Source organism: Nonomuraea longicatena (assembly GCF_039525605.1).
Taxonomy (GTDB): Bacteria; Actinomycetota; Actinomycetes; order Streptosporangiales; family Streptosporangiaceae; genus Nonomuraea; species Nonomuraea longicatena.
In genome coordinates this window covers 1-56686 of sequence record NZ_BAAAHQ010000010.1, presented here as the reverse complement: position 1 = coordinate 56686, position 56686 = coordinate 1, and the positions used below count along the sequence as shown (strand labels likewise).

54 protein-coding genes and 1 tRNA gene (1 of these 55 cut by a window edge) are annotated in these 56686 nt (G+C 71.9%); 20 read left to right on the top strand and 35 right to left on the bottom strand.

The genetic code is table 11. The annotated features are described in order from the left end of the window. A protein-coding gene (locus ABD120_RS12010) for an ABC transporter ATP-binding protein (RefSeq protein ID WP_343949875.1) crosses the window boundary here: on the top strand, positions 1-427 show its 3' portion. The gene continues 359 nt to the left of window position 1, outside the view; the window shows 427 of its 786 coding nt (coding positions 360-786); its start codon lies beyond the left edge, outside the window; it ends in the stop codon at positions 425-427. A gap of 521 nt (positions 428-948) precedes the next feature. On the opposite strand, the gene ABD120_RS12005 is transcribed toward ABD120_RS12010, so the two are convergent. Beyond that, positions 949-2259, bottom strand: a complete 1311-nt coding sequence (locus ABD120_RS12005) for an ABC transporter substrate-binding protein (protein WP_343949874.1) — start codon at positions 2257-2259, stop codon at positions 949-951. A 274-nt stretch (positions 2260-2533) separates the two neighbouring features. Between ABD120_RS12005 and ABD120_RS12000 the strand changes: the two genes are divergently transcribed. Then, entirely contained in the window at positions 2534-3364 is an 831-nt protein-coding gene (locus ABD120_RS12000; RefSeq protein ID WP_343949873.1) for a hypothetical protein, read from the top strand. Positions 3365-3442: 78 nt separating this feature from the next. Here ABD120_RS12000 and ABD120_RS11995 read toward each other — a convergent pair whose 3' ends face one another. After that, the gene (locus ABD120_RS11995) at positions 3443-4036 is read right to left on the bottom strand and encodes an ANTAR domain-containing response regulator (protein WP_343949872.1); all 594 of its coding nucleotides are present in this window, start codon (positions 4034-4036) and stop codon (positions 3443-3445) included. 97 nt (positions 4037-4133) lie between these two features. On the opposite strand from ABD120_RS11995, the gene ABD120_RS11990 reads away from it, so the two are divergent. From ABD120_RS11990 to dapD, 3 genes are all read left to right on the top strand, one after another. Continuing rightward, a tRNA-Leu gene (locus tag ABD120_RS11990) sits at positions 4134-4210 on the top strand. A 59-nt stretch (positions 4211-4269) separates the two neighbouring features. Further along, the gene (locus ABD120_RS11985) at positions 4270-4686 is read left to right on the top strand and encodes a pyridoxamine 5'-phosphate oxidase family protein (protein WP_343949871.1); all 417 of its coding nucleotides are present in this window, start codon (positions 4270-4272) and stop codon (positions 4684-4686) included. Positions 4687-4704: 18 nt separating this feature from the next. Next, on the top strand, positions 4705-5667 hold the full coding sequence (gene dapD / locus ABD120_RS11980; RefSeq protein WP_343949870.1) for a 2,3,4,5-tetrahydropyridine-2,6-dicarboxylate N-succinyltransferase: 963 nt from the start codon (positions 4705-4707) through the stop codon (positions 5665-5667). Positions 5668-5721: 54 nt separating this feature from the next. On the opposite strand, the gene pyk is transcribed toward dapD, so the two are convergent. The 5 genes from pyk to gltB all read right to left on the bottom strand — a co-directional run bounded on the left by pyk (position 5722) and on the right by gltB (position 15592). Then, positions 5722-7152, bottom strand: coding sequence for a pyruvate kinase (gene pyk, locus ABD120_RS11975; RefSeq protein ID WP_343949869.1), 1431 nt, complete (start codon positions 7150-7152; stop codon positions 5722-5724). A 69-nt stretch (positions 7153-7221) separates the two neighbouring features. Continuing rightward, entirely contained in the window at positions 7222-7575 is a 354-nt protein-coding gene (locus ABD120_RS11970) for a DUF2784 domain-containing protein (RefSeq protein ID WP_343949868.1), read from the bottom strand. Positions 7576-7595: 20 nt separating this feature from the next. Beyond that, entirely contained in the window at positions 7596-9341 is a 1746-nt protein-coding gene (locus ABD120_RS11965; RefSeq protein WP_343949867.1) for a S8 family peptidase, read from the bottom strand. Between the two features lie 267 nt (positions 9342-9608). Continuing rightward, positions 9609-11060: a glutamate synthase subunit beta gene (locus ABD120_RS11960; protein WP_343949866.1), complete on the bottom strand. Its 1452-nt coding sequence runs from the start codon at positions 11058-11060 to the stop codon at positions 9609-9611. Positions 11061-11074: 14 nt separating this feature from the next. Beyond that, positions 11075-15592 carry a glutamate synthase large subunit gene (gene gltB / locus ABD120_RS11955; RefSeq protein WP_343949865.1) on the bottom strand — a complete coding sequence of 1506 codons (4518 nt, stop codon included), beginning with the start codon at positions 15590-15592 and terminating at the stop codon, positions 11075-11077. A gap of 203 nt (positions 15593-15795) precedes the next feature. Here gltB and ABD120_RS11950 point away from each other — a divergent pair, with 203 nt between their 5' ends. Beyond that, positions 15796-17319 (top strand): bis-aminopropyl spermidine synthase family protein, encoded by a 1524-nt coding sequence (locus tag ABD120_RS11950; protein ID WP_343949864.1) that lies wholly within the window; start codon positions 15796-15798, stop codon positions 17317-17319. 198 nt (positions 17320-17517) lie between these two features. On the opposite strand, the gene ABD120_RS11945 is transcribed toward ABD120_RS11950, so the two are convergent. The 15 genes from ABD120_RS11945 to ABD120_RS11875 all read right to left on the bottom strand — a co-directional run bounded on the left by ABD120_RS11945 (position 17518) and on the right by ABD120_RS11875 (position 29499). Beyond that, entirely contained in the window at positions 17518-18114 is a 597-nt protein-coding gene (locus ABD120_RS11945; protein WP_343949863.1) for a hypothetical protein, read from the bottom strand. Beyond that, the gene (locus ABD120_RS11940; RefSeq protein ID WP_343949862.1) at positions 18111-19619 is read right to left on the bottom strand and encodes a hypothetical protein; all 1509 of its coding nucleotides are present in this window, start codon (positions 19617-19619) and stop codon (positions 18111-18113) included. The genes ABD120_RS11945 and ABD120_RS11940 overlap by 4 nt, the downstream gene beginning before the upstream one ends. Next, complete coding sequence (locus ABD120_RS11935) at positions 19616-20320, bottom strand: VIT1/CCC1 transporter family protein (protein WP_343949861.1); 705 nt, start codon at positions 20318-20320, stop codon at positions 19616-19618. The genes ABD120_RS11940 and ABD120_RS11935 overlap by 4 nt, the downstream gene beginning before the upstream one ends. A 38-nt stretch (positions 20321-20358) precedes the next feature. After that, positions 20359-21426 carry a prolipoprotein diacylglyceryl transferase gene (gene lgt, locus ABD120_RS11930; RefSeq protein WP_343949860.1) on the bottom strand — a complete coding sequence of 356 codons (1068 nt, stop codon included), beginning with the start codon at positions 21424-21426 and terminating at the stop codon, positions 20359-20361. A 26-nt stretch (positions 21427-21452) separates the two neighbouring features. After that, complete coding sequence (locus ABD120_RS11925) at positions 21453-22205, bottom strand: DsbA family protein (protein WP_343949859.1); 753 nt, start codon at positions 22203-22205, stop codon at positions 21453-21455. Beyond that, the gene (locus ABD120_RS11920; RefSeq protein ID WP_343949858.1) at positions 22205-22672 is read right to left on the bottom strand and encodes a MauE/DoxX family redox-associated membrane protein; all 468 of its coding nucleotides are present in this window, start codon (positions 22670-22672) and stop codon (positions 22205-22207) included. Before ABD120_RS11920 ends, ABD120_RS11925 begins: the two co-directional genes overlap by 1 nt. Before the next feature lie 242 nt (positions 22673-22914). Next, a complete protein-coding gene (trpA, locus tag ABD120_RS11915) occupies positions 22915-23715 on the bottom strand; it encodes a tryptophan synthase subunit alpha (protein WP_343949857.1) in 801 nt (266 codons plus the stop codon). Further along, positions 23712-24959 (bottom strand): tryptophan synthase subunit beta, encoded by a 1248-nt coding sequence (gene trpB, locus ABD120_RS11910; RefSeq protein ID WP_343949856.1) that lies wholly within the window; start codon positions 24957-24959, stop codon positions 23712-23714. Before trpB ends, trpA begins: the two co-directional genes overlap by 4 nt. Then, the gene (gene trpC, locus ABD120_RS11905; RefSeq protein ID WP_343949855.1) at positions 24956-25774 is read right to left on the bottom strand and encodes an indole-3-glycerol phosphate synthase TrpC; all 819 of its coding nucleotides are present in this window, start codon (positions 25772-25774) and stop codon (positions 24956-24958) included. Before trpC ends, trpB begins: the two co-directional genes overlap by 4 nt. A 121-nt stretch (positions 25775-25895) precedes the next feature. Continuing rightward, the gene (locus tag ABD120_RS11900) at positions 25896-26345 is read right to left on the bottom strand and encodes a DUF2752 domain-containing protein (protein WP_343949854.1); all 450 of its coding nucleotides are present in this window, start codon (positions 26343-26345) and stop codon (positions 25896-25898) included. Between the two features lie 16 nt (positions 26346-26361). Then, positions 26362-27021, bottom strand: coding sequence for a CD225/dispanin family protein (locus ABD120_RS11895; RefSeq protein ID WP_343949853.1), 660 nt, complete (start codon positions 27019-27021; stop codon positions 26362-26364). A gap of 131 nt (positions 27022-27152) precedes the next feature. Next, a complete protein-coding gene (locus ABD120_RS11890; protein ID WP_343949851.1) occupies positions 27153-27986 on the bottom strand; it encodes a DUF4190 domain-containing protein in 834 nt (277 codons plus the stop codon). A 95-nt stretch (positions 27987-28081) separates the two neighbouring features. Beyond that, complete coding sequence (locus tag ABD120_RS11885; protein ID WP_343949850.1) at positions 28082-28627, bottom strand: Trp biosynthesis-associated membrane protein; 546 nt, start codon at positions 28625-28627, stop codon at positions 28082-28084. Beyond that, positions 28624-28962, bottom strand: coding sequence for a phosphoribosyl-AMP cyclohydrolase (gene hisI / locus ABD120_RS11880; RefSeq protein WP_343949849.1), 339 nt, complete (start codon positions 28960-28962; stop codon positions 28624-28626). The genes ABD120_RS11885 and hisI overlap by 4 nt, the downstream gene beginning before the upstream one ends. Before the next feature lie 201 nt (positions 28963-29163). Continuing rightward, complete coding sequence (locus tag ABD120_RS11875; protein ID WP_343949848.1) at positions 29164-29499, bottom strand: STAS domain-containing protein; 336 nt, start codon at positions 29497-29499, stop codon at positions 29164-29166. Positions 29500-29662: 163 nt separating this feature from the next. On the opposite strand from ABD120_RS11875, the gene ABD120_RS11870 reads away from it, so the two are divergent. Continuing rightward, positions 29663-30043: an ATP-binding protein gene (locus tag ABD120_RS11870; protein WP_343949847.1), complete on the top strand. Its 381-nt coding sequence runs from the start codon at positions 29663-29665 to the stop codon at positions 30041-30043. A gap of 78 nt (positions 30044-30121) precedes the next feature. Here ABD120_RS11870 and ABD120_RS11865 read toward each other — a convergent pair whose 3' ends face one another. Together ABD120_RS11865 and ABD120_RS11860 are read right to left on the bottom strand one after the other, a co-directional pair. Then, the gene (locus ABD120_RS11865) at positions 30122-31891 is read right to left on the bottom strand and encodes an ABC transporter ATP-binding protein (RefSeq protein WP_343949846.1); all 1770 of its coding nucleotides are present in this window, start codon (positions 31889-31891) and stop codon (positions 30122-30124) included. After that, positions 31891-33672, bottom strand: coding sequence for an ABC transporter ATP-binding protein (locus ABD120_RS11860; RefSeq protein WP_343949998.1), 1782 nt, complete (start codon positions 33670-33672; stop codon positions 31891-31893). The genes ABD120_RS11865 and ABD120_RS11860 overlap by 1 nt, the downstream gene beginning before the upstream one ends. Before the next feature lie 117 nt (positions 33673-33789). On the opposite strand from ABD120_RS11860, the gene ABD120_RS11855 reads away from it, so the two are divergent. From ABD120_RS11855 to ABD120_RS11845, 3 genes are all read left to right on the top strand, one after another. Beyond that, positions 33790-34419, top strand: coding sequence for a TIGR03085 family metal-binding protein (locus ABD120_RS11855; protein WP_343949845.1), 630 nt, complete (start codon positions 33790-33792; stop codon positions 34417-34419). A gap of 183 nt (positions 34420-34602) precedes the next feature. Beyond that, positions 34603-34764, top strand: coding sequence for a hypothetical protein (locus tag ABD120_RS11850; protein ID WP_343949844.1), 162 nt, complete (start codon positions 34603-34605; stop codon positions 34762-34764). A 60-nt stretch (positions 34765-34824) separates the two neighbouring features. Further along, complete coding sequence (locus ABD120_RS11845; protein WP_343949843.1) at positions 34825-36186, top strand: glutamine synthetase family protein; 1362 nt, start codon at positions 34825-34827, stop codon at positions 36184-36186. 4 nt (positions 36187-36190) lie between these two features. Here the strand turns inward: ABD120_RS11845 and hisF are convergent, their stop codons facing one another. The 9 genes from hisF to hisD are packed head-to-tail and all read right to left on the bottom strand — an operon-like array spanning position 36191 to position 42174. Continuing rightward, a complete protein-coding gene (hisF, locus tag ABD120_RS11840) occupies positions 36191-36955 on the bottom strand; it encodes an imidazole glycerol phosphate synthase subunit HisF (protein ID WP_343949842.1) in 765 nt (254 codons plus the stop codon). Beyond that, a complete protein-coding gene (locus tag ABD120_RS11835) occupies positions 36952-37356 on the bottom strand; it encodes a Rid family hydrolase (protein WP_343949841.1) in 405 nt (134 codons plus the stop codon). The genes hisF and ABD120_RS11835 overlap by 4 nt, the downstream gene beginning before the upstream one ends. Positions 37357-37374: 18 nt before the next feature. Continuing rightward, a complete protein-coding gene (gene priA / locus ABD120_RS11830) occupies positions 37375-38097 on the bottom strand; it encodes a bifunctional 1-(5-phosphoribosyl)-5-((5-phosphoribosylamino)methylideneamino)imidazole-4-carboxamide isomerase/phosphoribosylanthranilate isomerase PriA (RefSeq protein ID WP_343949840.1) in 723 nt (240 codons plus the stop codon). Then, positions 38098-38427: a hypothetical protein gene (locus ABD120_RS11825; protein ID WP_343949839.1), complete on the bottom strand. Its 330-nt coding sequence runs from the start codon at positions 38425-38427 to the stop codon at positions 38098-38100. A gap of 7 nt (positions 38428-38434) precedes the next feature. Continuing rightward, positions 38435-39064, bottom strand: a complete 630-nt coding sequence (gene hisH, locus ABD120_RS11820; RefSeq protein ID WP_343949838.1) for an imidazole glycerol phosphate synthase subunit HisH — start codon at positions 39062-39064, stop codon at positions 38435-38437. Beyond that, a complete protein-coding gene (locus ABD120_RS11815) occupies positions 39058-39213 on the bottom strand; it encodes a hypothetical protein (RefSeq protein ID WP_343949837.1) in 156 nt (51 codons plus the stop codon). The genes hisH and ABD120_RS11815 overlap by 7 nt, the downstream gene beginning before the upstream one ends. After that, positions 39210-39803, bottom strand: a complete 594-nt coding sequence (gene hisB, locus ABD120_RS11810; protein ID WP_343949836.1) for an imidazoleglycerol-phosphate dehydratase HisB — start codon at positions 39801-39803, stop codon at positions 39210-39212. Before hisB ends, ABD120_RS11815 begins: the two co-directional genes overlap by 4 nt. Next, entirely contained in the window at positions 39800-40870 is a 1071-nt protein-coding gene (locus ABD120_RS11805) for a histidinol-phosphate transaminase (protein WP_343949835.1), read from the bottom strand. Before ABD120_RS11805 ends, hisB begins: the two co-directional genes overlap by 4 nt. After that, a complete protein-coding gene (gene hisD, locus ABD120_RS11800; protein ID WP_343949834.1) occupies positions 40867-42174 on the bottom strand; it encodes a histidinol dehydrogenase in 1308 nt (435 codons plus the stop codon). The genes ABD120_RS11805 and hisD overlap by 4 nt, the downstream gene beginning before the upstream one ends. A 180-nt stretch (positions 42175-42354) precedes the next feature. On the opposite strand from hisD, the gene ABD120_RS11795 reads away from it, so the two are divergent. Together ABD120_RS11795 and ABD120_RS11790 are read left to right on the top strand one after the other, a co-directional pair. Continuing rightward, a complete protein-coding gene (locus ABD120_RS11795) occupies positions 42355-43629 on the top strand; it encodes an MFS transporter (RefSeq protein ID WP_343949833.1) in 1275 nt (424 codons plus the stop codon). Continuing rightward, a complete protein-coding gene (locus ABD120_RS11790; protein WP_343949832.1) occupies positions 43626-45098 on the top strand; it encodes an amidohydrolase family protein in 1473 nt (490 codons plus the stop codon). Before ABD120_RS11795 ends, ABD120_RS11790 begins: the two co-directional genes overlap by 4 nt. A gap of 30 nt (positions 45099-45128) precedes the next feature. Here ABD120_RS11790 and ABD120_RS11785 read toward each other — a convergent pair whose 3' ends face one another. Then, positions 45129-46265, bottom strand: a complete 1137-nt coding sequence (locus ABD120_RS11785) for an MFS transporter (RefSeq protein ID WP_343949831.1) — start codon at positions 46263-46265, stop codon at positions 45129-45131. A gap of 157 nt (positions 46266-46422) precedes the next feature. On the opposite strand from ABD120_RS11785, the gene ABD120_RS11780 reads away from it, so the two are divergent. The 5 genes from ABD120_RS11780 to ABD120_RS11760 are packed head-to-tail and all read left to right on the top strand — an operon-like array spanning position 46423 to position 49836. Continuing rightward, a complete protein-coding gene (locus tag ABD120_RS11780; RefSeq protein ID WP_343949830.1) occupies positions 46423-47268 on the top strand; it encodes a helix-turn-helix transcriptional regulator in 846 nt (281 codons plus the stop codon). A 41-nt stretch (positions 47269-47309) separates the two neighbouring features. Beyond that, positions 47310-47525 (top strand): hypothetical protein, encoded by a 216-nt coding sequence (locus ABD120_RS11775; protein ID WP_343949829.1) that lies wholly within the window; start codon positions 47310-47312, stop codon positions 47523-47525. After that, positions 47486-47932 (top strand): CorA family divalent cation transporter, encoded by a 447-nt coding sequence (locus ABD120_RS11770; RefSeq protein ID WP_343949997.1) that lies wholly within the window; start codon positions 47486-47488, stop codon positions 47930-47932. Before ABD120_RS11775 ends, ABD120_RS11770 begins: the two co-directional genes overlap by 40 nt. A 15-nt stretch (positions 47933-47947) precedes the next feature. Further along, complete coding sequence (gene ybaK, locus ABD120_RS11765) at positions 47948-48442, top strand: Cys-tRNA(Pro) deacylase (protein ID WP_343949828.1); 495 nt, start codon at positions 47948-47950, stop codon at positions 48440-48442. A gap of 23 nt (positions 48443-48465) precedes the next feature. Continuing rightward, complete coding sequence (locus ABD120_RS11760; protein ID WP_343949827.1) at positions 48466-49836, top strand: amidase; 1371 nt, start codon at positions 48466-48468, stop codon at positions 49834-49836. A 3-nt stretch (positions 49837-49839) separates the two neighbouring features. Here ABD120_RS11760 and ABD120_RS11755 read toward each other — a convergent pair whose 3' ends face one another. After that, positions 49840-50316: a hypothetical protein gene (locus tag ABD120_RS11755; RefSeq protein WP_343949996.1), complete on the bottom strand. Its 477-nt coding sequence runs from the start codon at positions 50314-50316 to the stop codon at positions 49840-49842. Between the two features lie 148 nt (positions 50317-50464). On the opposite strand from ABD120_RS11755, the gene murA reads away from it, so the two are divergent. From murA to ABD120_RS11740, 3 genes are all read left to right on the top strand, one after another. Then, positions 50465-51775, top strand: a complete 1311-nt coding sequence (murA, locus tag ABD120_RS11750; RefSeq protein WP_343949826.1) for a UDP-N-acetylglucosamine 1-carboxyvinyltransferase — start codon at positions 50465-50467, stop codon at positions 51773-51775. A gap of 53 nt (positions 51776-51828) precedes the next feature. After that, the gene (locus ABD120_RS11745; protein WP_343949825.1) at positions 51829-54219 is read left to right on the top strand and encodes a transglycosylase domain-containing protein; all 2391 of its coding nucleotides are present in this window, start codon (positions 51829-51831) and stop codon (positions 54217-54219) included. A 95-nt stretch (positions 54220-54314) separates the two neighbouring features. Further along, the coding region (locus tag ABD120_RS11740) for an ATP-binding protein (protein WP_343949824.1) at positions 54315-56686 on the top strand (2372 nt) is incomplete at its 3' end.

The window sequence follows — 56686 nt, the reverse complement described above, 5'->3', positions numbered from 1 at the left end:
GAACCTCGAAATGGGCGCCTACCAGGCGCCCGCCAAGTTCAAGGAGCGCTTCGAGTTCGTCACCGACCTGTTCCCGGCGCTCAAGGAGCGCCGCAAGCAGCGGGCGGGCTCACTGTCGGGCGGTGAGCGGCAGATGGTCGCGATGGCCAGGGCGCTCATGACCGAACCGTCGGTGCTGCTGCTCGACGAGCCGTCGGCGGGGCTGTCGCCCAAGCTGCAGGACCTGGTCTTCATCCAGGCCCAGCAGATCAACAAGGCCGGGGTGACGGTGATCATGGTGGAGCAGAACGCGCGGCGCTGCCTGCAGATCTGCCATCGCGGGTACGTCCTCGACCAGGGCCGCAACGCCTACTCCGGCACCGGCGCGCAACTGGCCAACGACCCGAAGGTCATCGAGTTGTACCTGGGCACACTGGCCCGGGCGTAATACGGATAGTTCCAGAGAAGGGGTCCTTTCGGGCCCCTTCTCTGCGTAAGTGAGCGAGTGCGAAGTATCGCCCCTACCGCATTGACACCGGGGATGCGCATGCGCTGAAAACCGCACCGGCCGACACCTACGCCCAGGTCGTCACCGTCATCGGCTACGCCCGGCCGCCCGTCGCTCCCGTCGGGTGCGAGGGCGAGCAGAACATCGAGACCCCCGTCCTCGGCCGGGGGCGCGGAACCGTCCAGAAAGTCTCGCGCCTGCCCGGCGACCTGCCGGAGACCGTACCCAGGGCCGCGCGTACCACAGCCGGGCCGAGCAGGCGCTGGGCGGGCCCTGGAACACGCCGAGCCGGCCCTGTTCGCGCCTTTGCCCACGCCGGGCGGGCGCCGACGTCCCTCGCCCCGGGTCAGGGTGTGTTCGGTCGGGGGCCACCGCGCGGCGGCGGAGCACGATCGGCGCCGGGTGCGCAGGCCGAAGCCCCGGACCCCCGTGCGGGGATCCGGGGCCCTGGCTCCGGTGGCTCAGCCGGCCACGTTGCCCGTGCGGTACTCCACGGCCTTCGGCGGGTAGGTGTTCTTCTTGCCGTACTCGTAGATGCCGATCGTCGCCGTGGCCGGGTCACCGGCCTCGTTGAACTCGACCGGGCCGCTGACGCCCTCGTAGTCGATGTCCTTGCCGGCCTTCATCAGCTCGGAGCACGACTTGAAGTCGTTGCACTTCTCGCCGCCCTTGCTGACCTCCATCAGCTTCGAGGCGATGTCGGGGCCCGCGTCGCTCTTGGCGGCCTCGGCGGCCAGCGCGATCAGGTTGGCGGCGTCGTAGGACTCCGGCGCGTAGCTGAAGTCGGTCAGCTTGCTGTTGATCTCCAGCAGCTTCTTCTGGAACGCGTCGGGGGAGGCGGCGCCCGGCAGCGTGCCCTTGACGCCCTTCAGCGTGTTCTCGGGGAACTTCGTGTAGTTGCTGTTCGACAGGTTGCCGTCGACCATGTACCACTTGTGCTTGTCGGCGGTGAGACCCTGCTTGACCAGTTCCTGGATGACCTTGGCGGTCTCGTCGAAGCCGACGAGCACGATGCCCTTCGGGTTCTTGGCCTTGACCTTGGCCACGTCGGCGGAGAAGTCGGCGGCCTTCGGGTCATAGATGACCTTCTCCACGATCTCGCCGCCACCGGCCTTCACGGCCGCCTCGGTGGAGTCCGCCAGGCCGACGCCGTAGGAGTCCTGCATGGCGAGGATCGCGACCGTGTCGTTGCCGTCGGCGACGGCGAGGTCGCCCAGCACGCGGCCCTGGAGCAGGTCGGGCGGCGCCGTACGCCAGAACAGGCCGTTGTCCTTGTAGGTGGTCAGCTCGACCGAGGTGTTGGCGGGCGAGAACTGCACCACGCCCGCGCCGGTGATCTTGTCGATGACCGACAGCGTCACCGACGAGGAGGCGGCGCCGATGATGGCGTCCACCTTCTTGCCGAGGAGGCTGTCGACCGACTGCGAGGCGATCTGCGTGGTGGTGTCGCCGGAGTCGGTGTGCGAGACGGAGACCTGCTTGCCGAGGACGCCGCCCGCGTCGTTGATCTCCTTGACCGCCAGGTCGACGCCGGCGAACTCGGGCGGGCCGAGGAAGGCGAGGGAGCCGGTCTGCGGGAGGAGGGTGCCGAGGGTCAGGGTGCCGTCGCCCTTGCTCGCGGCGGGCGCCGAAGAGGAAGCCGGCGCCGCCGAATCGGTGGCCGGGGCAGAGGCTGTGGTGCCCGAGTCGCCACCGCCTCCACAGGCCGTCAGGGCGAGGCTCGCGGCGGCCGCGACCGCGAGTGCGCGCCCGAAGGGGGCAATGCGGGTCATGAAGTGTCTCCTTCATCCAGGCCGGGAGGCTGTCAGCACCGCCGACGTTCCCGATCGAATGAGCGAAACGTACAAAAAGCTACGCACTTCGAGCTAGATGCCGGGAAGAACTGTCGGCACTTGGATGCGGAGTCGTAATCAGTCCTCAACTTATGCGGCAATACCGCAGGCAGTGACCACTTACCGGAGAATGCGGCCGGGAAATCGGCCCCGATACGCAAGCGTGATCCCCTCTTAACCCGGCACCGCGCGGGCACCGGCCTAATCTGGCGGCGTGAAGCGTGCCCTGGCCGCCTTGTCCCTCTTCCTGGCTCTGGCCGCCTGCGCGTCCGCCGCGCCGCAGCCGCCGCCCGCCGCCCTGACCGTCTCGCTCACGCAGGGGCGCTCGGACCAGCCCAAGCAGATCCTGACGGTGCTGGTGACCAACGCCGGGACCGCGCCGGTGTGGATCGCTGACGTGCGGCTGGACAGCCCCTCGTTCGCCGCCACCGGTGTCGCGCGCATGGACACCTACGTCAAGAAGGCCCCGGTGGGGCTCAGGATCCCGTACGGCGCCGCACGGTGCGCGGCCTCCGGCGTACCGGAGATGGCGCCCGCGCGCGTCGTCGCGCACATCAGGGCCGCCGACGGGCCGCAGCGCGAGGTGAGCTGGGCGCTTCCGCATCCCGACCCGCTCCTGGCCCGGTTGTTCCGCGAGGAGTGCGAGGCGTACGTGGTCGGGCAGGCGGCCGAGGTCGTGTTCGGGACGGAGTGGGTGAAGAAGGGCAGGGCGCTGCATGGCAGCGTGGTCGTCACGCGGCGCTCGGGCGACCAGCGGATCTCGATCGCCGACCTGTACGGCAACGTGCACCACCGGCTGGAGGCGCGACCGGCCGTCCTCGAACCCGGGGCGCGGCGGCTGGAGATCCCGGTGAAGGTGTCGCCGGACCGGTGCGACCCGCACTCCTTCGCCGAGGCCAAGATCGCCATGTTGTTCAACGCGCGGGTCGCGCTCGGCGGCGCGCCCCCGCGCCACCTGGTGTTCCGCTCGGACCGGGTGCGGACGCAGCAGGGCCGCCTGGACGAGGTGCTCCTTGAGCACGCCCGCCGGACCTGCGGGATCTAGTGTTCCGATCTCTGGATCGCGCACCGGCAGCCTGATCCACAGGACGCCGACCAGACACTCGGTGCGGCCGAGAGCTCACTAGTCGGCCTGGTCGGCCTTCTGCGCGTCGGCGACGACGACCTGGGCCACCTCGCGCATGCTCAGGCGACGGTCCATGGAGGCCTTCTGGATCCAGCGGAAGGCCGCCGGCTCGCTCCAGCCGTGCGCGGCCATCAGCAGCCCCTTGGCCCGTTCGACCAGCTTGCGGGTCTCCAGCCGGTCGGACAGGTTGGAGACCTCCTTGGCCAGCGCCACCATCTCCTCGTGCCTGCTGACCGCCATCTCGATGGCGGGCACCAGGTCGGCCTTGGTGAACGGCTTGACGAGGTAGGCCATCGCCCCGGCGTCCCTGGCCCGCTCGACCAGGTCGCGCTGCGAGAACGCGGTGAGGATCAGGCACGGCGCGATGCGCTCGGCCACGATGCGCTCGGCCGCGGAGATCCCGTCGAGCACGGGCATCTTCACATCGAGGATGACCAGGTCCGGTCGGAACTCGGTGGCCAGCCTGATCGCCTGTTCGCCGTCTCCGGCCTCGCCGACGACGACGTATCCGTCCTCCTCCAGCATCTCCTTGAGGTCGAGGCGGATCAGTGCCTCGTCTTCCGCGATCACCACTCGCCGCTGCGTACTCACGAGCAGAAGAGTACCGAGGTCCGATACATTAGATCCACGCCGGTGTCGCTGAGCGCGCGCACTACCCCTATGCTCAGTCTGGACATATCCGGAATATGCCCCGATAGCCCAACCGGCAGAGGCGATGGTCTCAAACACCATTCAGTGTGGGTTCGAATCCCACTCGGGGCACCACCTGCCGTGCCGAGCCCTCTCCCCCGGTCTATGCTGTGATCTTCGGGGGAGGGGTTGCCGTGGCGCTTTCCGAACATGACAGAACCGCGTTCCTGGCCGAGCCGCACACGGGTGCGCTGGCCGTCGAGGCCGACGGGCGGGCCCCGCTGGTCATCCCGATCTGGTACGACTACACGCCCGGCGGCCTGGTGTCCTTCCTCACCGACGGCGGCTCGCGCAAGGCCGAGCTCATCGCGGCGGCGGGCCGCTTCTCCCTGATGGTGCAGCGCACCGTCCCGACCTACCGCTACGTCAGCGTCGAAGGCCCGGTCGTCGCCGAGAACCCCACCACGGTGGCGGAGATCACCCGCATCGCCGGGCGCTACCTGCCCGCCGACACGGTCGGCGGCTACGTCGCCGCCTCCAACCTGCCGGTGCTGGTGACCTTCCACATGCGGCCGCAGCGGTGGCTGTCGGCCGACCTCGGCACCATCTGAACCGGTATTTTGGCCGGTGTGACTGCTATCGATCCCACCACCACCGGAGCCTGGGGCCTGGGCGTTGCCACGGTCGCGGCCGACGGCACCGTCCTCGACACCTGGTTTCCCGCACCGCAGCTCGGTGAACCCGGCTTCACCGGCACCGAGCACCTGTCCGCCGACGAGGCGGGCGAACTGGCCTCGCTGACCGGCGCCGACGAGGCGCGCGGCGTCGAGGTCGTCGCGGTGCGCACCGGCATCGCCAAACTGTCAGAGCCGCCCGCCGACGCCCACGACGCCTACCTGCGCCTGCACCTGCTGTCCTCGCGCCTGGTCGCCCCGCACGGGCTGAACCTGGACGGCGTGTTCGGCAAGCTCGCCAACGTCGTGTGGACCAGCGCCGGGCCGTGCGCGGTCGAGGGCTTCGAGCAGGTGCGGATACGGCTGCGCGCCAAGGGCGCCGTGGCCGTCTACGGGGTGGACAAGTTCCCCCGCATGGTCGACTACGTGCTGCCCTCGGGGGTGCGCATCGCCGACGCCGACCGGGTCCGCCTCGGCGCCCACCTGGCCTCGGGCACGACGGTGATGCACGAGGGGTTCGTCAACTTCAACGCGGGCACGCTCGGCGCCTCGATGGTCGAGGGCCGCATCTCGGCGGGCGTGGTCGTCGGCGACGGTTCCGACGTCGGCGGCGGCGCCTCGATCATGGGCACGCTGTCGGGCGGCGGCAAGGAGGTCATCGCGATCGGCGAGCGCTGCCTGCTGGGCGCCAACGCCGGAGTGGGGATCTCCCTCGGCGACGACTGCGTGGTCGAGGCCGGGCTGTACGTCACGGCGGGCACCAAGATCTCCCTGCCGGACGGCCGGGTCGTGAAGGGCAAGGAGTTGTCGGGGTCGAACGGGCTGCTGCTGCGCCGCAACTCGCAGACCGGCGCGGTGGAGGCGGTCCTCCGTACGGGCACCGGCATCACCCTGAACGCCGACCTGCACGCCAACTGATCCGTTCGCGTCCTCCTGCCGGGAACCCGGGCAGGAGGACGCGGCCCTTCGGCGTCAGTGGGCGTGGGAGACCGCAGAGCCGACCGTGTGGACGCGCAGCGCGTTGGTGGAGCCGGGGGTGCCGGGAGGCGAGCCCGCCACGATGACGACCTTGTCGCCCTTCTCCAGCCTGCCGAGCGACAGCAGCGACGCCTCCACCTGCCTGACCATGTCGTCGGTGTGGTGGACGAACGGCACCTCGAACGTCTCCACACCCCACGTCAGCGACAGCTGCCCGCGCACGTGGGGCGCCGAGGTGAAGGCCAGCAGCGGGATCGGCGAGCGGTAGCGGGCCAGCCGCCTGGCGGTCTCGCCCGACATCGTGAACGCGATCAGCGCCTTGGCGCCGACGATGGCGCCGACCTCGGCCGCCGCCCTGGCGATGGCGCCGCCGGTGGTCTCGGGCATGCGCTCCAAGGTGTGGGTGGCCTGCAGGGAGGAACGCTCGGCCGCGCAGGCGATGCGGTCCATGGTGGAGACCGCCTCGATCGGGTAGTTGCCGACCGACGTCTCGCCGGACAGCATGACGGCGTCGGCGCCGTCCATGACCGCGTAGGCGACGTCCGAGGTCTCGGCGCGGGTGGGGCGCGGGGCGTTCATCATCGAGTCGAGCATCTGGGTGGCGACGATGACCGGGCGGGCCTTCTCGCGGCACAGCTCGATGATGCGCCGCTGGACGATCGGCACGTCCTCCAGCGGGAGCTCGACCCCGAGGTCGCCGCGGGCGACCATGATGCCGTCGAACGCCTCCACGATCTCGGGCAGCCGCTCCACGGCCTGCGGCTTCTCGATCTTGGCCAGCAGCGGCAGGCGGACGGCCTCCTGCTCCATGATGTTGCGGACGACGTCGGCGTCGGAAGGACGGCGCACGAACGACAGCGCGATCATGTCGACGCCGATGCGCAGCGCCCACCGCAGGTCGGCCTCGTCCTTGTCGGTGAGGGCGGGCGCGCTGACGTTGACGCCGGGCAGGTTGAGGCCCTTGTTGTCGGAGATCATGCCGCCGATCACCACGCGCGTGGTGACACGCTGGCCGTCGACGCGGGTCACCTCAAGGACCAGGCGGCCGTCGTCGACGAGGATCGTGTCGCCCGGGTTCACGTCCTTGGGCAGCCCCTTGTACGTCGTGGAGACCTGCTCGCGGTCGCCGGGGACGTCCTCGGTGGTGACGGTGAAGACGTCGCCGAAGCCGAGCCTGACCGGCCCCTCCTCGAACGTGCCCACCCGGATCTTGGGGCCCTGCAGGTCGGCGAGAATGCCTACACCGCGGCCGAGGTCGGCCGCCACCTCCCGGACCCGGTCGTAAACCTCTTTGTGCATGTCATGGTTGCCATGACTGAGGTTGAACCGGGCCACGTCCATCCCTGCGGCGATCAGCTCGCGCAGACGCTCCGGGGACGATGTGGCAGGACCAAGGGTGCAGACGATTTTCGCGCGACGAGTCACGAGTCCCACCTTAATTGGTACAGACCACTTGATGGAGCGAGAGCGCCGGACCCGGCACGTCCCGAGAGGTCATCTCCGCCGCAGCACAAGGTAGCCCGCGTAGGAGAACAGGACGAGAACGGCGAGCGTCCAGCGTACGAGGAGACTGTACTCCTCCGGGTAGACGACACCCTCGATGTAGTGGTCGACGAACCCCGACGGCGGCAGCCCCGGCTGCCCGGCATGCACCCGCCCCCAGTGCTCGGCCAGCGTCAGCGGGCACTCGGCGCCGGTGACGACGGAGACGATCCCCCATCCGGCGGCGCCCAGGTGGAACCAGATCGTGCGGGGCCACCGCCACGCGAGGAAGCCGCCCAGCGCCAGGTATCCGAGGAAGGCGAAGTGCGCGACCATCGTGGCCTCGGCGAGCAGCCGGTACAGCATGGCTCAGACGATAGCCCCGGTCAGGGGTCCATGGTGGCGGCGGTCAGGGCGTTGACCACGCCACGGCCGAAGAAGCCGTTGCGGCCCTCGCCGCCCTCGCACACGTGTGTCTCGGTCTGGTCGAAGATCTTGTACCGGTACGTCCTGGGCGCCGGGCACGCCTTCGGGGTGGCGCTGCGGTACAGCAGCTTCTCGACTGTGGCGGGGTCGAGGTCGAGCCCGCCCCTGCCGGGCTTGCCGAAGCGGCTGACGATGAGCGCGGCGACGCCGGTGGCGTGCGGCGCGGCCATGGAGGAACCGTCGAGGTACTGGTAGTAGGCGCAGGACCCGCCGGCGCAGTCGCGCACGACCTCGGGGGTCGCCGGCTTGCCCGTCTTGTCGATCTTCCCGGTGGCCCGCAGCGCCGCCTCCGGCGCGGCCGCGAGCACCGAACGGGTGGCCGAGCGGCCCTTGCCGTCGATGGAGTCGCCGCCCGGCGCCGACAGGTCGGCCTGTTCGAGACCGTAGTCGCTGTAGACGGCCTTGCGCCCGGACGGCCCGACCGCCGCGACGGAGATCACGCCCTTGGACTCGGCCGGTACGTTGAGGCAGGAGTTGTCCACCTGCCTGACCTTCTCGTCGCCTCTCGGGTAGCCGGGGCTGCTGCGATCGACGCGCGGCCGGCCGAGGTCGGTGGCGCCGTTGCCGATGGCGGCGATGAGGGTGACGCCCTTGCCCCTGGCGTAGTCCAGCGCCCGCTGCATGCCGGTGACGATCGCCCGCTGCTCGGAGCGCTCGCGCGCGTCGTCGGCCTTGTTCGCGGTGCAGTTGAACAGCCACGGGTCGATGTAGTAGCTCATGTTGACCACGTCGACGCCGATGTCGGCGGCGTAGGTGAGCGCGTCCAGGCTGGGCTTGAGGAAGAAGAAGCCGGAGTCCTGCCCGGCCCTGAGGCTGACCAGTTGCACGCCGGGGGCCACGCCGGTGACGCCGAGGCCGTTCAGCGGTGAGGCGACGGTGCTGGCCACGTGGGTGCCGTGGCCCTCGTCGTCGCGGTCCACGGGGTCCTTGCAGCCGTCGGCCTCGCAGGGGCCGTCGAGGGTGTCGCCGTTGTCGTCCTTGGGGCGGTCGGTGACGAAGTTGCGCGACAGGTCGCGGTTGAAGTTGGGGGCGATGTCGGGGTGGTTGCCGTCGATGCCGGTGTCGATGATGCCGACGAGGACCTTCGCGCTGCCGGGGACCTTGCGGTTGGCCTGGTCGGCGCCGATCATCCGCATATCCCACTGGCGCCCGGCGAGGGGGTCGCGGCCCTTGCCGTACTGGGAGACATCGGGAGCCGCCCCGGCGCCCGGCCGGGTGGCTGCTCCGACACCGGACCGGGTGGCCGCTCCGGCGGCAGGTCGGGGGCGAGCGGCGCCTCTGGAGGCGGTGTGGCCGATCGCGCGCTCGCCTGAGACGCCGACGACGGCGGGGTCGGTGTCCAGGGCGCGGGTGAAGGCGGCTCCCGCGCCTCTGGCCAGCAGGTATCCGAGCCGGGTCTCCGCCGACAGGACGGTGCCGCCCGCACGGGCCACGGCGGCGCGAGCGGCGTTCTGGCGGCCGTCGGCGTAGAAGACGAGGTAGTCGCGGGCGGCTCCGGCCGCGGGCGGCCCGCCGCGCGACGCGGCGGGGAGGGCGTCAGTGCCGTCGGCGGCGCCGAAGGGGGACGACAGGGCAGCAGCCGGGCCGAGGCCGGTCAGGGCGCCGAGGAGGGCCAGGGCGGCCGTGCCCGAGGTGATCCGCCGCATTCCGCCCCCGTTCCGTGCTGATCAGGCATCCTCCCGGCACAATCCGGCGAATGCAACTACATGCCTATATTTCGTCATTAGAGGTTAACAGAGCGACGTAACGCTCAGTAAATGGGCGCATCCGAGGAGCGTGGGGCGGCCGGCCCCGGGCGGAGTACGGCGGGGGGCGGTGGGGGCGGCCGGGCCGTACGGGATGGGAGAAGATCCGGAAACGCGGACGCCCGCCCGGAGAGGCACCCCGGACGGGCGTCGAGACACGCACGGATGTCAGACGAGCGAGCGCGCCGTCGGCAGAATCGGGAACGGCAGCGCCGTCTCCCCCGTCAGATAGCGGTCGACGCCGCTGGCGGCGGCCCGCCCCTCGGCGATCGCCCACACGATCAGCGACTGCCCGCGCCCCATGTCCCCGGCCGCGAACACCCCCTCGACCGAGGTCATGTACGACCGGTCGCGCGCCACGTTGCCGCGCTTGTCGTAGTCCACGCCGAGATCGGTCAGCAGCGCGCCCTTCTCCGGCCCGACGAAGCCCATCGACAGCGTCACCAGCTCGGCCGGGATCTCCCGCTCCGTGCCGGGCACCGGCTGGAAACCGCTCTGCGGCCCCTCGACCTCGACCAGGCGCAACGCGCGGACGTTGCCCTCCTCGTCGCCGGCGAAGCCCAGCGTCGAGACCGCGTAGACCCGGTCCCCGCCGCCGTCGGCGAGCTCCTCGTGGGCGCTCTCCATCTTGAACAGCGTCGGGAAGGTCGGCCACGGCTGCGAGCCCGGCCGCCCCGCCGGCGGCCTGGGCATGATCTCCAGCTGCGTCACCGACGCCGCGCCCTGGCGGATCGCGGTGCCGATGCAGTCGGCGCCCGTGTCGCCGCCGCCGATCACGACCACGTGCTTGCCGCGCGCCGAGATCGGCGAGGCGGCCAGGTCGCGGTTGGCCGGGGGGAGGTACTCCATCGCCTGGTGGACGCCCTTGAGCTCGCGGCCCTCGACGGGCAACTCGCGCCACAGCGTGGCGCCGCCCGCGAGGACGACCGCGTCGAACCGCTCCCGCAGCTCGGCGGCGGTGACGTCGACGCCGACGTGCACCGAGGTGCGGAACTCGGTGCCCTCTGCGCGCATCTGGTCGATGCGGCGGTCGATGTGCCGCTTCTCCATCTTGAACTCGGGGATCCCGTACCGCAGCAGCCCGCCGATCGCGTCGGCCCGCTCGAAGACCACCACGTCGTGGCCCGCGCGGGTGAGCTGCTGGGCGGCGGCCAGCCCGGCCGGGCCGGAACCGACCACGGCCACCCGCTTGCCGGTCTTCGCCACGGGCGGCTGCGGACGCACCCAGCCCTCGGCGAAGGCCCGGTCGACGATCTCGACCTCGACCTGCTTGATCGCCACCGGGTCGGAGTTGATTCCGAGCACGCACGCCGACTCGCACGGAGCCGGGCACAGCCGGCCCGTGAACTCGGGGAAGTTGTTGGTGGCGTGCAGCCTCTCGATCGCCTCCTGGAAGTCCTCGCGGTGGACGAGGTCGTTCCACTCGGGGATGAGGTTGCCCAGCGGGCAGCCGTTGTGGCAGAACGGGATGCCGCAGTCCATGCACCGGGCGGCCTGCTTGTTCAGCTCGGCCTTCGGGAAGTCGGTGTAGACCTCCTTCCAGTCCTGGATGCGGACCTCGACCGGGCGGCGCTCCGGCAGCTCCCGCTCGTGTGTGAGGAAACCCTTGGGGTCGGCCATCGGTTACGCCTCCTCTAACCCTGGATCGCGGCGGCCATGACCGCCTCGTCGATGTCCCTGCCTTCGATGCGGGCGGCCTCCGCCGCCTGCATCACCCGCTTGTAGTCGGTCGGCATGATCTTGCTGAACCTGGTGAGCGCCGTCTCCCAGTCGGCCAGGAGTTCCTCGGCGACCCTGGAGCCGGTCTCCTCGAAGTGGCGGCTCACGGTGGTACGGAGGAACCGGACGTCCTCCTCGGTGAGTTCCTCGACCGCGACCATCCCCCGGTTGACCCGGTCGGAGTTCAGGTCGAGCAGGAAGGCGACGCCGCCGGACATACCGGCCGCGAAGTTGCGCCCGGTCGGGCCCAGGACGACCGCGCGACCGCCGGTCATGTACTCGCAGCCGTGGTCGCCGACGCCCTCGACGACGGCCGTCGCGCCGGAGTTGCGGACGCAGAAGCGCTCGCCGACCACCCCTCTGATGAACGCCTCGCCGGAGGTGGCGCCGTACAGGGCGACGTTGCCCGCGATGATGTGGCCGTCCAGCGGGGCCGCCTCGTGCGGCCGCAGCGTGAGCCGCCCGCCGGACAGTCCCTTGCCCACGTAGTCGTTGGCGTCGCCGGTCAGCCGCAGGGTGACGCCCTTCGGCACGAACGCGCCGAAGGAGTTGCCCGCCGAACCGGTGAACGACACCTCGATCGTGTCCTCCGGCAGGCCCTCGCCGCCCCACTTGCGGGTGACATGGTGGCCGAGCATGGTGCCGACCGTGCGGTTGACGTTGCGGATGGGCAGGTCCAGTTTGACCCGCTCGCCGTACTGGATGGCACCCTCGGCGAGCTGGATGAGGGTGTTGTCCAGCGCGTGCTCCAGGCCGTGGTCCTGCTCCCTGGTGCGGCGCAGGTCGGTGCCCGGCGGGAGCTGCGGCTGGTGCAGGATCGGGGCGAGGTCGAGCCCCGACGCCTTCCAGTGGTGCTCCGCGGCGGTCATGTCGAGCAGTTCGACGTGCCCGATCGCCTCGTCGAGCGAGCGGAAGCCCAGCTCGGCGAGGTACTCGCGGATCTCCTGCGCGACGAACTCGAAGAAGTTGACCACGAACTCCGGCTTGCCGGTGAAGCGCTTGCGCAACTCGGGGTTCTGCGTCGCCACGCCCACCGGGCAGGTGTCGAGGTGGCACACGCGCATCATGACGCAGCCGGACACGACCAGCGGCGCGGTCGCGAAGCCGAACTCCTCCGCGCCGAGCAGTGCGGCGATGATCACGTCGCGGCCGGTCTTCAGCTGGCCGTCCACCTGGACCACGATGCGGTCGCGCAGCCCGTTCAGCAGCAGCGTCTGCTGGGTCTCGGCCAGGCCGAGCTCCCACGGGGCGCCCGCGTGCTTCAGCGAGGTGAGCGGCGAGGCGCCGGTGCCGCCGTCGTGCCCGGAGATCAGCACCACGTCGGCGTGCGCCTTGGACACACCCGCCGCGACCGTGCCGACGCCGACCTCCGCGACCAGCTTCACGTGCACCCGCGAGCGCGGGTTGGCGTTCTTCAGGTCGTGGATGAGCTGGGCGAGGTCCTCGATGGAGTAGATGTCGTGGTGCGGCGGCGGCGAGATGAGGCCGACGCCGGGCGTGGAGTGCCTGGTCTTGGCGATCCACGGGTAGACCTTGTGGCCGGGCAGTTGGCCGCCCTCGCCGGGCTTGGCGCCCTGGGCCATCTTGATCTGCAGGTCGTCGGCGTTGACGAGGTACTCGGAGGTGACGCCGAAGCGGCCGGAGGCGACCTGCTTGATGGCGCTGCGCCGGGTCACGTCGTAGAGCCGCTCCGGCTCCTCGCCGCCCTCGCCGGTGTTGGACTTGCCGCCGAGCCGGTTCATCGCGACGGCGAGCGTCTCGTGCGCCTCGCGCGAGATGGAGCCGTACGACATGGCGCCGGTCGAGAACCGCTTGACGATCTCGCTGACCGGCTCGACCTCCTCGATCGGGATCGGGGTGCCCCCGCGCAGCCGGAACAGCCCGCGCAGCGTCATCAGGCGCTCGGCCTGCGAGTCGACGAGGTTCGTGTACTCCTTGAAGATCTCGTACTGCCGCGTGCGGGTGGCGTGCTGCAGCTTGAAGACCGTCTCGGGGTTGAACAGGTGGGGCTCGCCCTCGCGCCGCCACTGGTACTCGCCGCCGACCTCCAGCCGCCGGTGCGCGTTCTCCGCGCGCGGGTAGGCGCGCCGGTGCCGCTGCGCGACCTCCTCGGCCAGTACGGCGAAGCCCACCCCCCCGAGCCGCGAGGTGGTGCCGGTGAAGCAGGACTCGACGACCTCCTCGCCCAGCCCGAGCGCCTCGAAGATCTGGGCGCCGGTGTAGGAGGCCACGGTGGACACGCCCATCTTGGACATGACCTTGATGACGCCCTTGCCGTACGCCTTGATCAGGTTGCGCACGGCCTTGTGCTTGTCCATGTCGAGCACGCCGGTGTCGACGAGGTCCTCGACGGTCTCGAGGGCGAGGTAGGGGTTGACGGCCCCGGCGCCGTAGCCGATGAGCAGCGCCATGTGGTGGCACTCGCGGGCCTCACCGGTCTCGATGACCAGGCCGATCTTGGTGCGGGTCTTCTCCTGGATGAGGTGGTGGTGCACCGCGCCGGTCAGCATCAGCGAGGGGATGGGGGCCAGTTCCCTGGTGGATCCCCGGTCCGACAGGATGATGACGCGGGCGCCCAGCGCGATGGCGCCGGAGACCTCGGCGCAGATCTCCTCAAGGCGGCGCAGCAGCGCCTGGCCGCCGCCCGCGACGGGGTACAGGCCGGAGACCACGTGCGGGTCGAAGCCGGGCAGGTCGCCCTCGTCGTTGATGTGGATGATCTTCGCGAGCTCGTCGTTGTCGATCACCGGGTACGGCAGGACGAGCTGGCGGCAGGAGCTGGGCCCCGGGTCGAGCAGGTTGCCCTCCGGCCCGAGCACGCTGGCCAGCGAGGTGACCAGCTCCTCGCGGATGGCGTCCAGCGGCGGGTTGGTGACCTGGGCGAACAGCTGCGAGAAGTAGTCGAACAGCAGGCGCGGCTTCTCGCTCAGCACCGCCACGGGAGAGTCGGTGCCCATGGAGCCGATCGGCTCGATCCCCGTCTTCGCCATCGGGGACAGGATGACGCGCAGCTCCTCCTCGGTGTAGCCGAAGGTCTGCTGGCGCTTGACCAGCGCCTCGTGGCTGGGGACCTCGTGGGCGCGGGCGGGCAGCTCCTCGAAGCGGACCAGGCCCGCGTGCAGCCAGTCGGAGTACGGCAGTTCGGCGGCGAGTTCGGCCTTGATCTCGTCGTCCTCGATGATCTTGCCGCGCGCGGTGTCGATGAGGAACATCCGGCCCGGCTGCAGGCGGCCCTTGCGGACCACGTCCTCGGGCTTGAAGTCGAGCACGCCGGCCTCGGAGGCGAGCACCACCAGGCCGTCCGAGGTCACCCAGAAGCGGCCGGGGCGCAGGCCGTTGCGGTCGAGGACGGCTCCGGCCAGGGTGCCGTCGGTGAAGGTGATCGAGGCGGGGCCGTCCCACGCCTCCATCATCGAGGAGTGGAACTCGTAGAAGGCCCGGCGGGCCTGGTCCATCTCGGTGTGGTTCTCCCATGCCTCCGGGATCATCATGAGCACCGCGTGGGGCAGGCTGCGCCCGGCGATGTGGAGGAGTTCGAGACACTCGTCGAAGCTGGCGGTGTCGGAGGCGTCCGGGTCGCAGATGGGGAAAAGTCGCGAAATATCGCCTGGGATGTTCGCAGACTCCAGCATCGCCTCGCGCGCCCGCATCCAGTTGCGGTTGCCCCTGACCGTGTTGATCTCGCCGTTGTGGGCGACGAAGCGGTACGGGTGGGCCAGCGGCCACGAGGGGAAGGTGTTGGTGGAGAAACGCGAGTGCACCAGCGCGATCGCCGTGGCGTAGCGCTCGTCCGACAGGTCGGGGAAGAACGGCTCGACCTGGCCGGGGGTGAGCATGCCCTTGTAGACGATGGTGCGGGCGCTCAGCGAGGGGAAGTAGACGTCCACCTCGTGCTCGGCCCGCTTGCGCAGGCAGTAGGCCAGCCGGTCGAGCTCCAGGCCGGACTCGCCGTTCGGGCCGGAGACGAACAACTGCTTGAAGAACGGCATGACCGCCCGCGCGCTGGGGCCGGGCAGCGTGCGATCGACCGGCACGTCACGCCAGCCGAGCACGGTCAGTCCCTCCTCGGCGGCGATCTCCTCGATCATCCGCACCCCGATCTCACGCGCCTCGGGGTCGGCGGCGAGGAAGGCGATCCCGGCGGCGTACTCGCCGGGGGCGGGCAGGTCGAAGCCGACGCTGGCCCGCAGGAACTCGTCGGGCACCTGCGTGAGGATGCCGGCACCGTCCCCGGTGTCCGGCTCGCTACCCTTGGCCCCCCGGTGGTCGAGGTTGCAAAGCGCCTCCAAAGCCTTTTCCACGATGTCGTGACCGCGCCGTCCGGCGACGTCCGCGACCATGGCCACACCGCAGGCGTCATGCTCGTTGGCGGGGTGGTAGAGGCCCTGGGGCTCGGGGTGTCCCCCACGGAAGCCAGAGTGGGCAGCAGGCATTGAATCCCTCCCGTCGTCATTCGTCTGTCTCGGTACATACCGGCGAGGGACGACGTTGGCCCTGCTGCAGTTGTGCGTAAGAGGGTACAACACGTTGCCCGAATGGTGCCCCGCAGGTCCACATCACGAACATTCCACATGTTTCGGCATACGGACCACTACGTCCCAAACCCCGGACGAGCAGGACCGATAAGCTTTCGGTCATGGAGCGCTCAGAGGTCGAACGTCTGCTCGACGCAGCCGGTGTGGACAGCAGGCGGTCGCGGCACGCGCTCGCCCTCCTCTGCGAGGGCCGATGGTGGACACTCGCCGACCTCGTCCGCGAGACCGCGACCAGCCGCCGCGCGATCGAGGCGCTGCTGCGCACACTGCCCGACCTCGCCCGCGACGGCGAGCGCTTCCGGGTGCCGATCGAGCACGCCAGCGCCTACCAGCACCTCCTCGCGCTGGCGCCGCCGCCCGCCGACCCCGTCGCCCACCTGCTCCCCCACTACCCCCACGTGCTCGAACGGCTGGAGGCGCTCATCGCCCGAGCCCCCAGAGGACGGCGCACGCTCGACCACGTCGCCGCCACGCCGGAGACCGTGCTACGCCGCGCGCTGCTGCTCGGCACCCGGTTCTGGCTGCCCGGATCCAGGCTGCTGTGCGTCGGCGACCACGACCTCACCTCGCTGGCGGTCAAACTGGTCCACCCCGAGACCGACGTCACCGTCGTCGACGTCGACGAGCGCATCCTCGCCTACATCGACGCCCAGGGCCTCGGTGTCCGCACCCGGTGGGCCGACCTGCGGCTCGGGCTGCCGGCGTCCGCAGAGGGCCACGATCTGGCGATCACCGATCCGCCGTACACGCCGGAGGGGGTGGGGCTGTTCGTGGCACGCGCCGTCGAGGGCCTCAAGGACGACGGGCGGGTACTTCTCGCGTACGGCGCCGGCGAGCGCACCCCCATGCTCGCGCTGAAGGTGCAGCAGGCGCTGTCGGCGCTCAACCTGGTCAACGAGGCGGTCTATCCCGACTTCAACCGCTACCACGGCGCCGAGGCGGTCGGCTCCGCCGCCGAGATGTACATTCTGCGGCCCACCACCAAGACCCGACCCGCCGTCGCCGCGCGGGTCGAGCGGGTGGCCACCGCGATCTACACGCAGGGCCCCCAGTCCGTGGAGTCCTCGGCCACGCGGGCGCCCGACCTGGCGGGGTTCGTCCCCGACCTGCTCGTCGGCGACTGGCCCAAGGAGCTCACCGCCGCCCGGGTCCGGCTGTCCACGTGGCTGGCCCGGCCGTACGCGGCCGCCGCCGAGCGGGTCGCGATCGCGGTGCCCGCCGGGATGGAGGCGGCGCTGCCCCGGCTGCTGCTGGCCGCCAGGGCGACGCACGTGCGCGCCTATCCGGCCGCGCCGTACCCGCTGCCGGAGGTCGTCTCCCCCGTGTACGAGCTCACGTCCGACGGCCCCGTCGTGGTGGCCGCGCGCCGCGAGCAGCCCGAGGAGGCCGCCGCCCGGACGGTGCGGCGGATCCTCGACAGCCCGCACGCCAAGCTGGCCAACACGTGGCGGGAGGCGCTCATCGCCGCTGCCAAGGCCGAGGGCCGGACGCTCACCAAGAACGAGGCCAGAGCCCTGATCAGGGCCACCGCTCCGTGGGCGGAGGGGGTGACCCCGCTGGAGCTCCCACTGCACCTGCTCCAGGCACTCCCCGAAGCGGTGGGCAAGTCGCTCACCGCGCACTGAACGTCGGCAGGTGCGAGCCGAGGCCCGCCTGGTTCGGACGAGGCGGGCCACCGCGCCGCGGGCTTCGCCCGAGCGACGGGTGAGGCGCAGGACGGGTGGCGGGCAGCCGGGCTCCTGATGCGAGGCGGCCGTCCCCCGACAACGGGTGAGGCTGGGGATCGCGCCGCACGTCTCGTCCCGGCGACCGCGAACGGGGGCTCAGTCGGCGTTGATCACGCGGGCCTGGACCACCCGCGACAGGCCGTCCAAGGCCACGTGGGCGGCGGCCAGATCGGGCTTCGCGCCCTCGGTCAGCGGGCCGATCCAGCTCACGGTGACGTAGTGGCCGAGCGCGCGGGCCTGCGCCCGGCTGCCCGCCGCCGCGAAGGCGGCCGCCTGCTCGACGAAGCCGTCCTTGCCCAGCGCCGCCACCAGCGCGTCGGCCGCCTTGCCGTCGGCGAGATTGAGGATGACGAACTGCCCGGCGGCGGAGGCTCCCGTGTAGGTGGCGCGCAGCGCCTGCGTGCAGCCCGGCGCCTCGACGCCCGACAGCACCTCGGCGCAGTCGGCGAACTCCTCGGTGCCGGCCCGGGTGAGCTCGCCCAGCCGCCTGCCCGACTCGGGGAAGACCTCCGCGACGGTGAGCGGGGCGGGATCGCGCTGGCGGGAGTCGACCAGTGAGTACATGGCCGAGGTGGGCTCGCCCTTGTACGCCGCAGGTCGCGCCGCCGCGTCGCGGGTGATCAGCCAGGTCACAACCACGGCGGCCACCACCAGCAGCGCCACCAGCGGCACCGTGATCCGCGCGGGCATCATTTCGGCGCCCCGGAGATCGTGACCACGCGGCGGTAGATGGGCTTCTCCGCCCCCCGCAGAGTGAGTGTGAGCGAGACGAAGTCGTCCTTGGCCGTCGGCTCGCCTCCGTCGGCGCGGCCGAGCCACAGCAGGCCGACGTAGTGCCCCAGTGCGTAGCCGCCCGACACGGTGTGCCCACCTGCGGGGAAGGTCGCCTTGGCGGTCTTCAGCGGGTGTGTCCACCCGCCCCGGTAGCCGGAGCGGAGGTAGGTGACGAGCGCGTCTGCGGATTTGGCGTCGCGCAGGTTGAGCAGGGTGTACTGGGCGACGTACCTGCCGTCCGTGCTCCTGTACATGGCCCGCGCCGCCTGCGTGCACTCGCTCTCGGCGACCCGGTCGACGAGGTCCTGACCCCACAACGCGGCCGCGCAGTCCTTGCCCAGCTCGCTCTTGACCAGCTTGAGCGCGGGCTTCTTGTCCCCCGTCAGCGTCTTGCCCGCGAACAGTTCCTTCTCGGTGAGCGGCTGCGGGTCCTTGGCCCTGGTGCCGACCGGTTCGAACAGCTTGGGCGAACCCCAGCCTCTGAAACTCTCGGGGCGCACGGTGTCGGGCAGCACCAAGGCGCTCCCTGCCGGACGGCTGGGCGAGGACTCGCCGCCGAGCGAGCCGATGAGGTAGATCAGCCCCGCCACGCCCGCGACGCCGCCGAGGACACTGGCGACGATCACCATCAGGCGCTGCCGTTCCGGCCTGACCCCCCAGTCGGTGAGCAGCGGGAACTGCCAGTCTGAGGGCGGCGGCCGACGCCGCTTGCGGCTCCTCGACGCGGACGGGGGCTCGACAGCGCCCCCCTCCTCGCCCGGACCCTCGGCGGCCGGGGCCGAAGCGGCCCGGCGCCCGGACCTGCGAGGCGGCACGATCGACGGCTGCCCGGCCCACGGACTGTCGTCCTGGGCCGCCGGTTGCGGTTCCGGCTGCGGGTGCTCGCGCCGCGCGGACCGTGAGTGCTCACGCGACCGCTCCGAGCGCCGCGAACGCCGGGACTGCGCAGGCTCGGGAGCGTCCGCCTGCCCCGGCTGGACGTCGCCGGCGCCCCGATGCCCCGGCGAGGCGTGGCCGCCGCCTTGTTGCTCCGGCGAAGCCCGGTCGATGCCCCGGCGCCCCGACGAGACGCGGCCGGTGCCCGGCTGCCCCCACGAAGCGTGCTCGGGTCCCTGCTGTTCCTGCCACGCGTGGTCGGCTCCGCCGCTTCCCGGCTGCTGCCGTGCGCGGGAGCCCCGGCCCACCCTGGGTCGCTCCGACCGGGCGTCACCGGCCTGAGCGCCCTCCTGCTGCTCCTGCCACGGCCGGTCGGCTCCGTCGCCTCCCTGCTGCTCCTGCCAGGCATGAGGTGCCCGGCCGCTCTCCTGGCCGGTGTGGTCGGCCTCCGGATGCTCCGGCAGGCCGCTTGCCTCGCCGCGTGAGCGGCGACCGGCCGCCCTGCCGCCTCGCTCCGGCTGCCGGGATCTGCTCTTACGCGGGCTCACAGGCCGGTCCCCCCGATCAGGTGGCCCAGCGCGAAGGTCAGCCCGGCCGCGACCACACCCACGACGAGCTGCCGCAGCCCTGAGTACCACCAACTGCGCGCCGTCACCGTGGACACCAGCGCGCCCGCCCCGAACAGCGCCACACACGACACGACCGCCGAGACCGTCAGTTCCGTCACCCCCATCAGGTACGGCACCAGCGGCAACGCCGCCCCCACGCCGAACGACAGGAACGACGAGACGGCCGCGAGCCGAGGCGACGGCAGGTCCCTCGGATCGACGCCGAACTCGTTGCGCGCGTGCACCTGCAGGGCCCGGTCGGGATTGGCGGAGATCTGCCTGGCCACCTCGGCGGCGAGCGCGGGCTCGACGCCCTTGCGGACGAAGTCGTCGGCGAGCTCCTGCCGTTCGGCGTCCGGGTTGTGCTCCAGCTCGCGCCGCTCGACGGCGATCTCGGCCAGGGCGAGCTCACGCTGACTGGCCACCGAGACGTACTCGCCGCCCGCCATGGAGAAGGCGCCGGCGGCGAGCCCGGCGACCCCGGCCAGGGCGATGACCTTGGTGTCGCCGGTGCCGCCCGCGACACCGGCGATGAGCGCGAAGTTCGACACCAGGCCGTCCATCGCCCCGAACACCGACGGCCGCAACCAGCCGCCGGTGACGTCACGGTGCTGGTGGTGCGACTCCGCGCGTTCACTCATCGAGTGTTGTTCTCTGCTTCCTGCGCCCTTGCGGGTGCTCAGGCTTCCTGCGACTTGTCCGCTTCTCCGGCGTCCGACGCCCTCGCGGGCGCGCCGCCGGACCCGGTGTCCGATTTACCGGTGGGCTCGGCTCCGGGCGACCCGCCCTCTCCCGATCTGGACTCCGGCACCGCCGTCTCACCCGCCTCGGACCCGCCCTTCGCGGCGACCGCCACGGGGACGTCGTCGTCATCGTCGTCGTCGGCCCCGGGGCCGGATCCGTCGACCGGCTCCGGCGGCACGATGACCTCGGGCGTGTCCTTGCCACGCGTCGCCCAGAAGTACACCAGGGCGCCGACGAACAGCACGATCGCGGTCCACTGGTTGAGCCGCAGCCCCAGGAAGGTCACCGCGTGGTCGATGCCGCCGACCGGGTCGATGCGCAGCCCCTCGATCCAGAACCGGCCCAGCGTGTAGCCGGCGACGTACAGGGCGAACAGCCGTCCGTGCCGCAACTGCCCCTTCTTGCCCACCAGGATGAGCACGAAGGCCAGGACGAGGTTCCAGAGAGACTCGTAGAGGAACGTCGGGTGGTAGGTGCCGTCGGGAGTGCCGTCCTTGTCCTTGTCGATCTCCAGCCCCCACGGGAGATCGGTGGCCCTGCCGTACAGCTCCTGGTTGAAGTAGTTGCCCCAGCGGCCGATGGCCTGGGCGATGGCGATGCCCGGCGCGAGCGTGTCGGCCATGGCCGACAGCGAGATACCGCGCTTGCGGCAGCCGAGCCACACACCGACCGCGCCCAGCGCGATGGCGCCCCAGATGCCCAGGCCGCCGTTCCAGATGTACAGGGCCGCGATGGGCTCGTTGGGCGCATTGGGGCCGAAGTACAGCTGCCAGTCGGTGATGACGTGGTAGAGCCGGCCGCCGATGAGACCGAAGATGACGGCCGGCACGGCCAGGTCGATGACCGTGCCCGCAACGCCGCCGCGGGCGCGCCAGCGGCGCTCTCCGAGCCAGACCGCGACGATGACGCCTAGCACGATGCACAGCGCGTAGGCCCTGATCGGAAGGGGGCCGAGGTACCAGACCCCTTCGGCGGGGCTGGGTATCGAGGCAACAAGGGGCATGTCGGTGAGGGTAGTGGATGAAGGGGCTACTTGGCGGCGTCGAGAATGGCGGAGCGCAAATCAGAGGGAGCGAAGATGACGGAGTTATCCAATTTCTTCCCGTTCACCTTCACCGTCGGCGTCCCCGTGAGGTTTTGCTCCTTGTTGACCTTCTGGCTGTAGAGCACCTGGGCGTTGGCGTACTTCAGTGTCTTCACGCACTGCTCGAAGGCGGGGTCGGTGACACCGACCTCCTTACCCCACGTCACCAGGTCCTCCAGCTTGTAGCCCTCGACGGACTCGCTCGGCTGCTTCTTGAACAGCTTGTCGTGGTAGGCGATCCACTGCGAGCCGTTGGAGACGCAGCGCGAGGCCGCTCCGGCCCGGAGCGAGTTGCCCTTCGTCGGCTCCTCGCCGAAGATCGTGATGGGATGGTAGACGATCTTGGCCTTGCCCTCGGAGGCGAGGTTCTTGAACGTCGGGCCGCTGGTGATCTCAAGCTGCTTGCACGCCGGGCACTGGAAGTCCTCGTAGATGTCGACCACGGGCTTGTCGACGCCGGCGGCGGCCATCGTGACCGGCCCCTCGGGCTGGACGGTGATCGGCGCGGCGGCGGCCAGCGCCTCCTCCGGCCGGGAGCGCATCATGTTGTAGAGCCAGCCGGCCGCGACGGCACCGACCGCGACGACACCCACCGTGACATACGTGATGATCTTCTTGCGGTGCTCGCGCTTGCGCTCGGCCTCCTGCTGCTCCTTGATCTTCTCGCGCCTCGCGCTCGACCGGTCGCCCTTGCCCATCAGTCGTTCTCCCTTTCGCTCACCGTGTGCAGCCCGAGTGCTCCGTCGAGGGCCAGCCGCCCCGGCGGGAACCTGGCGGTCCAGGCACCGAGCACGACCAGCCCGAAGTCGCGCAGGATGTCGATCAGGTAGGTCGGCTCCTGCCCGGCGCCGAGTTCGCCGCCGCCGCCGAAGCAGCCGCAGTCGATGCGCAGGCCCCTGGCCCACGCCCAGGCGATGCCGAAGACGAAGGCGAGCATGAGCAGCGCCCCGGCCACGGCGGCCACTCTGGTCAGCAACCCCACCACGAGCAGCACGCCGACGACGATCTCCAGGATCGGCAGCGCGTAGCCCACGGCGGTGGCCATCGACTCGGGCAGCAGTTCGTACGCCTTGACCGCCACCACGGACTCCGCCGGGTTGCCGATCTTCAGGCCACCGGCCGCGATCAGCACCCCGCCGAGAACCAACCGGGCGACGGTCGTCACCCAGGGTATCGCTGATCGAACGTTCTGTGACGGTAGCGACGCGTCCACGGGTGAACTCCTCTTCGTCGGCGCTTGGGATGCGCACAGTACCCGGTGCACATCCGATCACGCTCGGGATAAGCGTCGGCTAAGACGGATCAGGAGGTCGGAGCCATGGCGAAGCCCGGACACATCGTGCCCGGGCTGCCGTGGCAGAGCTGTCGTGGCAGTGCCATCGCGACAGGGGCATCGTGAGGGCCCTGTCAGGCGCGGGAGCGGACTCCTGCCGCCATGTCCCGGGCCAGATCGGCGGCGGCGGCACGGCCGGCGGCCTCGTCCGGGGCGTCGAGCAGGCGGCGGATGAAGGCAGAGCCGACGATCACACCGTCGGCGTACCTGGCGACCTCGCCCGCCTGCGCGCCGGTGCCGACGCCGAGCCCCACGCACACGGGCAGCTCGGTGTGGGCGCGGGTGCGGGCCACCAGGTCCTCGGCGGCAACGTTGACGCTCTCGCGGGCGCCGGTGACGCCCATGAGAGAGGCCGCGTAGACGAATCCGGTGCAGCAGTCGACGACCGCCTTGATCCGCTCCTCGGTGGAACTGGGCGCCACCAAGAACACCGTGTCGATGCCCGCCGCCGAGGAGGCGGCACGCCACGGCCCGGACTCCTCCGGCGTCAGGTCGGGCGTGATCGTGCCCACGCCCCCGGCCGAGGCCAGATCGCGGGCGAAGCGCTCGGCGCCATAGCGGTCGACGGGGTTCCAGTACGTCATGACGAGCGTGGCCGCGCCGGTGGCCGCCACCCCCTCCACGGTACGGAACACGTCCGCGATGCGGGTGCCGTTGACGAGCGAGCGGTGCACCGCGTCCTGGATGGTCGGGCCGTCCATGAGCGGGTCGGAGTAGGGCAGGCCGATCTCGATGACGTCGCAGCCGGCGTCGACGAGCGCTGCGGCGGCCTCGACCGCACCGGCCTTGGTCGGGAAGCCCGCCGGGAGGTAGCCGACGAGCGCGGCCCGGTTGTCGACCTTGGCCTTGGCGAAGACCGTGTGGAGAGTAGTCATGATCCCAACCCGAAGTACTTCATGGCGGTGCCCATGTCCTTGTCACCGCGGCCGGACAGGTTGACCAGGATCGTCGCCTCCGGGCCGAGCTCGCGGCCGAGCCGCAGCGCTCCGGCGAGCGCGTGGGCGGACTCGATGGCGGGGATGATGCCCTCGGTGCGGGCCAGCAGCGCGAACGCCTCCATCGCCTCGGCGTCGGTGACGCCGTGGTAGGCGGCGCGGCCGGTGTCCTTGAGCCAGGCGTGCTCGGGCCCGACGCCGGGGTAGTCGAGACCGGCCGAGATCGAGTGGGATTCGAGGGTCTGGCCCTCGTCGTCCTGAAGGACGTAGGTGCGCGAGCCGTGCAGGACGCCGACCGTGCCCTCGGTGAGCGTGAGCGCGTGCTCGCCGCTGTCGAGCCCGTGGCCGCCGGCCTCGAAGCCGTGCAGCCGGACGTCGTCGTCGCCGAGGAAGGCGTGGAAGATGCCGATGGCGTTGCTGCCGCCGCCGACGGCGGCGCAGACGGCGTCGGGCAGGCGCCCGGTCAGCTCCAGCATCTGGCGGCGGGCCTCGACGCCGATGATGCGGGCGAAGTCGCGCACGATCTCGGGGAAGGGGTGCGGCCCGGCGACGGTGCCGAACAGGTAGTGGGTGCTGTCGACGTTGGTCACCCAGTCGCGGAAGGCCTCGTTGATGGCGTCCTTGAGCGTCTGGGAGCCGTTGGTGACGGGCACGACCGTGGCGCCGAGCAGCTTCATGCGGGCCACGTTGAGCGCCTGGCGCTCGCAGTCGACGGCGCCCATGTAGATGACGCATTCCAGGCCCATGAGGGCGGCCGCGGTCGCGGTGGCGACGCCGTGCTGACCCGCGCCGGTCTCGGCGATGACCCGCCGCTTGCCGAGCCGCTTGGTGAGCAGCGCCTGGCCGAGGACGTTGTTGATCTTGTGGGCGCCGGTGTGCGTGAGGTCCTCGCGCTTGAGGATCACCCGGGCGCCGCCCGCGTGCTCGGCGAAGCGCGGCACCTCGGTCAGCGTGGTCGGACGGCCCGCGTACGTGCGCAGCAGGTGCTCGAACTCGCGGATGAACTCCGGGTCGTTCTTGGTCTTGTCGTAGACCGCGGCGACCTCGTCGAGCGCCGGGATCAGCGCCTCGGGGACGAACCGGCCGCCGAACAGGCCGAACTTGCCCTGCGGGTCGGGGTCGTCGCCCCCGGCGTTGCCCGCGAGGTCCGCGGTGGTGAGAATGGGGCCGTCTGCCACTGTCATCCCTCAGATCCGTGGTCGGGGCGCGTCGCAGGGTGGGCACCGGCGGTCACCAGCGCCTCCACGGCTTTGCGCGGGTCCTTGCCGATGACCAGGCTCTCACCCACCAGCACCGCGTCAGCGCCGGAACGGGCATAAGCTAGCAGGTCATGCGGGCCGCGCACCCCAGACTCGGCGATCTTGATGATGTCGTCGGGGATCTTGGGGGCCAGCTTGGCGAAGACATCCCTGTCGACCTCAAGGGTCTTGAGGTTGCGGGCGTTGACGCCGATGACGCGAGCGCCGGCCGCCACCGCGCGCTCGACTTCCTCCTCGGTGTGCACCTCGACCAGGGGCGTGAGGCCGATCGACTCGGCCCGCTCGATGAGCGAGACGAGCGCCTCCTGCTCCAGCGAGACCACCATCAGCAGGGCGAGGTCGGCGCCATAGGCCCTGGCCTCCCACAGCTGGTAGGAGGTGATGATGAAATCCTTGCGCAGGATCGGGATGTCGACCCGGGAGCGCACCGCCGCCAGGTCGTCGAGGCTGCCGCCGAAGCGGCGCTGTTCGGTCAGCACACTGATGACGTGCGCGCCGCCTTCTTCGTAGTCGGCCGCGAGGGCGGCCGGATCGGCGATCGCGGCCAGTGCCCCCTTGGACGGGCTGGAGCGCTTGACCTCGGCGATCACCGACACCTTGTCGCCCCCCAGCGCCGCAAGGGCGTCTCGGGGCGCCGGAGCCCGCTCGGCCCGCTCCTTGAGCTCGTCAAGCGACACGGCCTGCTGACGTGCGGCCAGATCGGCTCGCACCCCGTCGAGGATGTCGTCGAGCACACTCACGCGCTGGGGTCCCTCCCGGTCGACAGTGTTGGGGACGGCTGGGAGTTCGCCTAGCGTACGCTCCCGGCCTGCCCTTGCGATGGTATCGGCCCGACCGTGGTCAACTCACCACAGGGGCCTGTCATGGCGCCAGAAAAGCACCAAAAGGCAAGTTGCGTACGACCCAGTAGACAAGGACGACTACCAGGAACGCGTAAACATAGCCCGGGTGGGCGAGCGTCACCCGGCGTGGTCTGCCCCGCCACGCACGCACCGTCCACCTGCCCCACCAGAAGGCGAGGAACGGCAGGACGGCGACCGCCAGCGGGTTGAGTCCGAGCGCCGCGACCACGTCCAGGTGCGCGAGCGCGTGGATGGTGCGCAGCGTGCCGCATCCCGGGCAGTACAGGCCGGTGCCGAACGCCTGCTCGGTCAGCCACAGGAACGGGCAGGTCGGGTAGTGGCCGGGCTCGTTGGGATCGACCGCGCCGACGAAGGCGAAGACCGCTCCGGCGGCCAGCGCGACGCCGACCGGCGGGAGCACCGCCGCCAACCGGCCCGGCGCCCGCCCGCCGAGGTTCGTGACGCTCATGGGATCCAGTATCGCGTCAGTAGCCGGAGTACGTGCTCGACGCGACGAGGGAGTAGATGAAGACCATGTAGATCACGACGCCGATGATGCTCAGGACCGCGCTGATCACGCCGCCGATGAGCGCGCGCTTCCACCAGGTCTTGGCCTCCTCCGCGGCCGCCAGCGCGCCTTGGTGGTCGCCCGCCAGCCATTTGGAGTTGACCTGCGAGGACTTGACGATCGAGACGATGCCGAGCGGCATGCAGCAGAAGAGCGTCGTCAGGATGGCGGCGACCAGGTGGTTGTCCGGCGGCTGGGAGGGCGCGCCGTACTGACCGTAGCCCGCCTTGCCGTAGCCCTGATCACCGTAGCCGGGTTGACCGTAGCCCTGCTGGCCGTACGGCTGGTCGTAGCCGGGCTGACCTTGACCCTGCTGGCCGTAGGGCTGGCCGTAGGGCTGACCGTAGGGCTGGTCGTAACCGGGCTGGCCGGAGCCCTGCGGCCCGGAGCCCGGCTGCCCGCCCGGGTGACCGTAGCCCGGTTGGCCCTGTGGGTCGTAACCGGGCTGGCCGTAACCCTGCTGCCCGTGGCCGGGCTGGCTCTCTCCGGACTGGCCGTAGCCTGGCTGCCCGTGGCCTGGCTGGCCGTAGCCGCCCTGCTGATCGCCGTAGCCGTAGCCCTGGCTTCCGTTGCTCATGACCTCGAAACTCCTCATGTGCCGATTCGCGCAGCGAGCCTAGCGAGCACGACCGACACACGAGGGTGATTCATCCACCTAGAGGATGATTTGTAACCTGACCGAAAGGGGGAGGCCGTGGGGGAGGCCGGTCAGTACGACGTGCTGGACGAGGCGAGCCCGACCATGCCGAGGATGAACGTGCCGAACACCAGCCAGCCGATCACCCACGCGACGATCGTCACGTACGACGTCACGAGCCCGGCCACCGCGAGGCCGCGGCCCTCGCCGCCGTTGCGCTTGACCTGCCCCATCGCCACGTGACCGCAGATCGCGCCGGGGATGCTCGTCAGACCGCACATGAGCAGGCCGACCAGTCCGAGGACGAGCGAGGCGACGGCCATGCCGTTGGTCTGGCTCGGCTGCTGGGCGTAACCGGGCTGGGCGTACTGCTGCTGGCCGTAGGGCTGTCCCTGCTGCCCGGAGGGCTGCCCATAGGACTGGCCGTAGGCGTCGTAACCGCCGGAGGGCTGGCCGTAGGCGCCGGACGGGGGCTGCGCACCGTAGGCGCCACTGCCGGGCTGGGCGTATCCGCCGCCGCTACCAGGCTGCGCACCATAAGCCCCGCCGCTGCCGGGCTGGGCGCCGTAGCCGGGCTGCGCACCGTAGCCGCCGCTACCGGGCTGCTGGCCGTATCCAGGCTGCTGCTCGTAGCCGGGCTGCTGACCGTGCCCCGGCTGCTGTTCATACCCGGGGTACTGGGGGTGGCTGCCGGGCTGCTGCTCGTAGCCGGGGTGCTGAGGGTGGCTGCCGGGCTGCTGGCCGTAGCCGGGCTGCTGCTCGTAGCCGCCGTAGCCGGGCTGCTGCTCGTAGCCGCCGTAGCCGGGCTGCTGGGAACCCTGTCCCCCGCCCGGCTGCTGCTCTCCGTAGCCGCCGCCGGGCTGCTGACCGCCATAGCCGCCGCCGTCCTGGTTCCCATGGCTCATGGTCGTCTCGCCCCTCCGTAGTCAGGCCAATCGGGACAAGCCTAATGAGAAACCCAGCGCCGTACGGAAGCCCGTCGATTTGGGACTGGCCGTATTCACCGAGTGGGGTCGTCGCCCCGGTCCATGGCGTCCCAGATCGCCCGCTCGCCCTTGACCTCGGACGGCCCGGCCTCGCGCCGGTAGCGCGCCGACATGCCGCCCCATGAGCGCCCGCGCACGACGGCGGCCACACCTCCGGCCAGCACCAGCGCCGCCCCGATCGCCGCCACCGAGGGCCACAGCGGCATCACCGTGTAGGTGTAGCCGGACAACCCCATCAGCAGCGCCTCACCGCGCGCCCAGGCCGACAGCCCGGCGTCGGTGACCCCGCGCCACACCAGCACGGCCAGCCCGGCGCCGCACAGCGCGATCACCGCGCCGACCACCTGGCGCCCGGCGCCCTTGGTCGCCAGCACCGCGACCACACCCGCCAGCGCGGCCAGCGCCACCGCCTGGAGCCCGCCCGCCACCATGCCGCCCTCGGCGTACGCCGCGGGCATGCCCTTCATGTCGGCGCTCGCCCACCTCTGGGCCACCGACCACAGCACCAGCAGGGACCCGGCCCCGACGGCGGCGGCCCACAGCCACGCGGCGCGCCTCATGGCAGCAGCACCCCCGCGTCGAAGCAGGTGCGGTCGCCGGTGTGGCAGGCCGCCCCCACCTGGTCGACCTTGAGGAGCACGGTGTCTGCGTCGCAGTCGAGCGCCACGGACTTGACGTGCTGGACGTTGCCCGAGGTCGCGCCCTTGACCCAGTACTCGCCCCGGCTGCGCGACCAGTAGGTGGCCCGGCCGGTGGTGAGGGTGCGGTGCAGCGCCTCGTCGTCCATCCAGGCGAGCATGAGCACCTCGCCGGTGTCGTACTGCTGCACGACGGCGGGCACGAGCCCGTCGGCGTTCCTCTTCAACCGCTCGGCGATTCCAGCGTCCAGCCCCATGGCCTCCATTGAACCAGCAACCCGGCCGTGGGCCCGCCCCAGCGTCCGTGGCTGTGTCCGTGGCTGGGGCCGTGAGGACGGCGGGCGCGGGCGGCGAGGAGGATCACCCTGGAGGCCGCCCGCCGTGAACGGCGGGTGGCGCTCAGGACGGCGGGCGCGGGCTGCGGGCAGGGTGGCGGACAGGGCGGCCGCGCCGTACGGTCAGGCCAGGGCCTGGCTGAGACTGTCGTAGATCGGGAACAACGGCGCCAGGTTCGTACGGCGCAGCCGCCGCAGCACCTGCCCGTCCGGGGCGACCAGCGACAGGCTGCCTTCGAGCGCGTCGAGGACGGCGCGCAACCGGACCAGCGCCCCCAGCCCCGTGGTGTCGATGAACGTCAGACCGCTCAGGTCGAGCACCAGTCTCGGCCCGTGCGATCGGACGGCGGCGTCGAACGCCGCCCTGACCTGGCCGACGTTGTCGGCGTCGACCTCGCCGGCGAGGGTGAAGACGGTGAGGTCCCCGTGGCGCCGCCGCGACATTTCCAGCACATCCACGTCGTTGCTCCTCTGAGAGGACGGATGCGGGCCCCACACGCAAAGTAGCATCCGTCACACAGCGTTCGAAAGAGAGCGCGATGCGTGATCGTCGACAGTGTCGTACTCTCGGCGGGATACGCGTGTGGCGGAGGGGACAGGTACCCCCTTTCCGGAGCAGGGCATGGATCAGGGGCTGCGGGTGGACTTCACCCGGGGGCGGATGGCCGGCGTACGCGCCTCGGTGCGCGAGTACGCGGCCGGTCACGGCCTGGCCGGCTGCCCGCTGGAGGATCTCGTGCTCGCCGCCGGCGAGCTGACCACCAACGCGGTCCTGCACGGCGGCGGGCGCGGCACCCTGCGGATGTGGACGGCGGGCGGGCGGCTGTGGTGCGAGGTCCGAGACGACGGGCCGGGGGTGGCCCGCCCGGTGCCCGCCGACGCGCCGGACCCGGCTGAGGCGGGCGGGCGCGGCCTGTGGCTGACCCGCGCGCTCTTCCCCGACCTCGCCATCACCGGCCCCGGCGCCGTGGTCACCTTCTCCGCGCCGCTCGCGAAGAGGTAGACCGGCGCGACCACACCCGCGACGCCGACGAGCACGCCGACGACGAATCACCGGCCGGCGGGCGCAGTGCCCGGGATCTCAGGAGTGCGCCGCCGATACCCACGAGGCGTGCAGGTCGGCGTAGACGCCCGGCTCGCGCACCAGGTCCCGGTGCGGTCCGCGCTGCACCAGCCGCCCCGCGTCGAAGACCAGGACCTCGTCGGCGTTCTCCGCCGTGGACAGGCGGTGGGCGATGGACACGGCGGTCCGCCCCCGCGTCACCCCTTCGAGCGCCCGCGCCAGCCGTACCTCGGTGGCCGGGTCCACCGCCGAGGTGGCCTCGTCGAGCAGCAGCAGGTCCGGGTCCGCCAGGTAGGCGCGGGCCAGCGCCACGAGTTGCCGCTCCCCCGCCGACAGCGACTCGCCGCGCTGCCCGACCGGCGTCGCCAGTCCGGACGGCAGCCCGTCGAGCCAGTCGTCGAGCCCGAGTTCGGACAGCGCCCGCGCGATCTGCTCGTCGCCGGCATCGGGACGGCCGTACCTGATGTTGTCGGCGAGCGTGCCGTCGAACAGGAACCCGTCCTGCGGCACCATGACGACGCGCTCGCGCAGCGAGGAGAAGCGCAGGTCGCGCAGGTCGCGCCCGTCGATGGTGACGCGGCCGGAGATCGGGTCCATCAGCCTGGTCAGGAGCTTGGCGAAGGTCGTCTTGCCGGAGCCGGTCTCGCCGACGACGGCGATCCGCGAGCGCGGCGGCAGCTCCAGCGTGATGTCGCGCAGGACGGGCTCACCGCCCGGGTAGGCGAAGTGCACGTCCTCGAAGGCGACCGTGATGGGGCCGCGCGGCAGTTCGACGCCGGCGTCGCCGGGGTCGGCGACGTCCGGCGGAGTGTCGAGGACTCCGAGAACGCGACGCCAGCCGGCGACGGCGTTCTGGGCCTCGTTGAGCACCTCGGTGGCGATCTGCAGCGGCGCGACGAACAGCGTCACGACGAACAGGAAGGCGATCAGCTTTCCCGAGGTGATGTCGCCGGCCAGGCCCAGGTGGACGCCGAGCACGACGATGCCGCCGATGGCCAGCGCCGCGACGATCTCGGTGAGCGGGAAGACCAGGCCGACGATGGTCTGCGCCCTGATCTGGGCGCGGCGGTTGGCGTCCACGGCCCGGTCGATGCGCTCGCCGGTACGGCCCTCGGCCGCGTACGAGCGGATGACGGCGGCGCCGACGACGGACTCGCTGACGGCGGCGAGCATGTCGCCGGTGCGCTCGCGCACGATCGTGTAGGCGCGCGAGAGCATCCGCTGGAAGCGCGGCAGCGCGATCATGAGCGGGACGAAGCAGAGCCACACGAGCAGCGCGAGCTGCCAGGAGTAGACGAACATCAGGGCGCTGGCGACGACGAGCTGGCCCAGCGCCACGATGCTCATCAGGCCACCCCACTGCATGAAGGTGCTGATCTGGTCCACGTCGCCCGTGACGCGAGAGACCAGGGCGCCCCTGCGCTCGGTGTTCTGGGTGAGGACGGACAGGTCGTGCACGTGCCTGAAGCCGCGCACCCGCAGGCTCGCCAGCGACGACTCGGTGGACTTGTACAGGCGGACGTTCATGAGGTAGCCGGCGACGGCGGTCAGCACGACCGCGGCGGCGCACAGCGTGACGGCGGTGTAGATGTAGCCGAGGTCGGGACGGCCGTCCTTCAGCCCGACGTCGATCGTCTGCTGCACCGCGATCGGGACGATGACCTTGCCGACGGTGGCGAGGACGGCCAGCAGCAGGGTCCCGGTCAGCCCCTTACGGAACTCCGGGGTCAGTGCCAGGCCCTGCCGGATGGTGGCCAGCGCGGATCGGTCCACTCCTTGGAGCGCCATCAGGCCGTGACCTCTTCTTCCTGTGTGCTGTCCTCTGCGGCCCGATCGGCCTCTTCGCGCTCGTAGGCCGTCACCAGGTCGCGGTAGCCCGCGCAGCGGGCCAGCAGTTCCTCGTGGGTGCCACGGTCTCCGACGCGGCCCTTGTCGAGGTAGACGACCTCGTCCGCCAGGGCGATGGTGGCCATGCGGTAGGCGACGACGACCGTGGTCGAGGACTCGGCGCTGTCGCGCAGACCGAACAGGATCTTGGCCTCGACCTGCGGATCGACGCTGGAGGTCGCGTCGTCGAGGATGAGCAGGCGGGGCCTGCGCACGATCGCGCGGGCCAGCGCGATGCGCTGGCGCTGGCCGCCGGACAGCGACGTGCCGCGCTCTCCGACTCGGGTGTCGACGCCGTCGGCGAGCCGGTCGACGAAGCCGTCGGCCTGGGCCAGGCGCAGGGCGGTCCACACGTCCTCGTCGGGCACGTCGAGGCCGAGCGTGACGTTGCCGCGCACGGTGTCGTCGAACAGGAACGTCTGCTGCGGCACCAGCGCGGCCGCACCTGCGACGGCGCCGTAGGACAGCTCGCGCAGGTCCACCTCGTCGAGGCGGACGCCGCCCCGGTCGGGGTCGACCAGCCGTACGAGCAGCTGCGCCAGGGTGGACTTGCCCGAGCCCGTGGGGCCGACGAGGGCGACGGTCCGGCCGGGGGCCACCTCGAAGCTCACGTCGTGCAGGACCTCCGCCTCGCCGTAGGCGTAGTGGACGCCCGCGACGTCCAGTGCGGCGGGCCGGGATGCGGGCAGGCCGGTCCGGCCGTACTCCATGGAGCCGCTCGCGTCGAGGACCGAGCGCACCCGCTCCCAGCCGACGACGCTGCGGGGCAGTTCGGCGAGGACCCAGCCGAGCGCCCTGATGGGGAAGGCCAGCAGGGTGAACAGGTAGGCGACCTGGACCAGTTCGCCCGCGTTGACGGCGCCGGACGACAGCCGGGCGGCGCCGACGGCGAGGACGATGAGCACCCCGAGCGTCGGCAGCGCCTCCAGCAGGGGGTCGAACAGGCCGCGCACCCGGCCGACGGCGATGTTGGCATCGCGCAGTTCGTGGGCGCGGCGCCGGAACCGGTCGGTCTCCAGGGCCTCGCGGCCGAGGGTCTTGACGACGAGGGCGCCGTCGAAGCTCTCGTGGGCGATCTCGCTGACCTCTGCGCGCAGTTGCTGGGCGCGCGTGGCGAGCGGGCTGAGCCTGCGCTGGTAGACGAGGTTGAGGACGGCGATGGCCGGGAAGATCAGGAAGCCGACGAGGGCCAGCACCGGATCGGTGAGGACCATGCCGATCGCCGCCGTGAAGAGCATGACGATCACGCCCACGGCCATCGGCAGCGGCGCCAGCGGCGCCCACGCGGCCTCGGTGTCGGAGCTGGCGTTGGACAGCAGCTGGCCGGTCGGGTGCCGGTGGTGCCAGGCCAGCGGCAGCCGGAGGTACTGCTTGGTGACGTCGCGGCGCGAGCGCGCCTGCATCCGGTACTGCACGACGCCGGCGAAGATGCGGCGCCCGGCGATGCCGATCGCCTTGAGCGCCGCCGTACCCATGATCAGCAGGAATGCCGTCCACAGTGTGCCGTCCACGGTGCGGCCCTGCGCGAAGGCGGGCAGGACGGCGTTCTCCGTCGCCCACCCGAGGGCCCACGCGGAGGCCACGGTCATACCGCCGTACAGGCCACTGGCCAGTACGGCGATCGCGAACACCGCCTTCTCCGTGCGGACGGCCACTCCGAGGACGCCGAGTCCTTGACGCATGACGGCCGAGGTGACCTTGCTCGCCACTCGGGGGGATTCCCTTCACTGGGGGATATTTCTTCCTAAGTGACTATCACGGCTGGATGCCCGGTTATTCCCCGCCGGTACGCTGGCAGGGTGACTCACGCCCGCGCCGAACGCGCCGCGCTCAGCGACCTCCTCGACCAGGTGGGCCCCGACGCCCCGACGCTGTGCACCGGATGGACCACCTACGACCTCGCCGCCCACCTGGTGCTGCGCGAGCGGCGCCCGGACGCCATGCCCGGCATCGGGCTGCCCCCGCTGGCCGGCTACACCGCCTCGGTCCAGCGTGCCCTCAAGGCCAGGCACCCCTACCCCGAACTGGTCTCCCTCGTCCGCAAGCCGGGCGGTGCGTACAAGCTGCTGCCGATCCTCGACAGCACGGTCAACACCCTGGAGATGTACGTCCACCACGAGGACGTCCGCCGCGCCCGGCCGGGCTGGGAACCACGCGAACTGCCCGAGGACTTCGAGCGCCTGATCTGGAACCGGCTCGGCATGACCGCCAGGCTGATGCTGCGCAGGTCGCCCGTCGGCGTCGTGCTGCACCGCCTCGGCGGCGGGGTGACGCTCGGCGGCAAGTCCGACGGCCCCAAGGTCGAGGTCACCGGCAGGGCCGGTGAGCTGCTGCTGTTCTGCTTCGGCCGCCAGCAGCACGCCCGTGTCGACCTGACCGGCGACGACGAGGCCATCGCCCGGCTGATGAGCGCCGGGCTCGGCGTCTAGGACGCCCTGGGAAGAAGTCATGCAAGATCTCACGGTGTAGCGGGGGCCCAAGACGGGGTAAGGGGATTACCATGGCTTGGGAAACAAGCCCCCCGGTTAAGATCAGGAGCATCTTCGCCGAAGATGCCGATGATCGCCCAGATCCGGGTATATACGGCTGGGAATGGACTGCAGGAGGCCCCCATGCAGGTCAAAAAGGTGGCGACGTACGTCGGGGTGGCGTTCGTGGCCTTCTACCTGTTCACCAAGCCGACTCAGGCCGCCGCGGCCGTGAACGGCGTCTTCGACGGGATCATCAACGGAGCCAACCAACTAGCCCTCTTCTTCAGCAGTGTGCTGACCTAGCGCCCCTCCTGTCTGCGGGAAATGCTTCCGCGCCCCCGCGGTTCGTGCTACCCAGGCAGGATGGGAGATCGTCGAAGCGTCAGCAAGACCCGTCAGCCGGATCCAGCGGTACGGCGCATCCTCGAACGCGCCGAGATCGAGGGCATCCAGCTGATCCGGTTCCTGTACACCGACCACGGTGGAGTGACGCGCGGCAAGGCGGCGTCCAGAGCGCGGCTGGCCGAGCGGCTCGACACCGGCATCGGGCACACGGTGGCGATGATGGCGATGAACATGCTCGACCAGTTGCAGGAGGTCGAGCAGCTCGGCCCCGTCGGCGAGGTCAGGCTCGTACCCGACCCCGCGACCTTCGTCCCGCTCCCCTACGCGCCCGGCGCCGCGGCCATGCTGTCGGACCTGCGCCACCAGGACGGGACGGCATGGGGCGCCTGCCCGCGCACCTTTCTCAAGGACGCGATCGGCGTCCTCGCGGCCGAGGGCTACTCCCTCGTCGCCGCCTTCGAACCCGAGTTCACGCTCGGGCGGCGCCTGCCCGACCCCTCGGGCGGCCACGACCGGCTGGTGCCGCTCGATGACAGCCTCTGCTACGCCACCACCGGCTTCGACACCGCCCACGACTACACGATGCGGCTGGTCGAGGCGCTGGAGACACAGGGGCTGCGGGTCGAGCACTACCATCCGGAACTCGGCGCCGGTCAGCAGGAGCTGTCCGTCAGGCACACCACGGCGCTGCGGGCCGCCGACAACCACGTCATCTACCGCGACACCGTGCGCGGGGTGGCCTCCCGCATGGCGATGTGGGCTTCGCTGGCCCCCAAACCGCTGGCCGACCAGGCGGGCAACGGCACCCACCTGCATCTGTCGCTGTGGAACGAGGACGGCAACGTCTTCGCCGCAGACGAGGACGTGCGCTCCTGGTTCATCGGCGGGTTGCTCGCCCATCTGCCCGGCCTGGTCGCGCTGACCTGCGCCAGCGTCAACAGCTACCGTCGCCTGGCGCCGCGCATGTGGTCCAGCGCCTACGCCGTCTACGGGCCGGACAACCGGGAGGCGGCCGTACGCGTGTGCTCGCCGCTCGGCGACAGCGGCGAGCTCAACCTGGAGCTGAAGCCGTCCGACTCCTCTGCCAACCCCTACCTGGCGCTCGGCGCCGTCATCCACGCCGGCCTCGACGGCATCAGGCGCCGGCTCGACCCCGGCGACCCGGTCGAGGTGGACCCGGCCACCGACCCCGACCGCTACCCGCGCCTGCCCGGCTCGCTGAGCGAGGCGCTCGACGCGCTGGAGGCCGACGAGGTGCTCATGGCCGCGCTCGGCCCGCTGCGCGCCCGCGCCTACCTGGCCGTCAAACGCTCGGAGGCGGCCTCCTTCGGGGCGAAGGACACCGCCTACGAACTCTTCCACCACATGCGGGTGTTCTGACCTGTCAGCCGCGCACCGGCAGCCCCGCACCGCGCAGGGTCTGCTTCACGTCGGCGATCTTCAGGGTGCCGAAGTGGAACACCGACGCGGCCAGCACCGCGTCGGCGCCCGCCTCGATCGCGGGCGGGAAGTCGGCCGGCTTGCCCGCGCCGCCGCTGGCGATGACCGGCACCCGCACGACCGCGCGCACCGCCCTGATCATCTCCAGGTCGTAGCCGTCGAGGGTGCCGTCGCCATCCATGGAGTTGAGCAGGATCTCGCCCGCGCCCAGTTCCTCGCCGCGCGCCGCCCACTCGACGGCGTCCAGGCCGGTGCCCCGGCGGCCGCCGTGCGTGGTGACCTCGAAGCCGCTGGCCGTGCCCGGCGCCCGCCGGGCGTCGACCGACAGCACGATGCACTGCGCGCCGAAGCGCCGCGACGCCTCCGTGAGGAGTTCGGGCCGGGCGATGGCCGCGGTGTTGAGCGCCACCTTGTCGGCGCCCGCGCGCAGCAGCCGGTTCACGTCCTCGGGCGCGCGGACCCCGCCGCCCACCGTGAGCGGGATGAACACCTGCTCAGCCGTGCGCCTGACCACGTCCAGCATGGTCTCGCGCTCGCCGGAGGAGGCCGTGATGTCGAGGAAGGTCAGCTCGTCCGCGCCCTCCTCGTCGTAGCGCCGAGCCAGTTCGACCGGGTCTCCGGCGTCGCGGAGGTTCTCGAAGTTGACGCCTTTGACCACCCGGCCGGCGTCCACGTCCAGGCACGGGATCACCCGTACGGCCACGCTCATGCTCGTTGTGCCTCGATCTCGATCTCGACCAGCATCCGAGGGTCGACCAGCCCGGCCACCCGCACACCCGTGCAGGCGGGGCGGACCCGGCCGAAGACCTCGCCTATCGCCGCGCCGACCTGGTCGAAGTGGTGCTGCTCGACCAGGTAGTAGCGGACCATCACCACGTCGTCCCTGGTCAGCCCGCCCGCCTCGACGGCCTCCAGGGCGATGCTGATGGCGGTCATGCTCTGCCAGAAGGGGTCGCCGAGGTGCTGGACCTCTCCCTCCACCGTAGCCGTGCACCCGGAGACCACCACCCGGTCGCCGACCACCACGGCCCTGGCGTAGCCGTACTTCTCCTCCCAGACGCCGCGCGAGAACACCCTCGTCCCGGCTCTCTCCATGCTGATGTTGCGCATCACGCTCCTCCCGACGGGTTAGACGCGGACCGCATCCAGCGCGCTCTCCAGCGTGAAAGCCCGAGCGTACAGCGCCTTGCCCACGATCGCCCCCTCAAGACCGGAGGGAACCAGGGACGCCAGGGCGACGAGGTCGTCGAGGCTGGAAACCCCGCCGCTGGCGACGACCGGCCGCTCGGTGCGCGCGCAGAACTCGCGCAGCAGGTCGAGGTTGGGGCCGCGCAGAGTGCCGTCCTTGGTCACGTCGGTGACGACGTAACGGGCGCAGCCGTCGGCGTCGAGGCGCTCCAGCGTCTCCCACAGATCGCCGGCGTCCTGCGTCCAGCCCCTGGTCGCGACGGTGGTGCCGCGCACGTCGAGGCCCACCGCGATCCGGTCGCCGTGCTCGGCGATGATCTTGCGGGACCAGTCGGGGTGCTCCAGCGCGGCGGTGCCGATGTTGACCCGGCGGCAGCCGGTCGCCAGTGCGGCCGCCAGTGAGGCGTCGTCGCGGATGCCGCCCGACAGCTCCACGTCGACGTCGAGGCGGCCGATCACCTCCGCGATCAGCTCATGGTTGGAGCCCCTGCCGAAGGCCGCGTCGAGGTCGACCAGATGGATCCACTCCGCCCCCGCCTCCTGCCAGGCCAGCGCCGCGTCCAGCGGGGCGCCGTAGCCGGTCTCCGTACCGGCCTCGCCCTGCACGAGACGGACGGCCTGACCGTCCACCACGTCCACGGCTGGAAGCAAAACAAGCGACATTCAGATCCTCCGGTTGAAAACAAGGGTCACGAGGACAGGTACCACCAGAACGGACAACACCAGCGACGCGAAGCTGACCGAGGCCGAACGCCACACCAGCCACGCCACCGCCTGCACGATCATGAACAGGCCGAGCACCAGCAGGTTCTGCAGACGGCGGCGCCGCGCCAGCAGGCCGCCCTGCCGGGCGTACCTGACGGGGCGCGGCGAAAGACGCGCCCAGAACGCCCGGCGCCTGGACGCGCGCGCCTGCCGCTGCTCGTTACGCCGGGCCGCCTCGGCCCGCTCGGCCTCACGCAGGGCGCGTCGCCGCGCCCGCTCCTTGCTCACCGCCCGGTCACAGGGTGCCGAGCCAGTTCTTCAGCAGCGCCGCACCGGCGTCGCCGGACTTCTCGGGATGGAACTGCACCGCCGACAACGCGCCGTTCTCGACGGCGGCCACGAACGGCACGCCGTGCTCGGCCCAGGTGACCAACGGCTCGCGGAAGCCGTCGCCGGTGCTCAGCTCCCAGTGGCGCACGCCGTAGGAGTGCACGAAGTAGAAGCGCTCGGCCTCGACGCCGTCGAACAGGGCGCTGCCCGCCGGGGACTTGACGGTGTTCCACCCCATGTGGGGCAGAACGGGCGCGTCCAGGCGCTCGACGGTGCCCGGCCACTCGCCGCAGCCCTCGGTCTCGACGCCGTGTTCGACGCCGCGCGCGAACATCACCTGCATGCCGACGCAGATGCCCAGCACCGGGCGCCCACCGGCCAGGCGGCGGCCCACGATCTGGTCGCCGCGCACCCCCCGCAGCCCGCTCATGCACGCCGCGAACGCGCCCACCCCGGGCACGACCAGCCCGTCGGCCTCCAGTGCGGCCTCGAAGTCGGCGGTGACGGTGACCTCGGCGCCCGCCCGTGCGAGAGCCCGCTCGGCGGAACGCAGGTTGCCCGAGCCGTAGTCGAGGACGACGACGTTCCTCACCACCACAACACCCCCGCGGTGATCGCCATGACGCCGCCGACGGCACAGAGGATCGCGCCCACCTTCAGCCCCTGCTTGAACAGCGAGTAGACGCCGCCGAACAGGAAGATGCCGATGAACACCATCGCGTAGGCGATGAGATTGTCGCTCACAGCACGCCCTTGGTCGACGGGACCCCGCTGGCACGCGGGTCCGGCTCGCACGCCGCGCGCAACGCCCTGGCCAGCGCCTTGAACTGCGCCTCGACGATGTGGTGGGCGTTGCGGCCGTACGGCACGTGCACGTGCAGGCAGATCGCGGCCTGCGCCACGAAGGACTCCAGGATGTGCCTGGTCATCGTGGTGTCGTAGGAGGGGCCGATCAGCGGCGCCATGCCCGACGGCTCGGAGTGCACGAGGTAGGGCCGCCCCGACAGATCGACGGTGACCTGCGCGAGCGCCTCGTCCAGCGGGCACGACGCACTACCGAACCGCGTGATGCCCGACTTGTCGCCCAGCGCCTCGCGGAAGGCCCCGCCGAGCGCCAGCGCCGTGTCCTCCATCGTGTGGTGGGAGTCGATGTGCAGATCGCCCTCGGTCTTGACCGTCAGGTCGAACAGCCCGTGCTTGCCGAGCTGGTTGAGCATGTGGTCGAAGAAGCCGACCCCGGTCGAGACCTCCACCCGGCCGGTGCCGTCGAGGTCCACCTCGACCAGCACGGACGTCTCCTTGGTTGCCCGCTCCACGCGGCCGATGCGACTCACAGCACTCCTTCCAGCGCGGCCCGGAAGGCCGCCATCTCCTCATCGGTGCCGATCGAGACCCGCAGCCACTCGGGCGGGCCGACCTCACGGATGAGCACTCCTCGTTCCAGCAGCTTCTCCCACACCGCCCTGCGGTCGGGAAAGCGGCCGAACAACACGAAATTGGCGTCGGAGTCGGCGACCGTCAACCCCTGGGCGCGAAGCCAGGTCACCGTCTCGTCGCGCGAGCGCCGCAGCGCGTCGACGGTGCCGAGCAACTCCTCGCGGTGGCGCAGCGCCACCCTGGCCGCCGTCTGCGTCAACGTGGACAGGTGGTACGGCAGCCGCACCAGCAGCAGCGCCTCCACCACCGCCGGGTGGGCGGCCAGGTAGCCGAGCCGGGTGCCCGCCATCGCGAACGCCTTGGACATCGTCCGTGTCACGATCAGCCTCGGGTGCTCGGGCAGCAGCGACAGCGCCGACGGCACCCCCTCGCGGCGGAACTCGGCGTACGCCTCGTCGACCACCACCATGCCGGGCGCCGCGGCCAGCACCCGCCGGATCGTCTCCAGCGGCAGCGCCGTACCCGTCGGGTTGTTGGGCGAGGTCAGGAACACGATGTCGGGCCGGTGCCGCTCGACCGCCGCCACCGCCCTCGCGGCATCCAGCGTGAAGTCGTCCTCGCGCAGCCCGTCGACCCACTCGGTACTGGTGCCGCCGGTGATGATCGGGTGCATCGAGTACGACGGCTCGAAGCCGAGCGCGGTGCGCCCGTGGCCGCCGAACGCCTGCAGGATCTGCTGGAGCACCTCGTTGGAGCCGTTGGCCGCCCACACCTGCTCGGCGCGCAGCCCGTGGCCCAGGAAGTCCGCCAGGTCGGCGCGCAGTTCCAGCGCGTCGCGGTCGGGGTAGCGGTTGAGCCCGCCCGCCGTGCGGCGGACCTCCTCGGCCAGGTCGTCGACCAGGCTCTTGGAGGGCGGGTAGGGGTTCTCGTTGGTGTTGAGAAGGACCGGGACCTCGATCTGCGGGGCGCCGTACGGCGACTTCCCCCGCAGGTCGTCGCGGATGGGCAGGTCATCGAGGTTCACGACGGCACCTCCCAGTCGAAACGCGCCCGGATCGCGGCGCCGTGGGCGGGCAGGTCCTCGGCGTCGGCCAGCACGCTCACGTGCGCGGCCGCCCCGGCCAGCGCCTCACGTGTGTAGTCGACCACGTGGATGCCACGCAGGAACGTCTGCACCGACAGGCCACTGGAGTGACAGGCACAGCCGCCGGTCGGCAGCACGTGGTTGGAGCCGGCGAGGTAGTCGCCCAGCGAGACCGGCGCGTAGGTGCCCACGAAGATCGCGCCCGCGTTGCGCACCCGCGCGGCCACGGCGGCGGCGTCGGCGGTGTGGATCTCCAGGTGCTCGGCGGCGTAGGCGTCGACCACCTTCAGCCCGTCCTCAAGATCGGCGACCAGCACGATGCCGGACTGCCGCCCGCCCAGCGCCTCCGCGACGCGCTCACTGTGCTTGGTGGCCGCGACCTGCACCGGCAGCTCGCGCTCGACCGCCTCGGCCAGCTCGACGCTGTCGGTGACCAGCACCGCCGCGGCGATCACGTCATGCTCGGCCTGGCTGATCAGGTCGGCCGCCACGTGCACCGGATCGGCGCCCGCGTCGGCCAGGATCGCGATCTCGGTCGGCCCCGCCTCGGCGTCGATGCCGATGCGCCCCTTCAGCAGCCGCTTGGCCGCCGCCACCCAGATGTTGCCGGGACCGGTGACCATCGTCGCGCGCTCGCACTCCTCGGTGCCGTAGGCGAACATGGCGACCGCCTGGGCGCCGCCCGCCGCGTGCACCTCCTCGACCCCGAGCAGCGCGCACGCCGCCAGGATCGTCGGGTGCGGCAGCCCGCCGAACTCGCGCTGCGCGGGGCTCGTCACCGCCAGCGACGCCACCCCCGCCTCCTGCGCGGGCACCACGTTCATCACCACACTGGACGGGTACACGGCGCGCCCGCCCGGCACGTACAGCCCCACCCGCTCCACAGGCACCCAGCGTTCGGTCACCGTGCCGCCGGGGACCACCTCGGTCGTGGTGTCGGAGCGCCGCTGGTCGCGGTGGACCTTCCTGGTCCGCCTGATCGACTCCTCCAGCGCCTCGCGCACGCGCGGGTCGAGCTCGCGCAGCGCCCGCTCCAGCTCCGCCGCGGGCACCCGCGTGGCGGCGATCTCGACACCGTCGAACCTGGCGGTGAGCTCCCGTACGGCCACCGCCCCACGATGGCGCACGTCCTCGCAGATGGGCCGCACCTTCTCCAGGGCGGCCTCGACGTCGAGTTCGGCGCGGGGCAGCACGTCGCGCAGGTCGGCCGGCAGGCCGCCGCGCATGTCGATACGGGAAATCACCCGTCCAGTCTACGGAGTTCCGGCACCGGCACCGCTCCCTTCCACGATCCGGACGCGACACGGGCCGTTCGTCGGCCGGCACAGTCCGTCGCCGCGCTTTCGTGGAACCGCACGAAGTACCGGCGCCCCCCGGCGACGGAGGGTTGCAGAAACCCGCGACACCCCATCGGAGGGCCACCCATGGGACCGGCCGACACCACCCCCGCCCCGACCGCGGCCCAAGTGCGCAGAACCGCCACCCTCACCGTCGCCCTGCTCGCCGGCGTCTGGGTGATCGACTACATCGACCGGGTCATGATGGCCGTCGCGCTGCCGTTCATCGGCGAGGAGTTCGCGCTGTCCAAGACCGAGCAGGGCTGGCTCATCACGGTCTTCTCCCTCGCCTACATGCTGTGCCAGGTGCCCGGCGGCATCCTCGCCGACAGGTACGGCGCCCGCCGCCTGCTGCTGATCTCCCTCGTGCTGTGGTCGGTCTTCACCGCCTTCACCGGCCTGGCCTGGGGCCTGGTCTCCCTGCTGGTCGTCCGCGCCCTGTTCGGCATCGGGCAGGGACTGTTCCCCGGCGCCTCGTTCAAGGCGCTGGCCGAACGCACCACCCCGGCCGTCCGCGCCACCGCGGCGGGCTCCATCCTCGCCTCCAACCAGCTCGGCGCGGGCGTCGCGCCGCTCATCGTGGCCCCGCTGCTGCTGGCCTTCGGCTGGCGGCACACCTTCTGGGTCACCGCCGTCGCCGGCGTGCTCATCGGCGTCCTGCTGTGGAAGATGCTGCCCAGGGCGCTGCCCGCCCACCTCAACGGCACAGACGAGGATCCCGGCCAGAATCCCGGACGGCGGCCCGCTCTCGGCCCCGTCCTCAGGTCGGCGTCGGTGTGGAAGTTCGCCGCCCTGTTCTGCGCCACCAACATGCTCGGCTACGGCATGATCACCTGGGTGCCCAGCTACCTCATGGAGGAGCGCGGCATCTCCCTCGTCGGCGTCGGCGTCATGTCCGCCGTCCCCAGCCTCGTCATGTGCGCCACCACGTTCGCCGGCGGCTGGCTGTTCGACCGCTGGTTCCACGACCGCGCCCGCCTGTTCGTCATCCCGCTGCTGCTGGCCACCGCCGTACTGCTGTGGCTGATGCTCCAGGCGGAGACCGCCGTCGGCTTCACCGTCTACCAGACGCTGGCACTCGGCGTCGCCGGGCTGTCGTCCATGGGCATCCTCGGCATGCCGGTGCGCGCGCTGCCGCCCGCCGTCATCGGCTCCGGCATGAGCGTCGTCAACGTCGGCGGCCAGATCGCCGGGGTCCTCGCCCCGGTACTCATGGGCCACCTCGTCGACACCTTCTCCTACACGGCGGCCTTCGGGCTGCTCATCGCCACCACGATCCTGGGCGCGCTCATCGCCTTCGCCGTACCGCAGCGGCAGGATCAGTTCACCATCGCCCCCAGCGGCGGCAAGGAGCCCGCATGACGACCTACGACCTCGTGCTCGCACGCGGCCGGGTGATCGACCCCGAGACCGGACTCGACGCCGTACGCGACGTCGGCGTCACCGGCACCACCGTCCGCGCCGTCTCCCCCGAGCCCCTCGACGGCACCGTCCGCCTCGACGCCACCGGCCTGGTCGTCTGCCCCGGCTTCATCGACCTGCACAGCCACACCATGGACGTCGCGGGCCACCGTCTTCAGGCCCTCGACGGCGTCACCACCGTCCTCGAACTCGAGGCCGGGGCCTACCCCGCCGCCGACGCCTACCGCCGCGCGGCGGCCGAGGGCAGGCCGCTCAACTACGGCTTCTCGACCTCGTGGGCGATCGTGCGCATGGCCGTCACGCTCGGCCTGCCGCTCGGCGGCGCCATCGAGGAGTTCATGGCCCACATCGGCCGCGACGCCTGGCAGCGGCCGGCGGAGCCGCAGGTCGTCGACCGCATCGTCGGCCTGCTCGAACGCGACCTCGCGGGCGGCGCGCTCGGCATCGGCGTCCCCGTCGGGTACGCGCCGCACGTCGACCCCGCCGAATACCTCGCCGTCGCCGCGCTCGCCGCCCGCGCCGGGCTGCCGACGTACACCCACGCCCGCGAACTCGTCGAGCAGGACCCCGCCACCCTGGTGGACGGCGCCGAGGAGATCGTCAGGGCCGCCGCGGAGACCGGCGCCCACATGCACTACTGCCACGTCAACAGCACCTCCGTCCGGCACGTCGACCGCGTGCTCGGGCTCGTGGACAGGGTGCGGGCCGAGGGCGGCCGCGTCACCACCGAGGCCTACCCGTACGGCGCCGGCATGACCGGCGTCGGCGCCGCGTTCCTCGCCCCCGAACTGCTGCACCGGCGCGGCCTCACCCCGCACTCGCTCGGCGTCCTGGGACGGCCCGGCCGCGTCGCCGACGAGGCCGAACTGCGGGCCCTGCGCGCCGACTCGCCGGGCTCCTCGGTGTTCGTGCACCTGCTCGACGAGGACGACCCCGCCCAGTTCGACCACATCCGCCGGGCGCTGCTCTTCCCCGACACGGCCGTCGCCACCGACGCGGCGCCGCTGCTGTGGCGCTCGGGGGCGGGCGACCCGCTGGCGTGGCCGCTCGCGCCGGACGCCGTCACCCACCCGCGTACGGCGGGCACGTACGGCCGCACGCTGCGGCGGCTCGTGCGGGAGGACGGGGTGCTGAGCCTCCAGGAGGCCGTCAGGCGGTGCACGCTCGTGCCCGCCGACGTGGTCGGCTCCGGCGTGCCCGCGATGCGGCGCAAAGGCCGGGTGCAGCCCGGCTGCGACGCCGACCTGGTCGCCTTCGACGCCGACCGGGTCAGCGACCGGGCCACCTACCAGGACACGGCGCTGCCCACGACCGGGTTCGCGCACGTGGTCGTGTCGGGCGAGTTCGTCGTCAGGGACGGCGAGATCGTCACCACGGCCTTCCCCGGCCGCCCGGTCAGGGCCTCCTGAACCCGCTCACGGCCTTCCCCGCCGCACGGGTCAGGTCTTCGGCTCCGGGACGCTGACGGCCGGCTCGACCAGCGGGCGCGACAGGAACCAGGCCAGCAGCGGCATCGCGACCAGGCAGGCGAGCGCGACCCGCAGGGACGTGGCCTCGGCGAGGGCGCCGATGAGCGGGCTGACCGCCCCTCCGGCGCTCACCGCCAGCCCCAGCGTGACCCCGCTGGCCGTGCCCGCGTGGCCGGGCAGGTAGTCCTGTCCCAGGGTCACGTGCAGCGAGAACGGCACGTACAGCGCCAGCCCGGCCGCCGCCGCGAAGACGTGCACGCCGGGCCCCGGCACCAGTACCACCCCGGCCACAGCGGGCACGGCGAGCGCGTACGCCAGGCGCAGCGTCCGCACCCGCCCCCACCGGGCGGCCAGCGCCCCGCCCAGGACGGTCCCGACCGCACCGCCCGCGAACTGGGCGAACAGCGCCGCCGCCCCGGAGGCGCCGCCGCCCGCGTACAGGGCGACGAAGGCGCTGAGGCCGATGTAGGCGATCGAGCGCGCCGCCATCACCAGCGCCAGCCGCGTGAACGCCGCCCAGTCGTCGCGGACGGCCACCACCCGGGGACGGCCGCCCGCCCCCCGCCCGCCCACCGCGCGCATGGCCGCGACCGTCAGCACGCACCCCAGCAGCGCGGGCACCACCAGCAGCGGCGAGGCGCCCACCCCGCCCGCCGCCAGCAGCGGCGTCACCAGCAGCGGCGCGAGCGCGAACCCGAGGTTCCCGCCCAGCGAGAACCAGCTCATCGCCACGTGCCCGCCGCCGCTGGCCGCGCGCGCCAGCCGGGCCGACTCCGGGTGGTAGGCGGCCACGCCGAGCCCGGACAGCGCGACCGCGAGCCAGGTCAGCGGGTACGACCCGGCCGGTCCGACGAGACCGATGCCGGCCCCTGCCGCGAGCATGCTGACCGGGATCAGCCAGGCCAGCCGCAGGCGGTCGGCCAGCAGCCCGAACAGCGGCTGCACGATCGAGGACAGCAGCGTGGCGGCCAGCACCAGGCCGGAGGCCGCGACATATCCGTAATGCCGCTCGGCCACCAGAAAGGGGATCATCGCGGGAACCGCGCCCTGGTAGAAGTCCACGCCGGCATGACCGGCGGCGAGCACGCCCATCCTGGTTCTCCGCACGCCTCCGATCGTCGCCCGGCCGCCGATGGCGCGCTTCCGATAAGATGCCAATAAATGCCGAAAAACCGCCGTGACGGCGGGAGGGGGCGCGGGTGAGGAGCGTCTTCCTGGAAGGACGGCGACCACGAACTGCGGGTGGCGGTGGGGGCGGCCTGCCGTGACAGGAACGCGAGCTCCGAAGGAGCGCCCCGCGACCCCTCCCGCAGACACCCAGCGCCCCGCATCCCCTCCCGCGGCCCCTGCCTCAGACCCCTGCCACACCGGACGCCCCGCACCTCCTCCCGCAGTCCCCCGCCATACCCCCGCCGCCTTCACCGGGGCCCGCCCCCTGCGGCCGGGCGGTGCGATCGACGCCCACCGCCACGACGACCACCAGATCGCCTACCCCCGCACCGGCGTCATCTCCGTCACCACCGACGCCGGCACCTGGGTCGCCGCCGGCGACCGCGCCCTGTGGATCCCCGCCGGCACCGTCCACGAGCACCGCGCCTACGGCCGCACCGACCTGCACCTCATCGGCCTCACCGACAACCCCCTCGGCCTCCTTCGCCCCACCCTCCTCGCCGTCACCCCCCTTGTCCGCGAGCTCATCGTCACCTGCTCCCAGGAGCCCGGTGACCCCCTCGCCCGCGCGCTGCTCCTGTCGCGCCTGCGCCCCTCCCCCGGCCGCCCCGTCCACCTGCCCGCGCCGCGCGACCCCAGGCTCGCGGCCGTCCTCGCCCTGCTCGACGCCGACCCCTCGGACCCCCGTCCCCTCGCCGGGTTCGCTCTCGCGGCCGGCACCAGCGAGCGCACCCTCACCCGCCTGTGCCGCGACGAACTCGGCATGACCTTCCCCCAGTGGCGCACCCGGCTCCGCCTGCACCACGCCCTGGTGCTGCTCGCCGACGGCGCCCCGGTGACCACGGTGGCGCACCGGTGCGGCTGGTCCTCGGCCAGCGCCTTCATCGACGTCTACCGCCGTGCCTTCGGCCACACCCCGGGCCGCGCCTTTACAAAGTAGATCCTGTTTGCGCGACCAGCCGCACGGAAACGACCGACTCCATGACGGTCAGAGCCTGGCGCTGCGACGCCACCGGGGTGCACGAACTCGGCGCGCTGCCCGCCGACACCCCCTCCGGCTCGTTCCTGTGGGTCGAGGCCGAGGACCCGACCGACGCCGAACGCTCCGAACTCGCCGACCGCCTGCGCCTGAGCCCCCTCACCGTCGGCGACGTCACCTGGAGCGCCGGGTCTTCGCCAAAGGCAGAGCGGACCTGATCGACCGCATCTACTACCTGATCCGCGAGGTCCTCCAGTGCCGCGAGGCCGTCGAGCCGATGCTGATTGTGGCGGAGGAGGTCTCGGCTGGCCGTCCCCGCCTGCACGACGTCGAACGGCACCTGCGCTGGGCCCACACCTCGGTCCGCAACAGCGAGTACCTGCTGACCACGATCCTCGGCGCCCACCAGAGCCAGATCGCCCTCTGGCAGAACGAGGACAGGCGCAAGATCTCCGCCTGGGCCGCCATCATCGCGGTCCCCACGCTGGTCAGCGGCGTGTACGGGATGAACTTCACGCACATGCCCGAGCTACGATGGCCGTTCGGCTACCCGCTGGCGGTCGCCGTGATGGCGCTGGCCTGCTGGGTGCTGTACAAAGCGTTCCGCCGCAACGGCTGGCTCTGAGTACGATCGGCGATCATGAGCAAGAAGGGCAAGTCAGGCGGCCAGGGCACTCCGGCGACGGTGGCACTGGCGAAGGCCGAGATCGGGTTCACCCTCCACCCCTACGAGCACGACGCCGACGCCTCCGCCTACGGCGAGGAGGCGGCCGACGCGCTCGGCCTGCCGTACGAGCGGATCTTCAAGACCCTCGTCGCCGAGGTCGACAGCGGCCTCGCGGTCGCGGTGGTACCAGTCTCCGGCAGGCTCGACCTGAAGGCGTTCGCGGCGGCGCTGGACAGCAAGCGGGCGACCATGGCCGAGGCGGCCAGGGTCGAGCGGGTCACCGGCTACGTCGTCGGCGGCATCAGCCCGCTCGGCCAGCGCAAGCGGCTGCCGACCGTGGTCGACGCCTCGGCGCTGGGCTTTCCGACCGTCTACTTCTCGGCCGGGCGGCGCGGGCTGCAGATCGAGACCGCCCCCGCCGGGCTGGTCGAGCTGACCGGCGCGGTCACCGCGCCCATCACCAAGTAGAGCCGGATCCTTATCATCACAGAGTGAGGCAACTGCACTATCTGAGCGCCACCGAGCTCGCCGCGCTGCTGCGTACGCGGCAGGTGAGCGCGGTCGAGGTGATGCGCGCCCACCTGGAACGCATCGAGCGGGTCAACCCCCGGATCAACGCGATCGTCACCCTGGTCGCCGAGCGGGCGCTGGAGGAGGCCGCGCGCGCCGACGCACACGGCCCGAAAGGCCCGCTGCACGGCCTGCCCGTCGCCCACAAGGACCTGTTCGACACCGCCGGGATCAGGACCACCTACGGCTCACCCGTCTACGCCCACCACGTGCCGGACCGCGACGACCTGATCGTGCGGCGGCTGCGGGCGGCGGGTGCCATCACCGTCGGCAAGACCAACACGCCCGAGTACGGTACCGGCTCCCACACGGTCAACGACGTGTTCGGCGCCACCCGCAACCCCTACGACCTCGGCCGCTCGGCCGGCGGCAGCAGCGGCGGCGCGGCGGCGGCCCTGGCGGCGGGCCTGGTGCCGCTGGCCGACGGCTCCGACATGGGCGGCTCGCTGCGCAACCCGGCCTCCTTCTGCAACGTGGCCGGGCTGCGGCCCACTCCCGGCCGGGTGCCCGACCTGTCGGGCAAGGCTGCCTGGTACACCCTGTCCGTGCCGGGGCCGATGGCCCGCACCGTCGGCGACCTGGAGCTGATGCTGGGGGTCGTGGCGGGCTTCGACGCCGGGTCGCCGTACTCGATCGCGGCGCCGTACACGCCGGATCCGGAGGAGGGGGTGCGCGGCCTGCGGGTCGCCTGGAGCCCCGACCTCGGCGGGCTGCCGGTCGATCCGCGCACGGCGGAGGTCACCGCGCAGGCCCCCCGCGTCCTGCTCGAACTCGGCGCCGACGTCGAAGCGGTGGACCTCGACCTGTCGGACGCCGAGGACGCCTTCCGCGTCTACCGCGCCTGGTACTACGCGCTGGCCCACCCCGACCTGGACGTCCTCGGCCCCAACACCCGCTGGAACGCCGAGCAGGGCCGCCGCGTCACCGGCGCCGACCTGGCCCGCGCCGAGGTGCTGCGCACCGGCCTGTACCGGCGCATGGCGGCCTTCTGGGACGACTACGACGTGCTGCTGGCCCCGGTCAGCCAGGTGCCGCCGTTCCCGGTCGAGGAGCCGTACGTCGCCGAGGTGGCCGGCGTGGCGATGCCGGACTACCTGGCGTGGATGCGCTCGGCGTACTGGGTCAGCGTGCTGCACGCGCCCGCCGCGAGCGTGCCCGCGGGCTTCACCGCCGAGGGGCTGCCGGTCGGCGTGCAGATCATCGGCAGGCCGTTCGCCGACGCCCGCGTGCTGCGGGTGGCCCGCGCCTTCGAGGCGGTCACCGCGCACCACGCCCGCCACCCGTCGCTCTAGGGCTCACAGGCCCATCGGGTTGCGCAGCGGCGACTCGCGGTAGCCGTGCAGCCCTTCGAGCAGGCCGAAGACGAACACGGCGGCCAGCGGCCACGACACCAGCACGCCCCTGGCGGTGAGGTCCAGCGAGCCGGGCACCACCTTCAGGCCCGGCTGGGCGGCCGCCTCGACGGTGACGACGCCCAGCGTGAACGTCGAGCCCGCCCAGTACGCGAGGAACGCCGCGAGCGCCCCGCCGACGCACAGGCCGAGCAACGCCTCAAGCTGGCCTTCGCGGCGGTTCAGCAGCCAGACCGCGAGGCCGCTGGCGAGCCCGAGCCCGCCGGTGACGACGGCGAACCAGCCGTCCGCCGCGATGAGCGCCTGCGTGGACGGGTCGGCCAGTACGGTCTCCGTCCCCGCCACCGTGTAGGGCGCGCGCGGGGAGAGGTGGGACCACAGGAGCCCCGCGAGCACCCCCAGCGCCGCCAGGATCAGCACAGTCAAGGTGAATGCCCGCACAGGGCGCACGAAATCACTCCCCTACCCATGTGTGCCTGAATCGCTCGATGGTATCCCGGTACCCACCGAAACACGCCGAGGCGGACCGGCGAGAGGGGCATCACCCAGGACACGGGACAATGGCCGGATGAGCGATGAAGAGGTCTGGCTGATCGAACCCTCCGGGCCGCTGCGAGGGGACGTCGTCGTCCGAGGATCGAAGAACGGCGTGTCCAAGCACATGGTGGCCGCGATGCTGGGCACCGGCGAGTCCATCATCGGCAACGCGCCCGAGGTGGGCGAGGTGGGCATCACCGCGTCGATGCTGCGCGCCCTCGGCATCACCGTGGAGATCGACGACAGTGAGATCCGCATCGAGCAGGGGCCGCGCATCGAGCCCCGGGTCCCGGCCGAGTACACCGGCCTCAACCGGATCCCGATCCTCATGCTCGGGCCGCTGCTGCACCTCGCGGGCGAGGCTTTCGTGCCGCTCGTCGGCGGCGACCCGATCGGGCGCAGGCCCATCGACTTCCACGTGGCCGCCCTGCGCGACATGGGCGCCGAGGTGGAGATCCAGGAGGGCGGGGTGTACGCCAAGGCCAAGCGGCTCAACGGCACCCGCCTGGAGCTGCCGTACCCGAGCGTGGGCGCCACCGAGACGATCCTCATGTCGGCGGTGCTGGCCGAGGGCAAGACGGTGCTGAAGAACGCGGCGATGGAGCCGGAGGTCGTCGAGCTGGCGCTGTTCCTGCAGCGGATGGGCGCCCGCATCGAGTTGTCGCCCGACCGGCGCATCGTCATCGAGGGCGTGGAGCGCCTGCACGGGGCGCAGACGTGGCTGGCGGGCGACCGGATCGAGGCCTTCTCCTACCTCGCGGCGGGCCTGGTGACGGGCGGCGAGGTGCGCGTGCACGGCTGCCCGCAGGACCGGCTGGTCACGGCGATCACCACGCTGGCCCGGATGGGCGCCCGCTTCGAGATCAACGACGAGTACCTGTGCGCGACCGCGCCGCCGGAGGGGCTGCGCGCGGCCGCGGTGCAGACCGACACGCATCCGGGTTTCATGACCGACTGGCAGACGCCGCTCATGGTGCTGTTCACGCAGAGTCACGGCATGTCGGTGCTGCACGAGACCGTCTTCGAGAACCGCCTCGTGTACGTGCCCGCGCTGCAGGCGATGGGCTGCGAGATCGAGGTGTTCGACCAGTGCCTCGGCGGGCCCGCCTGCCGTTACCACGACTCCAACGCCAAGCACTCGGCCGTGGTGCGCGGGGTCTCCCAGCTCAAGGGGGCCGACGTGCGGCTGCCCGACATCCGCGCGGGCTTCTCCGCCGTGCTGGCGGCGGCCGTGGCCGACGGCCCGTCCACGCTGCGCGGCGTCCACCACATCGAGCGTGGCTACCACCGGCCGTTCGAGCAGTTCAAGACCCTCGGGCTGGACATCCAAAGGCGCGGGTAAAAGAGTGGCGATCCGGTGTTTGCGGCCGGGCACCGGGTCGTACATCATCCTGCGTGACTGTCGTCAAAACGGTCGGGGTGCTGGGTGCGGTCGGCGCGCTCGGCGGGTTGCTGGCGGCCGCGCTCGCGGTCCCCGCCGTCAGCGGGGCCGGGCTCACGGTCAAGAACGTCGCCGACACCTTCGTCGACCTGCCGCCGGCTCCCCGCGAGGAGCCGCTGTCGCAGGTGACCAGGCTGCTGGACAAGAACGGCAAGCCGTTCGCGCAGTTCTACGAGGCCAACCGGACCGAGGTGCGGCTGGCGCAGGTGACGCCGGTGATGCGCAGGGCGATCGTGGCCATCGAGGACGCACGCTTCTACGAGCACGGCGGCCTCGACGTCAAGGGCACGCTGCGGGCGCTGCTGACCAACACGCAGGCGGGCGGGATCCGGCAGGGCGGATCCTCCCTCACCCAGCAGCTCGTGAAGAACATCCTGGTGGAGGGCGCGCAGTCCGAGCAGGAGCGCGACCGGGCGCGTGCCCCCAGTCTGGCCCGCAAGATCACCGAGCTGAGGTACGCGCTGGCGCTGGAGGAGAAGTACCGCAAGGACGAGATCCTGGAGCGCTACCTCAACATCGCCTATTTCGGGGCGGGCGCCTATGGGGTGGAGGCGGCGGCCAGGCGCTTCTTCTCGACCTCCGCCGACCGGCTGACGCTGGCGCAGGCGGCGACGCTCGCGGGCGCGGTGCGCTCGCCGTACGCCAACGACCCCTCGCTGGGCCGTAGGCAGCAGGCGCGGCTGAAGATGCGCCGCGACCTGGTGCTGGACCGGATGGCCTCGCTCGAACTGATCACCGCCGCCGAGGCGGGCGCCGCCAAGAAGGCGCGGCTGGCGCTGCGGCTGCAGCCAGCACCCGGCGGGTGCGAGGCCAGCGCCTACCCGTTCTACTGCATGTACGTCCAGCGCGAACTGCTCACCAACGCGGCCTTCGGCAACACGCCGGCGGAGCGGCAGCGCCGCATGTCCAGGGGCGGGCTGACGATCAGGACCGCGCTCGACCCGCGCGCCCAGCGGGCCGCCGACCAGGCGATCGGCCGGTACGTGGACGCCGCGGACTCCGAGGTGGCCGCCGAGGCGATGGTGGAGCCGGGCACCGGGCGGATCCGGGCGATGGCGGCCAGCAAGAGGTTCGGCCGCAACCCGGGAGACCGCAAGAACGGCCCGAAGACGACCTTCAACCTGGCCGCCGACGTCGCGCACGGCGGCGGCATGGGCTTCCAGGCGGGCTCGACGTTCAAGGTGTTCACGCTGGCGACCGCGCTGCAGCAGGGGTGGCGGTTCGGGCAGGGCTTCGAGACGCCCGGGATGCTGGTGCCGTCGTACGGCTACCGCGACTGTCAGGGCAACGCCGTCAACGACAACTCCGCCCGCGTCTTCAACGCCAGCGGCGAGGGCAAGGGCGGCCCGCACAGCCTGGAGACCGGCACGTGGAAGTCGGTCAACATCTTCTACATGATGCTGGAGCGCAAGGTCGGCCTGTGCAACGTGGTCAGGACCGCGCGGGCGCTCGGCGTCACCCGGGCCGACGGCACGCCGCTGCGCGAGGTGCCGACGTTCACGCTGGGCGTCAACGAGGTGGACCCGGTGACGGTGGCGGGCGCCTTCGCCGCGTTCGGGGCGCGCGGCCGCTACTGCAAGCCTCAGTCGATCGTGGAGATCACCGACGAGGCGGGGGTCCGTACGGCGGTGCCCCCGGCCTGCGAGCAGGTGATCGAGCGGCCGGTGGCCGACGCGGTCAACCACGTGCTGAGCGGGGTGTTCACGCAGGGCACGATGAAGGGCCAGAGCATCGGCCGCCCGGCGGCGGGCAAGACGGGCACGAACAACGGCTACACCTCGGCCTGGTTCGCGGGCTACACGCCGGATCTGGCGGCCGCGGTCAGCATGGGCGACATCCGGGGCTCCTACCGGTACCCGCTGACCGGGGTGCAGATCGGCGACCGCTACTACGGTTCGGTGCAGGGGGCCTCGCTGCCCGGCCCGATCTGGGTGGAGTCGATGGAGAACGCGCTGAGCGGCAGAGATGCCACCGGCTTCCACTATCCCGACATGTCGCGATTCGGGGGTGGGTTCACGCCGGGCCTCAAGGAGGCCGAGGAAGCCGAGCGCAAGGCGAAGCGCCGCGAACGCCGGGAAGAACGCCAGGACGAACGCCAGGACGAACGCCGGGACCGGCACGGGGATCAGCGCGGGGATCAGCACGGGGATCAGCGCGGTGAGGCGCGGGACCGAGAGGGCCGCGAGCCGGACCCGATCCAGTGGGAGCGGGCCGACGAGGACCAGATCCGCCGCGAGATCGAGCGCCGTCTGGAGGGCCGTCCGGAGGGCCGCGACCGCCGCCGGGCCGAGCGTCAGGAGAGCCGCGGGCCCGTCCGCGTCAGGGGCGGCCGCCCCCGCGATTGACAAGATCCGCGACCGTCCGGTCAGGATCCGGGATTGAACGGCGGGTCGCGGGTGGATACGGTCCGGATGACTCACCTATTCGTTCGGAGCCGTCCATGGGCGACTGGCCGGGTTTGGTGGGGCGCGACGCGGCGCTCCGGGTGCTTCTGGACACCCTGGCGCGCCCGCCCTCTGTCGCGCTGGTCGAAGGCGAGCCCGGCATAGGCAAGACCACGCTCGCGCACGCGGCGGCCGTGCGGGCGGCGGCGGAGGGCCGCACGGTGCTGCTCGGCCACTGCCACCAGCTTCGCGAGCCGTTCCCCTACGGGCCGGTGTTCGAGGCGCTGCGCGAGCTGCTGCCGCGCCTGCCGCGCTCGCTCCCGCTCAACCCGGTCACGGGCGCGCTGCGCGGCCACCTGCCCGAACTCGACGAGGTGCTGCCCGCCGCGCCGGAGCCGCTTGAGCACCCGGCCGCCGAGCGCCATCGCCTGTTCCGCGCCGTCCACGAGCTGCTGGCGGCCGCCGGGCCGACCGTCCTGGTGGTCGAGGACCTGCACTGGGCCGACGACGGCACCCAGGACCTGCTGCGGTTCCTGCGCCGCCGCCCGCCGGACGGGTTGTCGCTGGTGCTCACCTACCGCAGGGGCGACCTGCCGCCCACCGGGCTGGCGCTCGGCAGTTCCTACCGCCGCTCCCCCGAGGCGACCAGCGTGGTGATCCCGCTCGGCCCGCTCGACGCCCGCGCCGTCGGCACGCTGGCCGCCGCCCTGCTCGGCCACGCCGACGTGCCGCCCGCCTTCGCCGGCCGATTACACGAACTCACCTCGGGCATCCCGTTCCTGGTCGAGGAGGTCGTGCGCTCGCTCGGCGACGACCGCCGCCCCGAGGCCCTGGAACGCGCGGGGGTGCCGCTGCTGCTGCGCGAGTCGATGACCGAGCAGCTGGCCCGCCTGTCGCCCGCCGCCCTCGCCGTCGTGCGGGCCGCCGCCGTCCTCCGCCTGCCCGCCCGGGAGGCCCAGCTCGGCGCGGTCGCCGACGTCGCCGGCACCGCGCGCGGCCTCGTCGAGGCGCTGCAGGTCGGGGTGCTGCACGAATATCCCGGCGGGTACGGTTTCCGCCACACGCTGGCCCAGGAGGCCGTCTACGACACCGTCCCCGGCCCCGAGCGCAGGCTCGCCCACGAGCGTGCGGTCGCCGCGCTGGCCGCGCTCGACCCGCCGCCGCTGGTGCAGCTCACCTTCCACGCCCGCCGTTCCGGCGACGACACCGCCTGGCTCGACTACGGCACCGCCGCCGCCGAACGCGCCTCCGCGCTGGGCGACACGCCGCTGGCCGTCCAGGTGCTGGAGGAGATGATCGCCGACCCGCAGCTACCGGGCTCGCGCCGGGCCGGGCTGGTGCTCACGCTGGCCCGGCTGGCGCTGGCCGGACTGTCCTGTCCGCGCGTGGTGCGGCTGCTGCGCAACCTGCTGTCCGACGACCGCCTGTCGCCCGACCTACGCGGCGAGGCCCGCCTGTCGCTCGGCCTGATGCTGTTCGGCCAGGGCGGCGACGTGGCGGCCGGGCGTCCGGCGATCCTCGCCGCCGTGGACGAGCTGGCCGACCGGCCCGCGCTCGCCGCTCGCGGCCTGGCCGGGCTCGCCATGCCCGGCTGGGGCCCGGAGTCGCTGCCGACCCACGAGAAGTGGATGGCCCGCGCGGAGGAGCTCGTCGCGCTGGAGGACGACCCCGAGCCCGCCGCCGCCGTACGGGGCAACCGGGCGGCGCTGGCGATGTCCGTGGGCGCGCCCGAGGCCGCCGAGCTCGCCGAGACGCTGCCGGGCACCCACCCGTCGGCGGCCGTGCGCAGGCAGGTGGCGCGCGCGTACTGCAACCTGTACGACCTGGCCGCGACGCTCGGCCTGTACCCGTGCGCGGAGGAGCTCGGCAGACGGGGGCGCGAGCTGGCCGAGGAGACCGGCGCGTTCTTCCCCGGGGCGCTGGCGCGCGGCGTCGCCCTGCGGCTCGAACTGCTCACCGGCCGGTGGGACGGCCTGGCCGCCCGCGCCGCCGCCGTCATCGAGGCGATGGGCGACACCCCGGTCGCCGGGCTGGAGGGCCACTACGTGCTGGGCCGACTCGCGCTCGCCTCCGGCGAGTGGGCCGAGGCCGCCGCCCACCTGTACGCCTCCGGCCTCGACGACCCCGACGCCCGCTACCTGCCGCTCGTGCTGGCCGCCTGGGGGGCGCTCATCGAGCTGCACCTGGCGCGCGGCGAGCACGCCGAGGCCGCCGCCCAGACCGGGCAGGCCGTGGCGCGTCTGGTGTCCAAGGGCGTGTGGGCGTGGGGCGACCAGCTCGTTCCCGCCGCTGTGACGGCGCTGCTGCGCGCCGGGCGGGCGGAGGAGGCCGCCCATCTGCTGGCCCGCTTCGCCCACGGCATCGAGGGCAGGACCGCGCCGTCCGCCTCGGCCGCGCTGCTGCTGGCGCGGGGGCTGGCCGAGGCGGC

Bases quoted from the DNA above. Each gene is read 5' to 3' on its own strand.
- ABD120_RS11900 (WP_343949854.1), bottom strand. From the start codon at position 26,345: ATGAGCGTCACGAACCTCGGCGGGCGGGCGCCGGGCCGGTTGGCGGCG.
- ABD120_RS11935 (WP_343949861.1), bottom strand. From the start codon at position 20,320: ATGAGTGAACGCGCGGAGTCGCACCACCAGCACCGTGACGTCACCGGC.
- trpA (WP_343949857.1), bottom strand. From the start codon at position 23,715: ATGACTACTCTCCACACGGTCTTCGCCAAGGCCAAGGTCGACAACCGG.
- ybaK (WP_343949828.1), top strand. From the start codon at position 47,948: ATGAGCAAGAAGGGCAAGTCAGGCGGCCAGGGCACTCCGGCGACGGTG.
- ABD120_RS11860 (WP_343949998.1), bottom strand. From the start codon at position 33,672: ATGCGTCAAGGACTCGGCGTCCTCGGAGTGGCCGTCCGCACGGAGAAG.
- ABD120_RS11845 (WP_343949843.1), top strand. From the start codon at position 34,825: ATGGGAGATCGTCGAAGCGTCAGCAAGACCCGTCAGCCGGATCCAGCG.
- priA (WP_343949840.1), bottom strand. From the start codon at position 38,097: ATGTCGCTTGTTTTGCTTCCAGCCGTGGACGTGGTGGACGGTCAGGCC.
- ABD120_RS11965 (WP_343949867.1), bottom strand. From the start codon at position 9,341: ATGCGGCGGATCACCTCGGGCACGGCCGCCCTGGCCCTCCTCGGCGCC.
- ABD120_RS11895 (WP_343949853.1), bottom strand. From the start codon at position 27,021: ATGAGCAACGGAAGCCAGGGCTACGGCTACGGCGATCAGCAGGGCGGC.
- ABD120_RS12005 (WP_343949874.1), bottom strand. From the start codon at position 2,259: ATGACCCGCATTGCCCCCTTCGGGCGCGCACTCGCGGTCGCGGCCGCC.
- murA (WP_343949826.1), top strand. From the start codon at position 50,465: ATGAGCGATGAAGAGGTCTGGCTGATCGAACCCTCCGGGCCGCTGCGA.
- ABD120_RS11835 (WP_343949841.1), bottom strand. From the start codon at position 37,356: ATGCGCAACATCAGCATGGAGAGAGCCGGGACGAGGGTGTTCTCGCGC.
- hisI (WP_343949849.1), bottom strand. From the start codon at position 28,962: ATGGGGCTGGACGCTGGAATCGCCGAGCGGTTGAAGAGGAACGCCGAC.
- lgt (WP_343949860.1), bottom strand. From the start codon at position 21,426: ATGCCCCTTGTTGCCTCGATACCCAGCCCCGCCGAAGGGGTCTGGTAC.
- ABD120_RS11870 (WP_343949847.1), top strand. From the start codon at position 29,663: ATGGATCAGGGGCTGCGGGTGGACTTCACCCGGGGGCGGATGGCCGGC.
- ABD120_RS11945 (WP_343949863.1), bottom strand. From the start codon at position 18,114: ATGATGCCCGCGCGGATCACGGTGCCGCTGGTGGCGCTGCTGGTGGTG.
- ABD120_RS11925 (WP_343949859.1), bottom strand. From the start codon at position 22,205: ATGGGCAAGGGCGACCGGTCGAGCGCGAGGCGCGAGAAGATCAAGGAG.
- ABD120_RS11865 (WP_343949846.1), bottom strand. From the start codon at position 31,891: ATGGCGCTCCAAGGAGTGGACCGATCCGCGCTGGCCACCATCCGGCAG.
- hisF (WP_343949842.1), bottom strand. From the start codon at position 36,955: ATGAGCGTGGCCGTACGGGTGATCCCGTGCCTGGACGTGGACGCCGGC.
- gltB (WP_343949865.1), bottom strand. From the start codon at position 15,592: ATGCCTGCTGCCCACTCTGGCTTCCGTGGGGGACACCCCGAGCCCCAG.
- ABD120_RS11950 (WP_343949864.1), top strand. From the start codon at position 15,796: ATGGAGCGCTCAGAGGTCGAACGTCTGCTCGACGCAGCCGGTGTGGAC.
- ABD120_RS11775 (WP_343949829.1), top strand. From the start codon at position 47,310: ATGACGGTCAGAGCCTGGCGCTGCGACGCCACCGGGGTGCACGAACTC.
- ABD120_RS11970 (WP_343949868.1), bottom strand. From the start codon at position 7,575: ATGCTGTACCGGCTGCTCGCCGAGGCCACGATGGTCGCGCACTTCGCC.
- ABD120_RS11790 (WP_343949832.1), top strand. From the start codon at position 43,626: ATGACGACCTACGACCTCGTGCTCGCACGCGGCCGGGTGATCGACCCC.
- trpB (WP_343949856.1), bottom strand. From the start codon at position 24,959: ATGACAGTGGCAGACGGCCCCATTCTCACCACCGCGGACCTCGCGGGC.
- ABD120_RS11850 (WP_343949844.1), top strand. From the start codon at position 34,603: ATGCAGGTCAAAAAGGTGGCGACGTACGTCGGGGTGGCGTTCGTGGCC.
- ABD120_RS11890 (WP_343949851.1), bottom strand. From the start codon at position 27,986: ATGAGCCATGGGAACCAGGACGGCGGCGGCTATGGCGGTCAGCAGCCC.
- ABD120_RS11885 (WP_343949850.1), bottom strand. From the start codon at position 28,627: ATGAGGCGCGCCGCGTGGCTGTGGGCCGCCGCCGTCGGGGCCGGGTCC.
- ABD120_RS11960 (WP_343949866.1), bottom strand. From the start codon at position 11,060: ATGGCCGACCCCAAGGGTTTCCTCACACACGAGCGGGAGCTGCCGGAG.
- ABD120_RS11795 (WP_343949833.1), top strand. From the start codon at position 42,355: ATGGGACCGGCCGACACCACCCCCGCCCCGACCGCGGCCCAAGTGCGC.